The organism is Citrobacter koseri ATCC BAA-895, assembly GCF_000018045.1.
GTDB classification, from domain to species: domain Bacteria; phylum Pseudomonadota; class Gammaproteobacteria; order Enterobacterales; family Enterobacteriaceae; genus Citrobacter_B; species Citrobacter_B koseri.
Genome location: NC_009792.1, coordinates 3,108,420 through 3,166,090, shown reverse-complemented (window position 1 = coordinate 3,166,090; position 57,671 = coordinate 3,108,420). Strand labels below are relative to the sequence as shown.

The window sequence follows — 57,671 nt, the reverse complement described above, 5'->3', positions numbered from 1 at the left end:
CGCGCCGTTCGGACCGATGATGCCGACAATCGCGCCTTTCGGTACTGAGAAGCTGAGATCGTCGATCAGCAGGCGATCGCCGTAGGATTTACGCAGGTTGCTGACTTCAACGACCTTGTCGCCCAGACGTGGTCCAGGTGGAATAAACAGTTCGTTGGTTTCGTTACGTTTCTGGTATTCGGTGCTGTTCAGCTCTTCAAAGCGCGCCAGACGGGCTTTGCCTTTAGACTGACGGCCTTTAGTACCCTGACGCACCCACTCCAGCTCTTTCTCAATGGATTTACGGCGGGCCGCTTCCTGAGAGGCTTCCTGCGCCAGACGCTGATCTTTCTGTTCCAGCCAGGAGGAGTAGTTGCCTTCCCACGGGATCCCTTCGCCACGGTCAAGTTCGAGGATCCAGCCCGCCACGTTGTCGAGGAAGTAACGGTCGTGGGTAATCGCCACAACGGTGCCTTCGAAGTCGTGCAGGAAGCGTTCCAGCCACGCGACGGACTCCGCATCCAGGTGGTTGGTCGGTTCGTCGAGCAGCAGCATGTCCGGTTTTTCCAGCAGCAGACGGCACAGCGCGACGCGGCGGCGCTCACCACCGGAAAGATTCGCGATTTTGGCATCCCAGTCCGGCAGACGCAGGGCGTCAGCGGCGCGCTCCAGCTGTACGTTCAGGTTGTGGCCGTCATGCGCCTGGATGATCTCTTCCAGCTTGCCCTGTTCGGCGGCCAGCTTGTCAAAGTCCGCATCTGGATCGGCGTACAGCGCGTACACTTCATCCAGACGTTTCAGGGCGCCGACCACTTCAGCCACCGCCTCTTCGATCGATTCGCGAACGGTATGTTCAGGGGTGAGCTGAGGTTCCTGCGGCAGGTAGCCAATTTTGATGCCTGGCTGTGGGCGAGCTTCGCCCTCAATATCTGTATCGATGCCAGCCATAATGCGCAGCAGGGTAGACTTACCGGCGCCGTTCAGACCCAGTACGCCGATTTTCGCCCCAGGGAAGAAGCTCAGCGAGATGTTTTTCAAAATATGACGTTTCGGCGGAACCACTTTGCCGACACGATGCATGGTATAAACGAATTGAGCCACGTTGGACTTCGCCTCTATAGGTTTATCGTGATGAAGAATAATTTTCAAAGGCGAAGTGTAGCCTTTTTCCCGGGCTAATCCCAGCCAGCAACTCTCACTCGCAATAAAAGTAAAAAAGTGTCCGTAACGTGGCGCATTTAGCAATGTCTGGTTAGCATAAATTCATTACGCGGCATGATGCTGCATTGATGTATCACGACAAGAGGAAGAGCTTGTGGACAAAGCCAAACCATTTACCTGGCGTCTTATCGCCGCCAGCGTATGTCTGCTGACGGTAAGTCAGGCGGCGCGAGCGGATTCTCTGGATGAGCAGCGCAATCGCTATGCGCAAATCAAACAGGCCTGGGATAACCGACAGATGGATGTCGTTGAGCAGATGATGCCTGGCCTGAAGAATTACCCGCTGTATCCCTATCTTGAGTATCGCCAGATCACCGACGATCTGATGAACCAGCCTGCGGTCACCGTCACCCAGTTTGTGCGCGCCAACCCTACGCTTCCTCCTGCGCGTACGCTGCAATCGCGTTTCGTTAATGAGCTGGCGCGTCGCGAAGACTGGCGTGGACTGCTAGCGTTCAGCCCCGAGAAGCCGGGCACCACCGAAGCGCAATGTAATTACTACTACGCGAAATGGAATACCGGGCAGACGGAAGAGGCCTGGCAGGGGGCGAAAGCGCTTTGGCTGACCGGGAAAAGCCAGCCGAACGCCTGTGACAAACTGTTCAGCGTCTGGCGCGCTTCCGGCACCCAGGACCCGCTGGCCTGGCTGGAGCGCATCCGCCTGGCGATGAAAGCAGGCAACACGGGGCTGGTAACGGTGCTGGCCGGGCAGATGCCTGCGCAGTACCAGACCATTGCTTCGGCGATCATCGCGCTGGCGAACGATCCCAATAGCGTGATGACTTTTGCGCGTACGACCGGCGCGACCGATTTTACCCGCCAGATGGCGGCAGTGGCCTTTGCCAGCGTGGCGCGTCAGGACGCAGAGAATGCGCGTTTGATGATCCCGTCACTGGTGCAGGCCCAGCAGCTTAATGAGGAGCAAACTCAGGAACTGCGCGATATCGTCGCCTGGCGGCTGATGGGGAACGATGTGACCGATGCGCAGGCGAAGTGGCGCGATGATGCGATTATGCGCTCGCAATCCACCACGCTGGTGGAACGCCGCGTGCGGATGGCGCTGGGCACCGGCGATCGGCGTGGGCTGAATACCTGGCTTGCCCGACTGCCGATGGAAGCAAAGGAGAAGGATGAATGGCGCTACTGGCAGGCGGATTTGTTGCTTGAACGCGGGCGTGAGGCAGAGGCAAAAGAGATCCTCCATGCGCTGATGCAACAGCGTGGTTTCTACCCGATGGTCGCCGCGCAAAAGCTGGGTGAAGCGTATGTGCTGAAGATCGACAAAGCGCCGACGACAGTGGACGCTTCGCTTACGCAGGGCGCGGAAATGGCGCGAGTACGCGAACTGATGTACTGGAATCTGGATAATACGGCGCGCAGCGAGTGGGCGAATCTGGTCTCCAGCAGGACGAAGTCGGAGCAGGCGCAGCTGGCGCGTTATGCCTTCAATAACCACTGGTGGGATCTGAGCGTACAGGCGACGATCGCAGGGAAACTGTGGGATCATCTGGAAGAACGCTTCCCGCTGGCGTACAAGGATCTTTTCGCCCGTTACACCGGCGGCAAAGCGATCTCGCAAAGTTACGCTATGGCGATTGCGCGTCAGGAGAGCGCCTGGAATCCGAAAGTGAAATCCCCGGTAGGAGCCAGCGGTCTGATGCAAGTTATGCCGGGCACGGCGACGCATACGGTGAAAATGTTCTCAATACCGGGCTACAGCAGCCCCAGCCAGCTGCTTGACCCGGAGACGAACATCAACATTGGCACCAGTTACCTGCAATACGTTTATCAACAGTTTGGTAATAACCGTATTTTCTCTTCAGCGGCTTACAATGCCGGGCCGGGGCGCGTTCGTACCTGGCTTGGCAACAGCGCAGGGCGCATCGACGCCGTCGCGTTTGTTGAAAGTATTCCGTTCTCAGAAACGCGGGGCTACGTGAAGAACGTGCTGGCCTATGATGCCTACTATCGCTACTTCATGGGCGATAAACCAACGTTGATGAATGACGCAGAATGGCAGCGCCGTTACTGATCGCATCGGTTATGTTATGCTATCGTACTCGTTAAAGAGTACAATCGGGGGAGACAGATACGTTTCCCCCTGCAACGATGGCGACATTCTATGACTCAGCAATCACCCTATTCAGCAGCGATGGCAGAACAGCGTCACCAGGAGTGGTTACGCTTTGTTGAGCTGCTCAAGCACGCTTGTGCGGAAGACCTGCATCTTCCCTTACTCAATTTGATGTTGACGCCGGATGAGCGTGAGGCGCTGGGAACGCGCGTGCGTATCATTGAAGAGTTGTTACGCGGTGAAATGAGCCAGCGCGAGCTTAAAAATGAGCTGGGGGCGGGCATCGCCACCATTACGCGCGGTTCCAACAGCCTGAAGTCCGCACCGGTAGAGTTACGCCAGTGGCTGGAGCAGGTGTTGCTCAAGAGCGAAAGGTAATTTCGCCTGATGGCGCTACGCTTATCAGGCCTACGGGAATGACGGACGCTCACGCCTGATGGCGCTACGCTTATCAGGCCTACAGGAATGATGAACGTTCACGCCTGATGGCGCTACGCTTATCAGGCCTACAGGAATGGTGAACGTAGGCCGGATAAGGCGAAGCCGCCATCCGGCGTGGATCGCGAGCCCTACCGATACACCGCATTATGAAACGGGCTGAGCGCCAGAATCACCGCCTGGTGATAAACGCTGGAGCGGGTCAGTTTTCCGGCGGTAAACACCCCGATAGCCCCCTCTTTACGGCCAATCTCATCAATACCGGTATACTGCGACATCACCGGGCCGAGCGCTTCGCCCTGACGAACTTTTTCAAGGATAACCGCAGGAAGCGGCAGCGTTGCTGAGCGCGCCTCGCCTCGCTGGGCGGCATTCTCTATCACCACCCAACTGAACGTACTGTCATCATCAATCCCCGCTTCGATAGCCACCCAAAAATCGGCCTGAGGACGCAGACAGCGCGCATTTTCTACCCGATTCCGTGCGCCAGCGCGCGTTTCCTGACTTCCAAAAGGTTGTTCCGGCACGCCGCTCTCGACGGAGACGGACTCAATATGGCAGGATCCTTCACCGAAAATCTCGTTAAATGCTTGCAGAATTGCCTGAATTTTAGCGGGATTGGTGGTTGCTGAGACAACATGGTGCATAATCAGAATTACTCAGAAATGAATGTCATCGCAGTATAACGGATAAAAAGCATGTTACAGGTATACCTTGTTCGCCACGGTGAAACGCAGTGGAACGCCGAGCGACGTATTCAAGGCCAGTCTGACAGTCCGCTGACCGCTAAAGGTGAGCAACAAGCTATGCAAGTGGGAGAACGCGCCAGAACGCTCGGCATCACCCATATCGTCAGTAGCGATCTCGGTCGCACCCGCCGCACGGCTGAAATCATCGCCCAGGCATGCGGTTGCGATATCACCTTCGACGCCCGCCTGCGTGAGCTGGACATGGGCGTGCTGGAAAAACGACACATCGACACCCTCACCGAAGAAGAAGAGAACTGGCGTCGCCAGTTAGTGAATGGCACGGTTGACGGGCGCATTCCTGATGGCGAATCCATGCAGGAACTGAGCGATCGCGTCAATGCCGCTCTCGCGTCCTGTCTGGAACTGCCGCAGGGCAGCCGCCCGCTGCTGGTCAGTCACGGTATCGCGCTGGGTTGCCTGGTCAGCACCATTCTGGGATTACCAGCCTGGGCGGAGCGTAGGTTACGTCTGCGTAACTGCTCTATTTCCCGCGTCGATTATCAGGAAAGTTTGTGGCTGGCGCCTGGTTGGGTCGTTGAAACGGCAGGGGACGTCTCGCATCTCGATGCCCCTGCGTTAGATGAGCTACAGCGTTAACGGCGAACGGGGATCAGGAATTCGCAACGCAGGTTAATAGGGCGACCACCTGTTTTGGCATCTTCTGCCGGGTAGTATCGCTCTATATCCTGCCCTTTACGGCGGGTCAGGTTCAGCATCGGCATACAGGTGCCGTATACCGTCAGGATAAACTCCTGTACCCCGGTTCCTAAACCTTCGTAGGTGAACATCACATATTCGCCGCCTTGTAGGGTAACAGGCTGCGCTGACGGCACATACCCGTTGGCATGTTCTTGCGGTAGCGCGGTGGTGTAGAACACCTCCTGTTCGTCATCTTTCTCCAGGCTGGGGCGCGTTTCGTTAAGGCCGTAGAGCAGCGGAGGAATCGTTGGCGCCTGGCTGAGAAAGTCTTGCCAGAACTGTACGCGCATTTCGTGTCGAAAATCGGAGATTTGCTCCAGCGAACAGGAATAGCTCTGGGTGGTGCCGAGCAGTTGCGTATCTTCCAGGGTGACAAACTGATGCTCAGGCATGGCGAACTCACCCAGACGCATCGGCGGACGAATGCCAAAGGCGCTCCATTCTGGAGAGCGGCGATATAACGCCGGCGTCTGAGAGAACTGCTTTTTAAACGCGCGGGTAAAGGTTTGCTGAGAATCGAAGCGGTACTGCAACGCGATATCCAGAATCGGACGCGCCGTCAGGCGCAGGGCCACGGCGGATTTAGATAAGCGGCGAGCGCGGATGTAAGCGCCAATAGCATGGCCCGTCACGTCCTTAAACATTCTTTGCAGGTGCCACTTGGAATAACCTGCTTTTGCCGCCACATTGTCAAGCGACAGAGGCTGATCCAGATGGCCTTCCAGCCAGGTTAAGAGGTCGCGAATAATGCCAGCCTGATCCATAAAATATCCTCATCCTTTCCACAACGAGCACCTGACATCAGGTAAGTGGATAATAGCATTTTTTGCTGTTTTAGCATTCGGTGTTTTTTTTGCTCATCTGTGCTTTTTTGGGGCACACTAAAGCATGATTATTCTAATCCTGTGATCTGTAAACAGTTTATCCAGACGTGTCGAATAATTGCGCAGTGTAACTTTTATGAATGGTAACAATATGAAATACAAGAGCTTAATACTTTCCTCAATTCTGTTGATGCTGGGGCAGTTTGCGCATGCAGAACAGGTGGGTTCCGTCGATACCGTATTTAAAATGTTTGGGCCTGACCATAAAATCGTCGTCGAAGCGTTTGACGATCCCGACGTCAAAAATGTGACGTGCTATGTAAGTCGGGCGAAAACGGGGGGGATTAAAGGCGGTCTGGGACTGGCCGAAGATACCTCCGACGCGGCGATCTCCTGTCAGCAGGTAGGGCCGATTGAGCTGAGCGATAAAATTAAGAACGGGAAAGCGCAAGGGGATGTCGTTTTCCAGAAGCGCACGTCGCTGGTGTTTAAAAAATTACAGGTCGTGCGTTTTTATGATGCCAAACGCAATACGCTGGCGTATCTGGCCTATTCTGACAAGGTCGTTGAAGGGTCGCCAAAAAATGCCATAAGCGCGGTGCCCGTTATGCCGTGGCGGTAACGTTCCTGACGCGTCTCTGGAAGTGATTCCCGTTCAGGCCGGATAAGCCATTGACAGACAATAAAAAACGGCGCGTTTTGCGCCGTTTTTGCTGCCGGTGGTAACCGATTAGTCCTGTAGATCACCGCAGAAACGGTAACCTTCACCGTGAATGGTCGCGATGATTTCCGGGGTATCCGGCGTGGATTCGAAATGCTTACGAATACGACGGATAGTCACGTCAACAGTACGGTCATGCGGCTTCAGCTCGCGACCGGTCATTTTCTTCAGCAGTTCTGCACGAGACTGGATCTTGCCCGGGTTCTCGCAGAAGTGAAGCATGGCGCGGAATTCGCTGCGTGGCAGTTTGTACTGCTCACCATCTGGGCCGATCAAAGAACGGCTGTTGATGTCGAGTTCCCAACCGTTGAACTTGTAGCTTTCGACGCTACGGCGCTCTTCACTGACCGTACCCAGATTCATGGTACGGGACAGCAGGTTGCGCGCACGGATAGTCAGTTCGCGTGGGTTAAACGGCTTGGTGATGTAATCGTCTGCGCCGATTTCGAGGCCGAGGATTTTATCGACTTCGTTATCGCGGCCAGTCAGGAACATCAACGCAACGTTAGCCTGTTCGCGCAGTTCACGCGCTAACAGAAGACCGTTTTTCCCTGGCAGGTTGATATCCATGATCACCAGGTTGATGTCATATTCAGAGAGGATCTGATGCATTTCCGCGCCATCTGTCGCTTCGAATACATCATAGCCTTCCGCTTCGAAAATACTTTTCAACGTGTTGCGTGTTACCAACTCGTCTTCAACGATAAGAATGTGCGGGGTCTGCATGTTTGCTACCTAAATTGCCAACTAAATCGAAACAGGAAGTACAAAAGTCCCTGACCTGCCTGATGCATGTCGCAAATTAACATGATCGGCGTAACATGACTAAAGTACGTAATTGCGTTCTTGATGCACTTTCCATCAACGTCAACAACATCATTAGCTTGGTCGTGGGTACTTTCCCTTTGGACCCGACAGTGTCAAAAACGGCTGTCATCCTAACCATTTTAACAGCAACATAACAGGCTAAGACGTACCGGACACCCAATAAAACTACGCTTCGTTGACATATATCAAGTTCAATTGTAGCACGTTAACAGTTTGATGAAATCATCGTATCCAAATGCTAGCGTTCATCACAAATTTGCAATAATCCAACTAGTTGCGCATGCCAACTAATAAATGTAATGAATCCAATAGGTGTGATTCATTCTAAATTAAATTATCCTAAATAAACAGAAGGATATGTAGTATTTCTTAACATAAAACGCAATAGTAAAGATAAGAAATAGTTTAGTGCCTTTTACTGAATGTGAAATGGTTTTTCAATGATTTTCGTTAAAAAATTGTAAATTCGTGCTGCGTAATATGTTGACATTGGTCACATTATTGCCAGCGGCTGGTCAAAAAGAGAATCGAAATGCGTGTAACAATTATTCTGGTCGCGCCTGCCAGAGCGGAAAATATTGGCGCGGCGGCACGGGCAATGAAGACGATGGGTTTTGGCGATATGCGTATTGTCGACAGCCAGGCGCACCTGGAGCCGGCGACCCGTTGGGTCGCACATGGTTCCGCTGATATTATTGATAATATTAGTGTTTATCCAACGCTGGCGGAAGCGCTGCACGATGTTGATTTCACTGTCGCCACCACGGCCCGCAGTCGCGCGAAGTTCCACTACTACGCAACGCCCGCAGAACTGCTGCCGCTGTTACAGGAAAAATCGCAGTGGATGAACCATGCGGCGCTGGTTTTTGGCCGGGAAGATTCGGGCCTGACGAATGAAGAACTGGCGCTGGCAGACGTTTTAACCGGCGTGCCAATGGTTGCTGATTATCCTTCACTCAATTTAGGGCAGGCGGTAATGGTGTATTGCTATCAATTAGCAGGCTTAATGCAACAACTGGCGAAACAAACAGAGGTGACTGACGCACCTCAATTGCAGGCGTTACGCACACGCGTTTCGCAGTTACTGGCGACGCTGGATGTTGCTGATGACATCAAACTGGCGGACTGGCTGCAACAACGACTGGGGCTGTCAGGGCAACGCGACACGGCCATGCTGCACCGTTTATTGCATGATATTGAGAAAAATATAACAAAATAAAATCTTGTTAAATTACTTAATGTAAGATTTTAAATCTGGTTTCAAGAGGTTGCTTCATTCCGTATTGGTTGAAAATAAATGCGCAAGCAGCAGCTCGTGAACATGTTGCGGAATGTGATCAAATTAAAAATTTATTGACTTAGGTCACGAGATACTTTAACCCTTTAAAGATACAAGACAGACAGATAATAATTACAGAGTACACAACATCCATGAATCGCATCAGCACCACCATTACCACAACCATCACCATTACCACAGGTAACGGTGCGGGCTGACGCGTACAGGAAACACAGAAAAAAGCCCGCACCTGAACAGTGCGGGCTTTTTTTTCGACCAAAGGTAACGAGGTAACAACCATGCGAGTGTTGAAGTTCGGCGGTACATCAGTGGCAAATGCAGAGCGCTTTCTGCGTGTTGCCGATATTCTGGAAAGCAATGCCAGGCAGGGGCAGGTAGCGACTGTTCTCTCTGCCCCCGCCAAAATTACTAACCATCTGGTGGCGATGATTGAAAAGACCATCAGCGGTCAGGATGCTTTACCGAATATCAGCGATGCCGAACGTATTTTTTCCGAACTTCTTACGGGTCTTGCAGCCGCTCAGCCGGGGTTCCCGCTGGCGCAGTTGAAAGTTTTCGTTGAACAAGAATTTGCGCAAATCAAACATATCCTGCACGGAATCAGCCTGCTGGGCCAGTGCCCGGATAGCATCAATGCTGCGCTGATCTGTCGTGGCGAGAAGATGTCGATCGCGATCATGGCTGGCCTGCTGGAAGCGCGCGGTCATGGCGTGACGGTTATCGATCCGGTCGAAAAATTATTGGCGGTCGGGCATTACCTCGAATCGACCGTTGATATCGCCGAATCTACGCGCCGTATCGCGGCGGGCCGCATTCCGGCTGACCACATGGTGCTGATGGCAGGTTTCACCGCCGGTAACGAAAAAGGCGAGCTGGTCGTGCTGGGCCGCAACGGTTCTGATTACTCCGCTGCGGTGTTGGCTGCCTGCTTACGCGCCGACTGTTGTGAGATCTGGACTGACGTTGACGGCGTGTATACCTGTGACCCGCGCCAGGTGCCGGACGCCAGGTTGCTGAAGTCGATGTCCTATCAGGAGGCGATGGAGCTTTCTTACTTCGGCGCCAAAGTCCTTCATCCTCGCACCATCACCCCCATTGCCCAGTTCCAAATCCCATGCCTGATTAAAAACACCGGAAACCCGCAGGCCCCTGGTACGCTGATCGGCGCCAGCGTGGATGAAGACGAACTGCCGGTGAAAGGGATCTCGAACCTGAACAATATGGCGATGTTCAGCGTTTCCGGCCCAGGAATGAAAGGGATGATCGGGATGGCGGCGCGCGTCTTCGCGGCAATGTCCCGCGCGGGGATCTCCGTGGTGCTGATCACGCAATCCTCTTCTGAATACAGCATCAGTTTCTGCGTACCGCAGGGCGACTGCGCGCGGGCCCAGCGTGCAATGCAGGATGAGTTCTACCTGGAACTGAAAGAAGGGTTGCTGGAACCGCTGGCGGTGACTGAACGTCTGGCGATCATCTCGGTGGTTGGCGACGGTATGCGCACGCTGCGCGGCATCTCGGCGAAGTTCTTTGCGGCGCTGGCGCGCGCGAATATCAATATTGTCGCGATTGCGCAGGGCTCGTCCGAACGATCGATTTCGGTGGTCGTGAATAACGATGACGTCACAACGGGCGTACGTGTTACCCACCAGATGCTGTTCAATACCGATCAGGTGATTGAAGTGTTCGTTATCGGCGTTGGCGGCGTTGGCGGCGCGTTACTTGAGCAGCTTAAACGTCAGCAGTCCTGGTTGAAAAACAAGCATATCGACCTGCGCGTCTGCGGCGTGGCGAATTCGAAAGCGCTGTTGACCAATGTGCATGGCCTGAACCTGGATAACTGGCAGGCGGAACTGGCGGAAGCGAAAGAACCGTTTAATTTAGGGCGCTTAATTCGCCTGGTGAAAGAGTACCACCTGCTTAACCCGGTCATTGTTGACTGTACCTCCAGCCAGGCGGTGGCGGATCAATACGCCGACTTCCTGCGTGAAGGCTTCCATGTGGTAACGCCGAACAAAAAAGCCAACACGTCGTCGATGGATTACTACCATCAACTGCGTTTTGCCGCGGCGAAATCCCGACGTAAGTTCCTGTACGACACCAACGTAGGCGCGGGCTTGCCGGTTATCGAGAACCTGCAAAACCTGCTGAACGCGGGTGACGAACTGCAACACTTCTCCGGCATCCTGTCTGGATCGCTCTCTTTTATTTTCGGCAAGCTGGATGAAGGCATGAGCCTTTCGGCCGCGACCACGATGGCGCGCGAGTTGGGCTATACCGAACCCGATCCGCGTGACGATCTTTCCGGGATGGATGTGGCGCGCAAATTGCTGATCCTCGCTCGTGAAACGGGACGTGAGCTGGAACTGTCCGATATCGTGATTGAGCCGGTGCTGCCGGAAGGTTTCGACGATTCCGGCGATGTCGCCACGTTTATGACCAATCTGTCGCAGCTTGACGACGAGTTTGCCGCCCGCGTGGCGAAAGCCCGTGATGAAGGCAAAGTATTGCGCTATGTTGGCAACATTGAAGACGACGGCGTGTGTCGCGTGAAGATCGCCGAGGTTGACGGCAACGATCCGCTGTTTAAAGTGAAAAACGGGGAGAACGCGCTGGCGTTTTACAGTCATTATTATCAACCGCTGCCGCTGGTTCTGCGCGGTTACGGTGCGGGGAACGATGTGACGGCGGCGGGTGTTTTTGCCGATCTGCTGCGTACCCTTTCATGGAAGTTAGGAGTCTAAAATGGTGAAAGTCTATGCTCCGGCTTCCAGTGCCAATATGAGCGTCGGATTTGATGTGCTTGGGGCGGCCGTCACGCCGGTTGATGGCTCACTGCTGGGCGATGTGGTCTCGGTGGATGCGGCAGAAAGCTTCACGCTGAATAATTTAGGGCGTTTTGCCGACAAGCTGCCGTCAGCGCCGCGTGAAAATATCGTTTATCAGTGCTGGGAGCGTTTTTGCCAGGAGTTGGGTAAACAGATACCGGTGGCGATGACGCTGGAAAAGAACATGCCGATTGGTTCCGGGTTAGGGTCCAGCGCCTGTTCCGTGGTCGCCGCGCTGGTGGCGATGAATGAGTTCTGTGGCAAACCGCTGAACGACACGCGTCTGCTGGCGATCATGGGGGAACTGGAAGGGCGTATCTCTGGCAGCATTCATTACGATAACGTCGCGCCGTGCTTTCTCGGCGGCATGCAGTTGATGATCGAAGAAAACGGCATTATCAGCCAGCAGGTGCCAGGATTTGATGAGTGGCTGTGGGTACTGGCCTATCCGGGGATTAACGTTTCGACGGCTGAAGCGCGGGCGATTTTACCCGCGCAGTATCGCCGTCAGGACTGTATCGCCCACGGGCGGCATCTGGCCGGGTTTATCCATGCCTGCTATTCCCGTCAGCCGCAGCTTGCTGCGAAGCTGATGAAGGATGTGATTGCCGAACCGTACCGCGCTCGTCTGCTGCCGGGCTTCAGCCAGGCACGTCAGGCGGTCGCGGAAATTGGCGCGCTGGCCAGCGGTATTTCCGGGTCCGGGCCGACGCTCTTCGCGCTCTGTGATAAGCCGGATACGGCGCAGCGTGTAGCAGACTGGCTGGGTAAAAATTACCTGCAAAATCAGGAAGGCTTTGTTCATATTTGTCAGCTGGATACGGCGGGCGCACGAGTACTGGGATAAACAATGAAACTCTACAATCTGAAAGATCATAATGAGCAGGTCAGCTTTGCGCAGGCCGTTACGCAGGGGCTTGGCAAGAATCAGGGGCTCTTTTTCCCGCACGACCTGCCGGAATTTAGCCTGACTGAAGTTGATGAGATGCTGAATCAGGACTTTGTGAGTCGTAGCGCAAAGATCCTTTCCGCGTTTATCGGGGATGAGATCCCGCAGGAAATCTTAGAAGAGCGCGTCCGCGAGGCATTCGCTTTTCCGGCGCCGGTGCGTCAGGTGGAAGGCGATGTCGGGTGCCTGGAGTTGTTCCACGGCCCGACGCTGGCCTTTAAGGATTTTGGCGGTCGCTTTATGGCGCAAATGCTGACGCACATCAGCGGCGACAAACCGGTGACTATCCTGACGGCGACCTCTGGCGATACCGGCGCGGCAGTTGCTCACGCATTCTACGGTCTGAAAAATGTACGCGTCGTGATCCTCTACCCACGCGGCAAGATCAGCCCGTTGCAGGAAAAACTGTTCTGTACGCTGGGCGGCAACATCGAAACGGTTGCGATTGACGGTGATTTCGATGCCTGCCAGGCGCTGGTAAAACAGGCGTTTGATGATGAAGAACTGAAGGCGGCGCTGGGGCTGAATTCGGCGAACTCCATCAACATCAGCCGTCTGCTGGCGCAGATTTGCTATTACTTTGAAGCGGTCGCTCAACTGCAGCAGGACGCGCGTAATCAGTTAGTGATCTCCGTGCCCAGCGGTAACTTTGGCGACCTGACGGCGGGGCTGCTGGCGAAGTCGCTCGGCCTGCCGGTGAAACGCTTTATCGCCGCCACTAACGTCAACGATACGGTGCCGCGCTTCCTGAAAGAGGGGCAGTGGTCGCCGAAAGCGACGCAGGCTACCTTGTCGAACGCGATGGATGTCAGCCAGCCCAATAACTGGCCGCGCGTGGAAGAGCTGTTCCGCCGTAAAATCTGGCGTCTGACGGAGCTGGGCTACGCTGCGGTTGACGATGAGACGACGCAGGAGACCATGCGCGAACTGAAAGCGGCAGGTTATACCTCTGAACCGCACGCTGCCGTGGCGTACCGCGCGCTGCGTGATCAACTGCACCCGGGGGAGTATGGCTTGTTCCTCGGGACTGCGCATCCGGCGAAATTCAAAGAGAGTGTGGAGGCGATTCTTGGTGAAACATTGGATCTGCCAAAAGAGCTGGCGGATCGTGCCGATCTGCCGCTGCTCTCGCATAATCTGCCTGCCGATTTTGCCGAATTGCGTAAGCTGATGATGACACGCGGCTAACGGTTGTGCCCGGTGGCGCTTCGGGGCTATTGTAGCTATTGTAGGCCGGATAAGGCGTTAGCCGCCATCCGGCTTTTTTATGGAGAAAATAAGGAGAAATTTAGCAGGTAAAAAGGAGTAATTCTCAATAAATGCGGTAACTTAGAGATTAGGATTGCAGAGAATAACAACCCGCGTTCTCATCAAGTAATCTCCTTTCATCGACCCAAATCGGGCAATGGTAAAAAGGAGTACCTCATGAACAAGTTGAAACCCGTGCTTCTTGCACTTTCCATGATGCTGGTGGCTCCCCTCGCAGCACAGGCTGCCGAAATTACTCTCGTACCGGCAGTTAAACTTCAGATTGGCGATCGCGATAACCACGGTAATTACTGGGATGGCGGTCACTGGCGCGACCACGGCTGGTGGCAGAAGCATTATGAGTGGCGAGAAAACCGCTGGCAGCCGCATGGACCACGTCCGCAACCGCATCATAATAAGCATGACGAGCATCGTCATGATGATCGCCGCGACGACCACCGCCATTAAGTACGCAAGCCTGATAAGCATAGCGCTATCAGGCAGTTATGCGATTTTAGCGCCGGATAGCGACAAAAGGCGTCTTATCCGGCCTGCGCTTCAGGGCATCAGTTTTGCTCGTGGCGTTTAAACACCAGCTCGCCTTTTCCTGACGCTTGCTCATCATAGAAATAGCCTTCGCTGTTAAATGCGGTGAGCTGTTCCGGCTTCGTCAGCCGGTTTTCAATGATGTAACGGCTCATCAGGCCGCGCGCTTTTTTGGCGTAGAAGCTGATAACTTTGAATTTGCCGTTTTTCTCATCAAGGAACACAGGCTTGATAATCTCCGCATTCAGCTGCTTCGGCTTCACGGATTTATAATATTCATCCGAGGCCAGGTTGATGACGATTTTATCGCCTTGCGCAGCCAGCGCTTCGTTCAGCTTATCGGTAATCACATCGCCCCAGAACTGATAAAGGTCTTTCCCTTTGGCGTTCTCAAGGCGAATGCCCATCTCCAGACGGTAAGGCTGCATCAGATCCAGCGGACGCAGGACGCCGTACAACCCGGAAAGCATACGCAAATGCTGCTGCGCGAAATCAAAATCGGCTTCGCTGAACGTTTCCGCCTGTAGTCCGGTATAGACGTCGCCTTTAAACGCCAGAATCGCCTGGCGGGCGTTTTCAGGGGAGAAGTCAGGCTGCCAGTCATGAAAACGGGTGGCATTCAGATCGGCCAGTTTGTCGCTAATGCCCATCAGCTTGCCAATCTGCGGCGCCGAGAGCTTGCGCGCCTCGTGGATCAACTGCTGTGAGTAATCCAGCAGTTCAGGCCGCGTATAGCGCGTCGTGACCAGCGGGCTTTGGTAATCGAGCGTTTTTGCAGGTGAAATCAGAATCAGCATATCCAGTCCTTGCAGGAGATTTACTGCGACTTTAGCAAAAAAACCGACCGATTTGATCGATGGTTGTGATTGCCGCGCTAGTGACGCGGCAATTCATCCCATGTATCCGGCGCCAGTTGCTGCTCAATTTCAGGGTAGCGGAACGGGTCGAACACGGGTTGTACGCCGAGCTTACGCTGTCGCAGATAGTCGCTGGCGATCGTATGCACCACCGGCGAGAGCAGCAGAATCGCCGTCAGGTTGGTGATGGCCATACAGGCCATAATAATGTCGGCCAACTGCCAGACGAGCGGAAAGCTGAGTAACGTGCCCGCCACGACCATCCCGACGGTGACAATACGCAGCGCCCAGCGCATTCGCAGACTGTCCAGACGCAGAAAAATCAGGTTATTTTCGGCGTAAACGTAGTTGGCGACAATTGAGCTGAAGGCGAACAACACCACAATAAACGCGACAAGGCTTGCGCCCCATTCGCCGGTCAGTGAAATCATTGCCTGTTGCACCAGCTGGATGCCTTCCGTTGGCATATGCGAGGCGCCATTGCCTGCCAGCAGAATAATCATCGCGCTGGCGGTGCAGATAATAATGGTATCGGTAAAGACGCCGATCATCTGCACAATTCCCTGCGCGGCAGGGTGCGGCGGCCAGGATGAGGCGGCGGCCGCAATGTTAGGCGCAGAACCCATTCCCGCTTCGTTGGAGAACATGCCGCGCTGGAAACCGCTGGTAATCGCCTGGCTGAGCGTATATCCGGCCGCCCCGGCAGTGGCTTCCTGCCAGCCGAATGCGCTTTTCACAATCGACGCGATAATGTCGGGCAGCTGTTCGATGTGCCAGAGGCAAATCACTAAACCGGTGAGCGTCCACAGAAGGGCCATCGCAGGGACGAACCATTGCATGAGTTTTGCGACATCTTTAATGCCGCGAACGATGACAAAAAAGGCCGCCAGCGCCAGCACGATACCGGAGATAATGGGCGGTATGTCAAAGGCAAAAGCGAGCGCCCGCGAGACGGAGTTCGCCTGTACGCTATTAAAAATCAGACCATACGCAATGAGTAAGAAAATCGCGAAGAGAACGCCCATCCAGCGCATACCCAGACCACGCGCCATATACCATGCCGGGCCGCCGCGATACTGTCCTGTGCTGTCGCGCTCTTTGTAGAGCTGGGCCAGAGAGCATTCGGCAAACGAGGTCGCCATGCCGATAAGCGCAGATACCCACATCCAGAATACGGCGCCTGGCCCGCCTGCGGCGATAGCCAACGCAACGCCTGCCAGGTTACCGCTGCCAATACGCGCGGCAAGGCTGGTACACAGCGCCTGAAATGACGTTAGCCCGCCCGGCTGGGGATGTATGCTGTTTTTAAGACTTTTGCCAAACTGGCGGATATAGCGAAACTGAACGAATCCGGTACGGTAAGTAAACCAAAAACCTGCACCAAGCAGGAGGTAGATCATTACCGATCCCCAGAGTATTTCATTAATAAAGGCGAAGAAATCAGGCATTAACATCCCTCTTGTTGATGCCGGTACGCTTTTGGGTTCCAGTGTAAGCGTTACCAATTCACGAACAGTATAGACCCTGTCAGGCTATTGAATGGGGGGAGTCTACCATACTATATGGCAATATCCTTTAATTGCGCGCCGCCCTGGCGAGGGGCCGAAAAGGGGCAAACAAAGAGGGGAGTGGGATAACCGCATTGTCTGCGGTTGCGCTGTGAGTGCGTCGTGTTATCATCAAGGCAGACCGGTTACATCCCCCTAACAAGCTGTTTAAAGAGAAACACTATCATGACGGACAAATTGACCTCCCTTCGTCAGTTCACCACCGTGGTGGCCGACACCGGAGACATCGCGGCAATGAAGCTGTACCAGCCGCAGGATGCCACAACCAACCCTTCTCTCATTCTTAACGCAGCACAGATCCCGGAATACCGTAAGCTGATTGACGATGCCGTTGCCTGGGCGAAACAGCAGAGCAGCGATCGCGCGCAGCAGATTGTTGACGCGGCCGACAAGCTGGCGGTGAACATTGGTCTGGAGATCCTGAAACTGGTTCCGGGCCGTATCTCCACCGAAGTTGACGCTCGTCTGTCCTACGACACCGACGCGTCTATCGCCAAAGCAAAACGCATCATCAAGCTCTACAACGACGCGGGCATCAGCAACGATCGCATCCTGATCAAACTGGCGTCTACCTGGCAGGGGATTCGTGCTGCTGAACAGCTGGAAAAGGAAGGTATCAACTGTAACCTGACTCTGCTGTTCTCCTTCGCGCAGGCGCGTGCTTGTGCGGAAGCGGGCGTATACCTGATCTCTCCGTTCGTGGGTCGTATTCTTGACTGGTACAAAGCCAATACCGACAAGAAAGAGTACGCTCCGGCAGAAGATCCGGGCGTGGTTTCCGTTACGGAAATCTACGAATACTACAAACAGCACGGTTATGAGACAGTGGTGATGGGTGCGAGCTTCCGCAACGTCGGTGAGATTCTGGAGCTGGCGGGTTGCGATCGTCTGACCATCGCTCCGGCGCTGCTGAAAGAGCTGGCGGAAAGCGAAGGCGCTATCGAACGTAAACTGTCCTTCTCTGGCGAAGTGAAAGCGCGTCCAGAACGCATCACCGAGTCTGAGTTCCTGTGGCAGCACAACCAGGACCCGATGGCGGTAGACAAACTGGCGGACGGTATCCGTAAGTTTGCTATTGACCAGGAAAAACTGGAAAAAATGATCGGCGATCTGCTGTAATCATTCGGCGTGACCAGACAGGTTTCTGGTCACGCTACCTCTTCTGAAACCTGTCTGTCCTTCCCTTTGCAGTGTATCATTCTGTTTAACGAGACTGTTTAGACGGAATAATCATGAACACCTTACGTATTGGTTTAGTTTCCATTTCTGACCGCGCGTCCAGCGGCGTATACCAGGATAAAGGCATTCCTGCTCTTGAAGAGTGGCTGGCCTCCGCGCTGACTACCCCTTTTGACGTGCAAACCCGACTGATCCCGGATGAGCAGGCGATCATTGAGCAAACGCTGTGTGAGCTGGTGGATGAAATGAGCTGTCACCTGGTACTGACGACGGGCGGTACGGGGCCAGCGCGTCGTGATGTCACGCCTGACGCGACTCTGGCCGTCGCCGACAGAGAAATGCCCGGCTTTGGCGAGCAGATGCGCCAGATCAGCCTGCACTTTGTTCCTACGGCGATCCTTTCCCGCCAGGTTGGCGTGATCCGCAAGCAGGCGCTGATCCTGAACTTACCGGGGCAGCCAAAATCCATCAAAGAGACCCTGGAAGGGGTGAAAGATGCCGAGGGTAAGGTTGTTGTGCCGGGAATTTTCGCAAGCGTACCGTATTGTGTACAGTTGCTTGAAGGGCCTTATGTGGAAACCGCAGCGGAAGTGGTAGCATCTTTCCGCCCGAAAAATGCCAGACGCGACATAAACGCCTGAAGTTGGCCTTTCTGTGACATAAATTACGCAGGTGGTGGAGTATTGAATTGTTTACGATATAGTAATTTTTGATTTACACATATCGATAAGCGCCCTCAATAACTCCACTGACTCATGGTTTGCTATGTCACGACACACACGACCTCTGAATCGCCAGGATTATAAGACTCTTTCACTTGCCGCTCTCGGCGGCGCGCTCGAGTTTTACGACTTCATCATCTTTGTTTTCTTCGCAGCGGTTGTGGGCGAACTATTTTTCCCCGCCGATATTCCTGAGTGGCTTCGTCAGGTTCAGACGTTTGGGATCTTCGCCGCCGGTTATCTGGCGCGCCCGCTGGGCGGCATTATCATGGCGCACTTTGGCGATCTGGTAGGGCGCAAGAAGATGTTCACCCTGAGTATTCTATTGATGGCTGTTCCAACGCTGGCGATTGGCTTGCTGCCGACTTACGCCTCAATGGGCATCCTTGCGCCGTTGTTATTGCTGCTGATGCGTATTTTGCAAGGCGCAGCGATTGGCGGCGAAGTGCCGGGAGCGTGGGTGTTTGTGGCTGAACATGTGCCGGAGCGCCGTATCGGCATCGCCTGCGGCACGCTGACTGCGGGACTGACGGTCGGTATCCTGCTTGGCTCTGTCGTGGCGACGCTGGTGAATACCAGTATGACCCAGCAGGCGGTGCATGATTATGGCTGGCGTATTCCCTTCCTGCTCGGCGGCGTATTTGGTCTGATTGCGATGTATTTACGTCGTTGGTTGCAGGAAACGCCCATCTTCCTTGAAATGCAGCAGCGCAAAACGCTCGCGCAGGAATTGCCCGTCAAAGCGGTAGTGGTGAAACATAAAAAAGCGGTGGCGATTTCGATGCTGCTGACCTGGTTGTTATCGGCCGGCATTGTCGTCGTGATTTTGATGTCGCCGGTCTGGTTGCAAAAGCAGTACGGGTTTGCGCCCGCGTTAACTTTACAGGCAAATAGCGTGGCGACCATTATGCTGTGCGTGGGATGCCTGCTGGCAGGGTTCATTGTCGATCGGGTTGGCGCCAGCAAAACCTTTATTGTAGGTAGTTTTCTGCTGGCCTGCTCAAGCTGGATCTTCTATCACTTGTCTGGCGCGCATCCCGAGCAGTTGTTTTTATTATACGGGCTGGTGGGGCTGTGTGTTGGTGTTGTTGGCGCGGTGCCGTACGTAATGGTGCGAGCCTTCCCGGCGGAAGTGCGTTTCACCGGCATCTCTTTTTCTTACAACGTCTCGTATGCCATTTTTGGCGGCCTGACGCCAATTGCGGTCACCATGTTGATGGGCGTGTCGCCAATGGCGCCGGCCTGGTATGTGCTGGCGTTGTCACTGGTGGGGCTGGGGTTGGGCGTCTGGTTGCGACAGGATATTTATTATCGCGATGCGGATGTGCAGGCAGAATTACAACAGCTGTAAAAATTATCCCCCCGGTCGGGGGGATAACGGAAGATTAGTGCGCTTCACCGATTGGCAGGATGGTGCGGCCAAACTGTTCGTTCAGCACTTCGCCCATCGCCAGGTAAATGGCGCTGGCGCCACACACTAAGCCAATCCAACCCGCAACGTGGATCACCGCTTCATTACCCGCGATGTTGCCGAAGGCCAGCAGGGCGAACAGTACGGTCAGGCTCAGGAAGACAAACTGTAGCGCGCGAGCGGCTTTCAGCGTGCCAAAGAACATGAACAGTGTGAACACGCCCCACAGCCCCAGGTAGGCGCCCAGGAACTGCGCGTTCGGCGCTTCTGTCAGACCCATTTTCGGCATTAACAGGATCGCGACCAGCGTCAGCCAGAAAGAACCGTAAGAGGTAAATGCGGTTAAGCCGAAGGTGTTGCCTTTTTTATATTCCAGCAGGCCAGCAAAAATTTGCGCGATACCGCCGTAGAAAATGCCCATCGCCAGAATAATGCCGTCTAAAGCGAAGAAACCCGCGTTGTGCAGGTTAAGCAGAATGGTGGTCATGCCGAAGCCCATCAGGCCCAGCGGAGCCGGGTTAGCCAACTTAGTGTTGCCCATAATTCCTCAAAATCATCATTAATCGAATGGTGAAATAGTTTCCCCGAACAACCGATACCGTATTCGGGGCGCGGCATGATAATCAGGGGAATAGAGGCTGTCTATGATCTAATAGGGGGAAAATGAAATATTTCCCCTTGTGATGACGATCACGGAAGAAAAAGGCTTAACCGTTGCGCCGGCAGAGGTGTTTTCCATATGCCCGGTGAAGAAAATTATCGTTTTTCGCAAAAAAAATTTTTCATGCCCCCCTTGATGACGTGGGTTACGACCCCATCTTGTAGTCAACCGCAGTGAGTGAGTCTGAAAAAAAACGATTCAGGGTAGTTGAAACCGCACGTTTCGCCCTTATTACAGATTCACAACCACATGATGACCGAATTTTTAGTGGAGACGTTTAGATGGGTAAAATTATTGGTATCGACCTGGGTACTACCAACTCTTGTGTAGCGATTATGGATGGCACAACTGCACGTGTGCTGGAGAACGCCGAGGGCGATCGCACCACGCCTTCTATCATTGCTTATACCCAGGATGGTGAAACTCTGGTTGGTCAGCCGGCTAAACGTCAGGCAGTGACAAACCCGCAAAACACCCTGTTTGCGATTAAACGCCTGATTGGCCGCCGCTTCCAGGACGAAGAAGTTCAGCGTGACGTTTCCATCATGCCGTACAAAATCATCGGCGCCGATAACGGCGACGCATGGCTTGATGTGAAAGGTCAGAAAATGGCACCGCCGCAGATCTCTGCTGAAGTGCTGAAAAAAATGAAGAAAACCGCAGAAGATTACCTGGGCGAACCGGTAACTGAAGCTGTTATCACCGTGCCTGCTTACTTCAACGATGCTCAGCGTCAGGCAACGAAAGATGCCGGTCGTATCGCAGGTCTGGAAGTAAAACGTATCATCAACGAACCGACCGCCGCCGCGCTGGCTTATGGTCTGGATAAAGAAGTCGGCAACCGTACTATCGCGGTTTACGACCTCGGTGGTGGTACTTTCGATATCTCTATTATCGAAATTGACGAAGTTGACGGCGAAAAAACCTTCGAAGTTCTGGCAACCAACGGTGATACCCACTTGGGTGGTGAAGACTTCGACAGCCGTATGATCAACTACCTGGTTGAAGAATTTAAGAAAGATCAGGGCATTGACCTGCGTAACGACCCGCTGGCGATGCAGCGTCTGAAAGAAGCGGCAGAAAAAGCGAAAATCGAGCTTTCTTCCGCACAGCAGACCGACGTGAACCTGCCGTACATCACCGCAGATGCCACCGGTCCGAAGCACATGAACATCAAAGTGACTCGCGCGAAACTGGAAAGCCTGGTCGAAGACCTGGTGAACCGTTCCATCGAGCCGCTGAAAGTCGCGTTGCAGGATGCTGGCCTGTCCGTATCTGATATCAACGACGTTATCCTCGTTGGTGGTCAGACGCGTATGCCGATGGTGCAGAAAAAAGTGGCGGAGTTCTTTGGTAAAGAACCGCGTAAAGACGTTAACCCGGACGAAGCTGTTGCTATTGGCGCAGCGGTGCAGGGCGGCGTACTGACCGGTGATGTGAAAGACGTTCTGCTGCTGGACGTTACCCCGCTGTCTCTGGGTATCGAAACCATGGGCGGCGTAATGACGGCGCTGATCAGCAAAAACACCACTATCCCGACCAAGCACAGCCAGGTGTTCTCTACCGCGGAAGACAACCAGTCTGCGGTAACCATCCATGTGTTGCAGGGTGAGCGTAAACGCGCGTCTGATAACAAATCTCTGGGTCAGTTCAACCTGGATGGCATCAACCCGGCGCCGCGCGGTATGCCGCAGATCGAAGTCACCTTTGATATCGATGCTGACGGTATCCTGCACGTTTCCGCGAAAGACAAAAACAGCGGTAAAGAGCAGAAGATCACCATCAAGGCTTCTTCTGGTCTGAACGAGGACGAAATTCAGAAAATGGTTCGCGATGCTGAAGCGAACGCAGAATCTGACCGTAAGTTCGAAGAGCTGGTTCAGACGCGTAACCAGGGCGACCATCTGCTGCACAGCACGCGTAAGCAGGTTGAAGAAGCGGGCGATCAGCTGCCAGCAGACGACAAAACGGCTATCGAGTCTGCACTGAGCGCGCTGGAAACGGCGCTGAAAGGTGAAGACAAAGCGGCTATCGAAGCGAAAATGCAGGAACTGGCGCAGGCTTCCCAGAAACTGATGGAAATCGCTCAGCAGCAGCATGCACAGCAGCAGGCTGGCGGCGCTGACGCTTCTGCAAACAACGCGAAAGATGACGATGTTGTCGACGCTGAGTTTGAAGAAGTGAAAGACAAAAAATAATCGCCCTTTGAACGGGTAAAATACTGGCACGGGCGAAGAGGGTTCCTCTCCGCCCGTGCACGCATGTTAGGGGCAGATAAAAACAAGATGGCTAAGCAAGACTATTACGAGATTTTAGGCGTTTCCAAAACAGCGGAAGAGCGTGAAATCAAAAAGGCGTACAAGCGCCTGGCCATGAAATATCACCCGGACCGTAACCAGGGTGATAAAGAGGCCGAGGCCAAGTTCAAAGAGATCAAGGAAGCCTACGAAGTTCTGACCGATGCGCAAAAACGTGCGGCATACGATCAGTACGGGCACGCTGCGTTTGAACAAGGCGGTGGTGGATTTGGCGGCGGCTTCGGCGGCGGTGCTGACTTCAGCGATATCTTTGGTGACGTTTTCGGCGATATCTTTGGCGGCGGACGTGGTCGTCAGCGCGCAGCGCGTGGTGCTGATTTACGTTACAACATGGATCTCACCCTGGAAGAAGCCGTACGTGGCGTGACCAAAGAGATCCGTATTCCGACGCTGGAAGAGTGCGACGTTTGCCACGGCAGCGGTGCGAAAGCAGGCACTCAGCCGCAGACCTGTCCAACCTGTCATGGCTCCGGTCAGGTGCAGATGCGTCAGGGCTTCTTCGCCGTGCAGCAAACCTGCCCGCACTGTCAGGGGCGCGGTACGCTGATTAAAGATCCGTGCAACAAATGCCACGGTCATGGCCGCGTGGAGAAAACCAAAACCCTGTCGGTTAAAATCCCGGCGGGTGTGGACACAGGCGATCGTATTCGTCTTTCCGGTGAAGGTGAAGCGGGCGAGCATGGCGCGCCAGCGGGCGATCTGTACGTTCAGGTGCAGGTGAAGCAGCACCCGATCTTCGAGCGTGAAGGCAACAACCTGTATTGCGAAGTGCCGATTAACTGTGCAATGGCAGCGCTGGGTGGTGAGATTGAAGTCCCGACGCTGGATGGCCGTGTGAAGTTGAAAGTGCCGCACGAAACGCAAACCGGCAAGCTGTTCCGTATGCGCGGAAGAGGCGTGAAATCCGTACGCGGCGGCGCACAGGGCGATCTGCTGTGCCGTGTTGTGGTCGAAACGCCGGTAGGTCTGAACGAGAAGCAGAAGCAGTTGCTGAAAGATCTGCAAGAAAGCTTCGGTGGCCCGACAGGCGAGAAAAACAGCCCGCGTTCGAAGAGTTTCTTCGACGGCGTGAAGAAGTTTTTCGATGATTTGACGCGTTAATTACCGCTGTTACATTGCATAAAAAGCCCGGGATTGCACAATCCCGGGCTTTTTTGTTTGTCGGCGGTGATGATTTTATTTCGTAAAAACCGAATGTTTCACCATAAATAATCTAATTTTAACGATAGATCATGCGAGGTAAGATAGACGCCACGAGGTTTGATTATATTGAGAGAATAAAAAGTGAAACACCTGCATCGTTTTTTTAGCAGTGATGCCTCCGGGGGCATCATTCTCATTATCGCCGCCGTGCTGGCTATGCTGATGGCGAACAGCGGATTCACCAGCGGGTGGTATCACGCCTTTCTGGAGACGCCCGTTCAGCTACGGGTTGGGGCGCTTGAGATCAACAAAAATATGCTGCTGTGGATCAACGACGCGCTAATGGCGGTATTTTTCCTGCTGATTGGTCTGGAGGTCAAGCGTGAGCTTATGCAGGGCTCGCTTGCCAGTTTACGTCAGGCGGCGTTTCCGGTGATTGCCGCCATTGGCGGTATGATTGTTCCGGCGCTGCTCTATCTGGCTTTTAACTATTCCGACCCGATTACGCGCGAAGGTTGGGCGATCCCGGCGGCAACGGATATTGCTTTTGCGCTGGGCGTATTGGCCTTGCTGGGCAGCAGGGTGCCGCTGGCGTTGAAGATATTCCTGATGGCGCTGGCTATTATTGACGACCTGGGCGCGATTGTGATCATTGCGCTGTTCTACACCAGCGATCTTTCGATGGTCTCGCTGGGAGTTGCGGCATTTGCGATTGTGCTTCTGGCCGTGCTGAACCTGTGTGATGTCAGACGAACAGGGGTTTATATCCTGGTCGGCGTGGTGCTGTGGACTGCCGTATTGAAATCTGGCGTCCATGCCACTCTTGCCGGGGTGATCGTCGGTTTCTTCATCCCATTGAAGGAGAAGCATGGTCGTTCTCCGGCGAAGCGTCTGGAACATGTGCTGCACCCGTGGGTGGCGTATCTGATTCTGCCGCTGTTCGCCTTCGCCAATGCGGGCGTCTCGCTACAGGGGGTAACGCTTGACGGGCTGACCTCAATACTCCCGCTGGGAATCATTGCCGGGTTGCTGATCGGTAAACCGCTGGGGATTAGCCTGTTTTGCTGGCTGGCGCTGCGTCTCAAACTGGCGAAGCTGCCGGAAGGAACACGTTTTCAGCAAATAATGGCGGTCGGTATTCTGTGCGGGATCGGTTTTACGATGTCGATTTTCATCGCCAGTCTGGCGTTTGGTAGTGTAGATCCGGCACTGATTAACTGGGCGAAGCTGGGGATTTTGATTGGTTCTCTGCTTTCGGCAGTGATCGGCTATAGCTGGCTGCGTACACGTTTAAGCCCGGTGGTCTGAGCGGGGAGAGGGGGGGGCTGATGTGGCCCCCCTTGCGACACAGATCAGGGAGAGGAGTGAGCATGTCTCATATTAACTACAACCATCTTTATTATTTTTGGCATGTGTATAAAGAAGGTTCCGTTGTCGGGGCGGCAGAAGCGCTTTACCTGACGCCGCAAACTATCACCGGTCAGATCAAAGCCCTTGAGGAGCGCTTGCAGGGAAAATTATTCAAGCGTAAAGGGCGTGGGCTGGAGCCCAGTGAATTAGGGGAACTGGTGTTTCGCTATGCGGACAAAATGTTTACCTTAAGCCAGGAAATGCTGGATATCGTTAACTACCGCAAAGAGTCTAACCTGCTGTTTGATGTCGGCGTGGCGGATGCGTTGTCAAAACGTCTGGTCAGCAATGTGCTGGACGCGGCCGTGGTTGACGACGAACAAATTCATTTGCGCTGTTTTGAATCCACCCATGAGATGCTGCTTGAGCAGCTTAGCCAGCATAAGCTGGATATGATTATCTCGGATTGCCCAATCGACTCTACTCAGCAGGAGGGGCTGTTTTCGGTGAAGATAGGTGAATGCAGCGTGAGCTTCTGGTGTACGAAACCGCTGCCTGCAAAACCCTTCCCGGCGTGTCTGGAAGAGCGTCGGCTGCTGATCCCTGGCCGTCGCTCTATGCTCGGTCGCAAATTATTAAACTGGTTTAATTCGCAGGGCTTAAACGTCGAAATCCTTGGCGAGTTTGATGATGCGGCGCTGATGAAAGCGTTTGGCGCTACCCACAATGCGATTTTCGTCGCGCCGACGCTCTATGCGCATGACTTTTACGCCGATGAGTCGATTGTTGAGATTGGCCGTGTGGAAAACGTCATGGAAGAGTACCACGCCATTTTTGCCGAGAGGATGATTCAGCACCCGGCCGTACAGCGTATTTGTCACGCGGATTACTCGGCGCTATTTAGCCACAAAGGGTAAGCGCTACAGGCCGGATAAGGCGTTTGCCCGCCATCCGGCAGACATAAAAAAACCCGCTTGCGCGGGCTTTTTTACAAAGCTGATAACAAGCGGGCGATTAAGCCAGTTTGTTGATCTGTGCAGTCAGGTTTGCTTTATGACGTGCAGCTTTGTTTTTGTGGATCAGACCTTTAGCAGCCTGACGGTCCACGATCGGTTGCATTTCGTTAAATGCTTTCAGTGCAGCAGCTTTGTCGCCAGCTTCGATAGCTGCGTATACTTTCTTGATGAAAGTACGCATCATAGAGCGACGGCTTGCGTTGTGCTTACGAGCCTTTTCAGACTGAACGGCGCGCTTCTTAGCTGATTTGATATTAGCCAAGGTCCAACTCCCAAATGTGTTCTATATGGACAATTCAAAGGCCGAGGAATATGCCCTTTTAGCCTTCTTTTGTCAATGGATTTGTGCAAATAAGCGCCGTTAATATGGCGGCACTCGTTACGTAGTGATGGCGCAGGATTCTACCAGCTTGCGGGTCGTGAATACAGCTTTTCCATGATAAAAATTACATTGAATGGGCAGTTTCTTGTTCTGATTTGCCCCATAACAATGAAAACAATCTTCTTTATGTTTCACAGGGGCAATCGTCGGTTAACCTTGACCGCTGTACAAGGTATACTCTGACGATTTTCACTGTTTTGAGCCAGACATGAAGCTGATACGCGGCATACATAATCTCAGTCAGGCCCCGCATGGGTGTGTGCTGACTATTGGTAATTTCGACGGTGTGCATCGTGGCCATCGTGCATTGCTGCAGGGCTTGCGGGAAGAAGGGCGCAAGCGGGGTTTACCAGTGATGGTAATGATTTTCGAACCGCAGCCGCTGGAACTCTTCGCTACGGAAAAGGCCCCTGCGCGCCTGACCCGCCTGCGGGAAAAACTGCGTTACCTGGCGGAATGCGGCGTGGACTACGTGCTGTGCGTACGCTTCGATCGCCGCTTTGCCGCCCTGACCGCACAAAACTTTATCAGCGATCTGCTGGTGAAGCGTCTCGGCGTGCGGTTCCTCGCTGTCGGTGATGATTTCCGTTTTGGCGCTGGTCGCGAAGGCGATTTCTTGTTATTACAGAAAGCCGGAGCGGAGTACGGTTTTGACATCACCAACACGCAGACCTTTTGCGAAGGTGGCGTACGAATCAGCAGTACGGCCGTGCGTCAGGCGCTGGCGGAGGACAACCTGCCGCTGGCTGAAAGTTTGCTGGGGCATCCATTTACCATCTCCGGGCGTGTCGTCCACGGCGATGAGTTAGGGCGCACCATTGGTTTCCCGACGGCGAATTTACCGCTGCGTCGTCAGGTCTCCCCGGTAAAAGGGGTTTATGCGGTGGAAGTGATGGGGCTGGGTGATAAACCCATGCCTGGCGTTGCCAATATCGGCACGCGTCCGACAGTGGCAGGTGTACGCCAACAGTTAGAAGTGCATCTGCTGGACGTTGTAATGGACCTCTATGGTCGCCATATAGATGTAATACTGCGTAAAAAAATACGCAACGAACAGCGATTCGCATCGCTGGATGAACTAAAAGCGCAGATTGCGCGTGATGAGTTAACTGCCCGCGATTTTTTTGGGCTATCAAAACCGGCTTAATGCCTATACGAGTTTTAAATACGGAACCGAGAATCTGATGAGTGACTATAAATCAACCCTGAATTTGCCGGAAACAGGGTTCCCGATGCGCGGCGATCTCGCCAAGCGTGAACCGGGAATGCTGGCGCGTTGGACCGATGATGATCTGTACGGCATCATTCGTGCGGCCAAAAAAGGCAAAAAAACCTTCATTCTGCATGATGGCCCTCCTTATGCGAATGGCAGCATTCATATTGGTCACTCGGTTAATAAGATTCTGAAAGACATTATCGTGAAGTCCAAAGGACTCGCGGGATTTGACTCGCCTTACGTTCCGGGCTGGGACTGCCACGGTCTGCCGATCGAGCTGAAAGTCGAGCAGGAATACGGTAAGCCGGGCGAAAAATTCACGGCTGCGGAATTCCGTGCGAAGTGTCGCGAATACGCCGCCACCCAGGTTGACGGCCAGCGTAAAGACTTCATCCGTCTGGGCGTGCTGGGCGACTGGTCGCATCCGTATTTGACGATGGACTTCAAAACTGAAGCCAACATCATTCGCGCGCTGGGTAAAATCATCGGCAACGGCCATCTGCATAAAGGCGCGAAGCCGGTGCACTGGTGCGTGGACTGCCGTTCCGCGCTGGCGGAAGCGGAAGTTGAATATTATGACAAAACGTCTCCGTCTATCGACGTGGCGTTCCACGCCGCTGACCAGGATGCGGTGAAAGCGAAGTTTGGCGTTTCCAGCGTCAACGGCCCGATCTCGCTGGTTATCTGGACCACCACCCCGTGGACGTTACCTGCGAACCGCGCGATCTCTCTGGCGCCGGATTTTGATTACGCCCTGGTACAAATTGACGGCCAGGCGCTGATTCTGGCGAAAGACCTGGTGGAAAGCGTGATGCAGCGCCTTGGCGCGGCTGACTATACCATCCTCGGCACCGTAAAAGGCGCGGAGCTGGAGCTGTTGCGCTTTACCCATCCGTTTATGGACTTCGACGTTCCGGCGATCCTCGGCGATCACGTCACGCTGGATGCCGGTACGGGGGCGGTGCATACCGCGCCTGGTCATGGCCCGGACGACTATGTCATCGGTCAAAAATACGGTCTGGAAACCGCTAACCCGGTCGGACCGGACGGCGCTTACCTGCCAGGCACGTATCCGACGCTCGATGGCGTGAACGTTTTCAAAGCGAACGACATCGTCGTTGCGCTGCTGCGTGAAAAAGGCGCGCTGCTACACGTTGAGAAGCTGCAACACAGCTATCCGTGCTGCTGGCGTCACAAAACGCCGATCATCTTCCGTGCGACGCCGCAGTGGTTCGTCAGCATGGATCAGAAAGGCCTGCGCGAGCAGTCGCTGAAAGAGATCAAAGGCGTACAGTGGATCCCGGACTGGGGTCAGGCACGTATTGAATCAATGGTTGCGAACCGTCCTGACTGGTGTATTTCTCGTCAGCGTACCTGGGGCGTGCCGATGTCTCTGTTCGTACATAAAGACACTGAAGAGCTGCACCCGCGCGCCATCGAACTGATGGAAGAAGTGGCGAAGCGCGTTGAAGTGGACGGCATTCAGGCATGGTGGGATCTCGATCCGAAAGAGATCCTCGGCGACGACGCTGACCAGTACGTGAAAGTGCCGGATACGCTGGACGTCTGGTTTGACTCCGGTTCGACGCACGCTTCTGTGGTCGATGTGCGTCCTGAGTTTGCCGGTCATGCGGCGGATATGTATCTGGAAGGTTCCGACCAGCATCGCGGCTGGTTCATGTCCTCCCTGATGATCTCCACTGCGATGAAGGGCAAAGCGCCGTACCGTCAGGTACTGACCCACGGCTTCACCGTGGATGGTCAGGGCCGCAAAATGTCCAAATCCATCGGTAACACCGTTTCTCCGCAGGATGTGATGAACAAACTGGGCGCGGATATTCTGCGTCTGTGGGTGGCGTCTACCGACTACACCGGCGAAATGGCCGTTTCCGACGAGATCCTGAAACGCGCTGCCGACAGCTATCGTCGTATCCGCAACACCGCGCGCTTCCTGCTGGCGAACCTGAACGGGTTTGATCCGGTAAAAGATATGGTGAAACCGGAAGAGATGGTGGTGCTGGATCGCTGGGCGGTGGGCTGCGCGAAAGCGGCGCAGGACGATATCCTGAAAGCCTACGAAGCCTATGATTTCCACGAAGTGGTACAGCGTCTGATGCGCTTCTGCTCCGTTGAGATGGGCTCGTTCTATCTCGACATCATCAAAGACCGTCAGTACACCGCGAAAGCCGACAGCGTGGCGCGTCGTAGTTGCCAGAGCGCGCTGTACCATATCGCAGAAGCGCTGGTGCGCTGGATGGCGCCGATCATGTCCTTCACCGCAGATGAAATCTGGGGTTATCTGCCAGGCGATCGTGAGAAGTACGTCTTTACCGGTGAGTGGTATGAAGGTCTGTTTGGCTTAGGCGAAACCGAAGCGATGAATGACGCTTACTGGGATGAGCTGCTGAAAGTGCGTGGCGAAGTGAACAAGGTTATCGAGCAGGCGCGTGCAGATAAGAAAGTCGGTGGTTCTCTCGAAGCGGCTGTCACCCTGTACGCTGAACCGGAACTGGCGGCGAAGCTGACTGCACTGGGCGATGAATTACGATTTGTCCTGTTGACCTCTGGCGCGAAAGTCGCTGACTATGCGGAGGCTTCTGCTGATGCGCAGCAGAGCGAACTGCTCAAAGGGCTGAAAGTCGCGTTGAGTAAAGCCGAAGGTGAGAAGTGCCCACGCTGCTGGCACTACACCACGGATGTCGGCAAGGTAGCGGAACACGCAGAGATCTGCGGCCGCTGTGTCAGCAACATCGCCGGTGATGGCGAAAAACGTAAGTTTGCCTGATGAGTAAGCCTCTCTGTTCAACAGGACTGCGCTGGCTGTGGCTGGTGGTGGTCGTGCTGATTATCGATTTAGGCAGCAAGTACCTGATCCTCCAGAACTTTGCTCTGGGGGATACGGTGTCGCTGTTCTCGTCGCTTAATCTGCACTACGCGCGTAACTATGGTGCGGCGTTTAGCTTCCTCGCCGACAGCGGCGGCTGGCAGCGCTGGTTCTTTGCCGGTATCGCCATCGGTATTTGCGTTATCCTGATGGTGATGATGTATCGCTCGAAGGCGACGCAAAAGCTGAACAACATCGCTTATGCGTTAATCATTGGCGGTGCGCTGGGCAACCTGTTCGACCGTCTGTGGCATGGCTTTGTTGTCGATATGATCGACTTCTATGTCGGCGACTGGCATTTCGCCACCTTTAACCTGGCCGATAGCGCGATTTGTATCGGTGCGGCGTTGATTGTGCTGGAGGGTTTCCTGCCGAAAAAGCAGGCGTAATAAAATGCCGGATGGCGGCGTAAGCGCCTTATCCGGCCTACAAAATAGCGCGATTCTTGTAGGCCCGGTAAGCGTAGCGCCACCGGGCAAACAGGTAGCCCAAAACAAGCCTCTCGTAGGCCCGGTAAGCGTAAGCGCCACCGGGCAAACAGGTGACCCAAAACAAGTGAGCAAACCTGCATGTCTAAATCAGTACAGAGTAACAGTGCGGTGCTGGTGCACTTCACCTTAAAGCTTGACGATGGCTCTACCGCTGAGTCAACGCGTAACAATGGTAAGCCAGCGCTATTCCGCCTGGGTGACGGCTCCCTGTCTGAAGGGCTGGAGCAGCATCTTCTGGGACTGAAAGACGGCGACAAAACCACGTTTTCTCTGGAGCCGGATGCCGCGTTTGGCGTACCGAGCCCGGACCTGGTTCAATACTTCTCTCGCCGCGAGTTTATGGACGCGGGCGAGCCTGAAGTGGGGGCAATTATGCTCTTTACCGCAATGGACGGCAGTGAGATGCCTGGCGTGATCCGCGAAATTAACGGTGACTCGATTACCGTCGATTTCAACCATCCGCTGGCCGGGCATACCGTTCATTTTGATATTGAAGTGCTGGAAATCGATCCGGCACTGGAGGCGTAAAATGCAGATCCTGTTGGCCAACCCGCGCGGCTTTTGCGCAGGTGTAGACCGCGCTATCAGCATTGTAGAAAACGCGCTGGCTATTTACGGCGCGCCAATTTATGTCCGTCACGAAGTGGTGCACAACCGCTACGTGGTGGATAGCCTGCGTGAGCGCGGGGCGATTTTCATCGAGCAGATCAGTGAAGTGCCGGACGGCGCGATCCTGATTTTCTCCGCACACGGGGTTTCCCAGGCGGTACGTAACGAGGCGAAAAGCCGCGATCTCACCGTTTTTGACGCCACCTGTCCGCTGGTAACAAAAGTGCATATGGAAGTGGCGCGCGCCAGCCGTCGCGGCGAAGAGTCAATCCTGATCGGCCACGCCGGGCACCCGGAAGTGGAAGGGACGATGGGGCAGTACAGCAACCCGGAAGGGGGCATGTATCTGGTCGAGTCGCCGGACGACGTTCTGTCGCTTGATGTCAAAAACGAAGGCAAACTCTCCTTTATGACCCAGACGACGCTCTCCGTCGACGACACGTCTGATGTGATTGACGCGCTGCGTCAACGCTTCCCGAAAATTGTCGGGCCGCGTAAAGATGACATTTGCTACGCCACGACGAACCGCCAGGAAGCGGTGCGCGCGCTGGCGGAACAGGCCGATGTCGTGCTGGTGGTCGGTTCGAAAAACTCCTCCAACTCCAACCGTCTGGCTGAACTGGCGCAGCGTATGGGGAAAGCGGCGTTTCTGATCGACGATGCCACCGACATCCAGGAAGCCTGGGTGAAAGAGGCGAAGTGCGTTGGCGTGACCGCTGGCGCTTCCGCACCGGATATTCTGGTGCAGAATGTGATCGCTCGCCTGCAAGAGCTTGGCGGCGGCGAAGCCATTCCGCTGGAAGGCCGCGAAGAGAACATTGTTTTCGAAGTGCCGAAAGAACTGCGTGTGGATGTTCGTGAAGTAGAGTAATTACGCTTTGACGCCGGTCTGCTATCCGACCGGCATCTTTTATGCCATTACGTTTCGCTCAGGCGATACATCCTGCGCGGATGCCCTGGCTTGCCATACAGCATTTCGACGCGAAGAAAACCCGTCTCGACACCGTGTTCAACATAGCGGCGTGCCGTGGTTTTACTTAACCCCGTTCCGGCAACCACATCGTCAACGGAGAAGCTGCGCGTGCTGTTTTCTGTAAAAAGCTTCTGCACCAGCGCCAGCGTGATTTCTTCAATCCCCTTACTGCTATTCTCCTGACGGTAATTCTTCGCCTGTAACAGGTAGAGTGAATCGACGTTTTGCTGATCGACAATTTTCCATACCCGCTGCTGTTCGGCAAACTGGACAAAACGTTCCAGCGACTGGCTGAGCCGTTTCCACGAGATTGGCTTCAGGATATAGTCAAACGCGCCGTTGCGAATCGCCAGGCTACAGGTATCCATATCACTGGCGGCAGTAATAAAGATCACTGAGCAATTCGTGTTCATGACTAACGGATCGCTGATGAGCGTAATACCCTTACCATCCGGTAGATAGTTGTCCAGCAGCAGTAGCTGAGGCCGCAGCTGGTTGAGTTTTTGCCGGGCATCGGCAAGCGTGGAGGCAATGCCTGCCAGTCGGAGTCTCGGATGTTTGTCGATCAGTTCAGCGTGCAGCTGCGCCAGTTCGTTCTCGTCCTCAACGATCAGGACATCGATAAGTTCAGGTTGCATAATCGGTACCTTCCAGTTCCTGTACGGGACTGCGGGAAATTCCCGTAGCGGGAATAAACAACGTAAATATGGCGCCGCGCGGCGAATTATCAGCGACTTCTATCACCCCTCCCGCCTGAGTGACATAACTTTCAATCAGATACAATCCAATGCCATGATCGCCCCGGGTTTTCGTGGTGACGCCACGTTCGAAAATATGCTCGCGAATCTCCGGTTTAATACCGACTCCCTGATCGGCCACTTCGATAATCAGCTCATGCTCGTTGAGTCTGATCAGCACGTCCACTGGCGCATGCGGTAATGGCGATCGCTGCGTTGCTTCGATCGCGTTATCGAGTAAATTGCCCAGGATCGAAATCAGTTCTGATTCCGCAAGTGGCGGAAAAGGCCTATCCATCCGGCAACTGGGATCGAAATTCAGTTCCACCCCTTTTTCACCCGCTCTTGCCGCTTTACCTAACAACAGGCCGCACAACGTCGGTGAACTGAAGCGCGATGAGATAAAGTCCAGCAGCTCCTGGGCATGTTCCGACTGGGCCTGAATATAATCAATGGCTTCATTGTAACGACCCATATGCAGTAAACCAGAAAGGGTCGTCATGCAATTGAGCTGCTCGTGGCGCATGATGCGCAAATTATCTACGTAACGTTTTACCTGGCTTAGCTGAGCGCTCAAACTGTCTATTTCATTGCGATCGCGGAAGGTTATCACCCATCCCTGAAGCGAGTTCTCCAGCATGATGCGCACCCGGCTGGCGATAACCGTCAATTCATTGAAACGGCAGATTTCATCATGAGTGTCATTCTTCAGCATTACCTCTTTAAGGAAGAAGGGGGATGGCGTAATCACTTCGGTAATGTGTTGACCGCGTATCGCCTGCGCAGGCTGGCCTAAACCCAGCAGCTCGCGGGCAGCCTGATTGATCACCTCAATGTGCAAATTATTATCAATGGCGATTACCCCTTCATAAATCGATTCCATCATCGCTTTTTGCTGACGAACCAGCAGGCCTATCTCTCGCGGCTCCAGTGAAAAAATCTGTTTTTTAATACTGCGGGTGAAGAACCAGGAAAAGACAAAAAGGGATATCAGCAGCAGGATGGCGGCAACCAGGATACTGACGGCTTTATTCACCGTAATAGTGTTGAGGTAACTGGTGAGGTATCCAACGGAGACGATACCAATAACCTCGCCCTGATCGTCAACAATGGGCGCTTTACTGCGCAGGGAGATGCCCAGGCCGCCACGGCGAATTGTCGTGGTGCTCTTTCCGTGAAGCACTTCAGTGTTATCGTCGCCAACCAGCTTTTTTCCTACTCTGTCGGCATAAACCGAATGAAACAGATGGATGCCTTCTTTATCTCCGATAACAATAAAACTGGCGTCGCTATGCGCGGCTATTTTTTGCATAAATTGATGAATCGCCGTGGTATCTCTTTCCACGACTTCTTTTCGCAAATTCGGAATAAGCGCAATTTCTTCCGCCTGTATTTTCGCCCTGGCTCCCATCTCCTGATAAAGCTGTTTTTCTACGTGCATATAATAGTATCCACCCAGTAAGGCAAATAATATGGAGAAAAAAGCAATCAGCGATATAAACAGTTTGATCTGAAATGAAACTTTCATAATGTTCAGGCATCGTCATCAGGGATACGTCACTGTATCATCTTTTGGCCTGAATGAAGCGATTTTGCCAGAAACCTGTGATCTTTTGCACAGCAGAATATATTGCAGTAGGCAGCGCGCAGGCGCAACGGTGTTGCCAAACGTTGCTTTAAATACGCGCTGAAAAGAAACCATAAAAACCACGGCGTTAAATAAGAGATAAATCACATAAAATAATAGAAACCATTAAAACTATAGAGACCATTAAAACTTCTTTTTGAATTCGTCAGTACTCACACAAAGTAAATATTGAAGCCCATAAACTAACCCTGAAAAATAACCGAGGGCTTAATAATGAGCACGACTGATGATTCTTTCTCTGTTACTCATGAACCGTTAAACATTCAGCGCTTGTCACTTAAAGAGCGCTGGTGGCACATTATGGATACATGGAAAATCGGTATTATTCCATTACCGATGTTTTTGTTGGCCGGCGCATTAATCGCGATTGATTGCCTGGGCGGGAAGCTGCCGAGCGATATTGTCGTGATGGTCGCCACGCTGGCTTTTTTTGGCTTTGCCTGCGGAGAGTTTGGGAAGCGTTTGCCCATCGTCGGCAAACTGGGGGCCGCCGCAATTTGCGCGACCTTTATTCCTTCCGCGTTAGTTTACTATGGCCTGCTGCCGGATGTGGTGGTGGAGTCGACGACCAAATTCTATAAATCTACCAACATCCTGTATCTCTATATCTGCTGCATTATCGTCGGCAGTATTATGAGTATGAATCGCACCGTGCTGATTCAGGGTTTCCTGCGTATTTTCTTCCCAATGTTATGCGGTGAAATCGTCGGCATGGTTGTTGGTATGGGCGTCGGCCTGGCGCTTGGCCTCGAACCCTTTCAGATTTTCTTCTTTATTATTTTACCCATCATGGCCGGCGGCGTTGGCGAAGGCGCCATTCCGCTTTCAATTGGCTATGCGACCCTGTTACACATGGATCAAGGGGTGGCGCTTGGTCGTATCTTACCGATGGTGATGCTGGGCAGTCTGACCGCCATTATCATCTCCGGCTGCCTGAACCAACTGGGCAAGCGCTTCCCGCATCTGACCGGCGAAGGTCAATTGATGCCAAACCGTGCGAATGCCGATGAACAATCGCCGTCACTGGCGGAAGGCGTCTCTGGCAAAACGGATGTGACCACGATTGCCGCAGGCGCGCTGCTGGCGATACTGCTCTATATGCTGGGGATGTTAGGGCACAAGCTGATTGGCTTGCCCGCACCGGTTGGCATGTTGTTTGTGGCTGTGCTGGTCAAGTTAGTTAACGGCGTATCGCCCCGCGTTCTTGAAGGCTCGCAAGTGGTGTACAAATTCTTCCAGACTTCAGTGACTTATCCCATTCTGTTCGCGGTTGGCGTAGCCATTACGCCGTGGGAGGAGCTGGTGAACGCCTTCACCCTGACCAATCTTCTGGTCATTATCAGTACCGTTGCTGCGCTGGTCGCGACAGGATTCTTTGTCGGTAAAAAAATCGGTATGCATCCTATTGATGTCGCCATTGTCTCCTGCTGTCAGAGTGGGCAAGGCGGTACGGGCGACGTAGCGATTTTAACCGCAGGCAACCGCATGAGCCTGATGCCATTCGCACAAATTGCGACGCGTATCGGTGGGGCGATAAATGTTTCCATTTCGCTGCTGGTGCTGGGTAACTTTCTTATTTAATTGAAGTATGCAGGATTGATAATTATGAAACTCGCAAGCTTTCTTTATCAGGGCACTCGCAGCTATGGCATCGTTACTGCCGGAGGCGTTATTGATTTGGGGAACCGCATCGGCGACCAGTATCGGGACCTGAAGGCGCTATTGCAGGGGGATGGTCTGGAGCAGGCGCGGCGCTTCGCGCAGGCGCCGGTCGATCTAAAAATGGATGCAATCACCTTTTTACCGGTAATAGAGCGACCGGAAAAAATACTCTGTGTCGGCATGAACTACGCCGAAAAGCGCCAGGAGTTCGATCAGCATGACCCCGCGCCGACGCTGTTTGTTCGTTTTGCGGATTCGCAAACCGGGCACAACATGCCGGTACTCAAGCCACGTCATTCGCATGAGTTTGATTACGAGGGGGAGCTGGCGGTGATCATAGGTAACGGTGGCGAGAATATCTCCCGCGACCATGCGCTTGACCATGTCGCCGGATACAGCTGCTATATGGATGGCTCCGCACGCGACTGGCAGCACAGCTGGTTTACTGCGGGGAAAAACTGGCGGCAGACCGGCGCTTTTGGCCCGTGGATGGTCACTGCCGATGAAATTCCCGACCCGCATCAGCTGGCGATCCGCACCTGGCTCAACGGCCGCATGGTACAGGAAGATAACACCAGCAGTATGATCCATAAAGTTGCTGAATTAATTGAGTATATAAGCACTTTCACCCGTCTTAATTCCGGTGACGTCATCATTACGGGCTCGCCGGGCGGCGTAGGGAAAAAGAGGAATCCGCCGTTATTCATGCAGGAAGGCGATCGTATTGAGGTGGAGATTGAGCACATTGGCCATCTGAGTAATGTCATTATGGAAGCCCCGCTACAGGCCTTTGCGGCGGCGCATTAATACGATGAGCCAACACGTTTTGGCGTATGGGATTAATGACAAATTTTGTTTCGTCTCCTTTTGTCGGTCGGTCGCTTGCCAACCGGCAAAAGGTTTGCCAATAATCGGATGCCAACCCTGGAGCTTGTCATCTTTTTATGGAGGAAACATGCGCCTGCCCATTATTCTGGATACCGATCCGGGTATCGACGATGCCGCCGCCATTGCCGCCGCCCTGTTTGCCCCGCAGCTTGACCTGCAACTGATGACCACCGTCGCGGGGAATGTCTCCGTAGAGAAAACCACCCGCAACGCGCTGCAACTGCTGCATTTCTGGAACGTGGATATCCCGCTGGCGCAGGGGGCCGCCACGCCGCTGCTGCGCCCGTTGCGCGATGCTGCTTACGTCCACGGCGAGTCGGGCATGGAAGGCTATGACTTTGTTGCCCATGATTGCCAGCCACTGGCAAAACCGGCCTTTATCGCCATTCGGGATGCCCTGATGAGCGCCCCGGAACCCGTCACGCTGGTCGCGATCGGCCCGTTAACCAATATTGCGCTGCTGCTGACTCACTACCCGGAATGCGCTTTTAACATTCGTCGTCTGGTGATCATGGGCGGTTCTGCGGGGCGGGGGAACTTTACGCCGAACGCCGAATTCAATATTGCCGTCGACCCGGAAGCCGCTTCCCGCGTTTTTCAGAGTGGGATAGAGATTGTGATGTGCGGGCTGGACGTGACCAACCAGGCCCTGCTGGCGCCGGATTATCTGGCAAAACTGCCCGAACTTAACCGGACGGGAAAAATGCTGCATGCGTTGTTTAGCCACTACCGCAGCGGTAGCATGAACACCGGGCTGCGCATGCACGATCTCTGCGCCATTGCCTGGCTGGTTCGCCCGGATCTGTTCACCGTTAAACCCTGTTTTGTCGCGGTAGAGACGCAGGGGGAATACACCGCAGGCACAACGGTTGTTGATATTGAAGGCCGGCTGGGTAAAAGCCCTAACGTGCAGGTGGCGCTGGAGATAGATGTGGCTGGCTTCCAGCAGTGGGTCGCCGACGTGCTGGCGCTGGCGCCCTAGGATTTTAGTTGTTGGCTAAGGTAATCAATCATGGCCCGTATTTTGAGAGGCATATGCTTGTTTCCAGCCCACAAAAGCCATAGCTCGCCGGAGTAGTTGCTGATAAACGTCCACTCCGGCAACACCTGCATGATTTCGCCGTCTTGTAACGCTTCTCTGGCTGTGAATGCGGGGAGACTGCCAATTCCCAGATGGCGCTTTACTGCGTCCAGTCTTACACCCGTATGATTAGCCGCATAGCGCCCCGTTGTTTGAACGACTTCTGTCTTACCTTGTTTACGAAATTTCCAGCGTGAGTCCGTTGGCGTCTCTCCGAGGCTAATGCAACTGTGCTGACGTAAATCTTCCGGGTGCGTCGGTGTCCCCTGTTTTTGCAGATACTCTGGCGTGGCGCAGAGGATGTGGGTGATTGGCATTAACGGCTTGCCATGCAACCCGGGCGAGGGGGTATTGGTGATTTGCAGCGCCAGATCGACACCATCATCAATGAGATCCATATAGCGGTCTTCGAGCCTCAGGCAAACATCAACCAGGGGAAAACGTTCAAGAAATTGCGGGATCAGTGGATGAATAACGAAGCGTCCGACGGCTTTGGGTACGCTGAGCGTAATCTTTCCCTGAGGAACGTGTTGTACGCTTCCCCCGGAATCAATGGCCTGTCGCGCTGCTTCCAGCATCATTTTTGCGTGTTCATACACCATCTTTCCTGTTTCACTTAATGCCAGCTTACGTGTTGAACGATGCAACAACTGGCTGCCCGTTTCGCGTTCAAGGCGTGAAACGCTGCGGCTCATGGCTGATGGGGTCACACCTGCTGCGCGCGCTGCGGCAGAAAAGCTACCGTGATCAACAATCAACACAAAAGTGGCCAGATCGGGAAGGAGTGTCAAATTCATTTGTGTTTCTCAGGCAAAGATTCATTGCCGGGCAGGCGGATTATCTGCTCCGGGATAAATAATATACTGCCCTTCACGACAGGAGGACATATGACAGAACGTCTTTATTACAACACCGATGATACAGAAGGCATGGCATGTGTGACGGGGTGCTCTCCACAAATGGATGGCCTGTATGCCGTTACGCTCGATAAAACATTATTCCACCCTCAGGGAGGTGGACAACCCGCAGACAAAGGCTGGATTGCGGATATTCCGGTTTGCGGAATCATGTTACGTGATAATCAAATTATACATATTCTGCCGCAACCCGTTGCAGCGGGAGTGGTGCAGCTAAAAGTCGATGCACAGACACGTTTGCTCAACTCTCGTCTGCATTCAGCAGGCCATCTTATCGGGTGTGCGGGAGAAACATGGGGTTGGTCGCCAGTGAAAGCGCACCACTGGCCGGGTGAGGGGCGCATTACCTTTTCAGCAGGTGAACATGCTCGTCTTCCTGATGCTGAAAATCTGCTGGCGTGTATTGAACAGTGGCAGGCGAAGGATTATGCCCGCCGAATTGAGTTTGACGGTGAGCGACGTAAAGTGGGGTTTGGCGAACTTCCGATGTACTTCTGTGGAGGAACACATGTCACTTCGCTCGGCCAACTTGGTCGTATAATGATCGGTGGGATTAAAATGAAGAAAGGGCAGCTCATCATTAACTATTCCATTGAATAGCGCCCATTTGCTCTTGATCGCAGGCAGAGTTGCCTGCGGTGTCCCGCTTTTCCCGCATATAGCTTTTACTGATATCTCTCCCTGTTTATCATTAAATTCTAATTATCGACGTTTTTGGCTAGCGGCGCGGCGTGGCGCTGGTTAATCTGAAAACGATTTACGCAAAATTAACAAAAGAGAATAGCTATGCATGATGCACAAATCCGCGTTGCCATCGCGGGAGCCGGGGGACGCATGGGACGTCAGCTGATTCAGGCCGCCCTGGGGATGGACGGCGTTCAACTCGGCGCGGCGCTGGAGCGGGAAGGTTCTTCATTACTGGGCAGCGATGCCGGTGAATTAGCAGGCGCAGGGAAAACGGGCGTCACCGTGCAAAGTAGCCTGGAAGCGGTAAAAGATGATTTTGACATCTTTATCGATTTCACTCGCCCGGAAGGGACGCTGGCGCACCTGGCGTTTTGCCGTCAGCACGGTAAAGGCATCGTCATTGGCACGACGGGATTTGATGACGCAGGCAAGCAGGCCATTCGCGATGCCGCGCAGGATATCGGCATTGTGTTCGCCGCCAACTTTAGCGTCGGTGTTAACGTCATGCTGAAGCTACTTGAGAAAGCGGCGAAAGTGATGGGCGACTATACCGATATTGAAATTATCGAAGCGCACCATCGCCATAAAGTGGATGCGCCGTCAGGCACCGCGCTGGCGATGGGGGAAGCGATCGCCCACGCGCTGGACAAAGATCTGAAAGCGTGCGCGGTATACAGTCGTGAAGGTTATACCGGCGAACGCGTGCCGGGCACCATCGGTTTTGCGACGGTTCGTGCTGGCGACATTGTGGGTGAACATACCGCGATGTTTGCTGATATCGGTGAACGTATTGAAATCACGCATAAGGCCTCCAGCCGTATGACGTTTGCGAATGGCGCGGTCAGATCGGCTATCTGGCTAAAATCAAAGCCAAATGGTCTTTTTGATATGAGTGATGTACTGAATTTAAACAATTTATAGCTGGTTTTTACCCTTCGTGATGTGGTTATGGTAATCATAATTTGTTGATTACATAGGGCAATAATTTATTGCCCTATTATTTTTAGCATTATCTTTCTGTTTTTTATTTAAACTCGTGAATTTATCTGTTTTCTTCTGTTTATTTGTTGCTTTTATGTAAATTTTGACCAAATGGTCCACTTTTTCCTTCTCTCTGGTTTCATAATGCATTCTTTCAGCCACGCAAGCGTTTTCCAGGACAAGTTAGCTGATCTTTTTGCCTGTTAAATCAGAACATCCTTCCCTGAGTCGTAAAACAATACAAAAAATACCGCCTTTAAGTTGACTTTTACCCGCCTTATCTTCAGAATGCCGCCGTTTGCCAGAAATCCACGGGTAAGCAGATTTGCATTGATTCAGGTTATACAAATGAATTAATATGCAAATAAAGTGAGTGAATATTCTCTGGAGGGTGTTTTGATTAAGTCAGCGCTATTGGTTCTGGAAGACGGAACCCAGTTTCACGGTCGGGCCATAGGGGCAACAGGTTCGGCGGTTGGGGAAGTCGTTTTCAATACTTCAATGACCGGTTATCAAGAAATCCTCACTGATCCTTCCTATTCCCGCCAAATTGTCACTCTTACTTATCCTCATATCGGTAATGTCGGCACCAATGAAGCCGATGAAGAATCCTCTCAGGTTCATGCGCAAGGTCTGGTCATTCGCGATCTGCCGCTGATTGCCAGCAACTTCCGCAATACTGAAGACCTCTCTTCTTACCTGAAACGCCATAACATCGTGGCGATTGCCGATATTGATACCCGTAAGCTGACGCGCCTGCTGCGTGAGAAGGGCGCACAGAACGGCTGCATTATCGCGGGTGATAACCCGGATGCGGCACTGGCGCTGGAGAAAGCGAAAGCCTTCCCGGGCCTCAATGGAATGGATCTGGCGAAAGAAGTGACCACCGCTGAATCCTATAGCTGGACGCAGGGAAGCTGGACGCTTGCAGACGACCTGCCGGAAGCCAAATCAGAAACTGACCTGCCGTTCCACGTTGTGGCTTACGACTACGGCGCGAAACGCAACATCCTGCGTATGCTGGTAGACAGAGGCTGCCGCCTGACGGTGGTTCCGGCGAAGACCTCCGCCGAAGAGGTGCTGAAGATGAACCCGGACGGTATCTTCCTCTCTAACGGCCCTGGCGATCCGGCGCCGTGCGACTACGCTATCGAGGCGATTCAGGCATTCCTCGAAACCGATATTCCGGTTTTCGGCATCTGCCTCGGCCATCAGCTGCTGGCGCTGGCGAGCGGCGCGAAAACCATCAAGATGAAGTTCGGCCACCACGGCGGTAACCATCCGGTAAAAGATATCGATAACAATACCGTGATGATTACGGCGCAGAACCACGGTTTTGCGGTGGATGAGGCTTCTATGCCTGCAAATCTGCGAGTGACGCACAAATCGCTGTTCGACGGCACTCTGCAAGGGATTCATCGCACCGATAAACCGGCGTTCAGCTTCCAGGGACACCCTGAGGCGAGCCCTGGCCCGCATGATGCCGCGCCATTGTTCGACCACTTTATCGAGTTAATTGAGCAGTACCGTCAGTCCGCGAAATAATCAGGAGTAAACAGAGCCATGCCAAAACGTACAGACATAAAAAGTATCCTGATTCTGGGTGCGGGCCCGATTGTTATCGGCCAGGCGTGTGAGTTTGACTACTCTGGCGCCCAGGCGTGTAAAGCGCTGCGCGAAGAAGGTTATCGCGTCATCCTGGTGAACTCTAACCCCGCGACCATCATGACCGACCCGGAAATGGCCGATGCGACCTACATCGAGCCGATTCACTGGGAAGTGGTGCGTAAAATTATTGAGAAAGAGCGCCCGGATGCGGTGCTGCCGACGATGGGCGGCCAGACGGCGCTGAACTGCGCGCTGGAGCTGGAGCGTCAGGGCGTGCTGGCTGAGTTCGGCGTGACCATGATTGGCGCCACTGCCGATGCGATTGATAAAGCCGAAGATCGCCGCCGTTTCGATGTGGCGATGAAGAAAATCGGCCTCGACACTGCCCGCTCCGGTATTGCGCATACGATGGAAGAGGCGCTGGCGGTTGCCGCTGACGTCGGTTATCCGTGCATTATCCGTCCATCCTTTACGATGGGCGGCACCGGCGGCGGTATTGCCTACAACCGCGAAGAGTTCGAAGAAATTTGCGCGCGCGGTCTGGATCTCTCCCCAACCAACGAACTGCTGATAGATGAGTCGCTGATTGGCTGGAAAGAGTACGAAATGGAAGTGGTGCGTGATAAGAACGACAACTGCATTATCGTCTGTTCCATTGAGAACTTTGACGCGATGGGCATCCACACCGGTGATTCCATCACAGTGGCTCCGGCGCAAACGCTGACGGACAAAGAGTACCAAATCATGCGTAACGCCTCGATGGCGGTACTGCGTGAAATCGGCGTGGAAACCGGCGGTTCCAACGTTCAGTTTGCGGTGAACCCGAAAAACGGTCGTCTGATTGTTATCGAAATGAACCCGCGCGTCTCCCGCTCCTCGGCGCTGGCGTCAAAAGCCACCGGCTTCCCGATTGCCAAAGTGGCGGCGAAACTGGCGGTGGGTTACACCCTCGATGAACTGATGAACGACATCACCGGCGGCCGTACTCCGGCATCGTTCGAACCGTCCATCGACTACGTTGTCACCAAAATTCCTCGCTTCAACTTTGAAAAATTCGCGGGCAGCAACGACCGTCTCACCACCCAGATGAAATCCGTCGGCGAAGTGATGGCGATTGGCCGCACTCAGCAGGAATCCTTACAGAAAGCGCTGCGCGGCCTGGAAGTGGGCGCCGCCGGTTTTGACCCGAAAGTGAGCCTGGATGACCCGGAAGCGCTGACCAAAATTCGTCGCGAGCTGAAAGATGCGGGCGCCGAGCGTATCTGGTACATCGCTGATGCGTTCCGCGCGGGGCTGTCTGTCGATGGCGTCTTTAACCTGACCAACATCGACCGCTGGTTCCTGGTGCAGATTGAAGAACTGGTTCGTCTGGAAGAAAAAGTGGCGGAGCTTGGCATCACCGGCCTCGACGCTGACTTCCTGCGGATGCTGAAGCGCAAAGGCTTCGCCGATGCGCGCCTGGCTAAACTGGCGGGCGTGCGCGAAGCGGAAGTGCGCAAACTGCGCGACCAGTTCAACCTGCACCCGGTTTACAAGCGCGTGGATACCTGTGCGGCGGAATTTGCTACCGACACCGCCTACATGTACTCCACTTATGAAGATGAGTGCGAAGCGAATCCGAACCAGGATCGCGACAAAATCATGGTGCTCGGCGGCGGCCCGAACCGTATCGGCCAGGGGATTGAATTTGACTATTGCTGCGTACACGCCTCGCTGGCGCTGCGCGAAGACGGTTACGAGACCATTATGGTCAACTGTAACCCGGAAACGGTCTCCACCGACTACGACACCTCCGACCGCCTGTACTTCGAGCCGGTCACGCTGGAAGATGTGCTGGAAATCGTGCGCGTCGAGAAACCGAAAGGCGTCATCGTACAGTACGGCGGCCAGACTCCGCTGAAACTGGCGCGCGCGCTGGAAGCGGCAGGCGTGCCGGTTATCGGCACCAGCCCGGATGCGATTGACCGCGCGGAAGACCGTGAGCGCTTCCAGCAGGCGGTTGACCGTCTGAAACTGAAACAGCCTGCTAACGCCACCGTGACGGCGATTGAACAGGCCGTTGAGAAGGCAAAAGAGATTGGCTATCCGCTGGTGGTTCGCCCGTCCTACGTGCTGGGCGGCCGCGCGATGGAAATCGTTTACGACGAAGCTGACCTGCGTCGTTACTTCCAGACCGCAGTCAGCGTCTCTAACGATGCGCCGGTACTGCTGGACCGCTTCCTTGATGACGCGGTGGAAGTGGATGTGGATGCTATCTGCGACGGCGAAATGGTGCTGATTGGCGGCATCATGGAACACATCGAACAGGCGGGCGTGCACTCCGGTGACTCCGCATGTTCTCTGCCGGCCTACACGTTAAGCAAAGAGATTCAGGACGTGATGCGCCAGCAGGTGCAGAAGCTGGCCTTTGAGTTGCAGGTGCGTGGTCTGATGAACGTGCAGTTCGCGGTGAAAGACAACGAAGTCTACCTGATTGAAGTGAACCCGCGTGCGGCGCGTACCGTACCGTTCGTCTCCAAAGCGACCGGCTTACCGCTGGCGAAAGTGGCGGCGCGCGTGATGGCGGGCAAATCGCTGACCGAGCAGGGCGTGACGAAAGAAATCATCCCGCCGTACTACTCGGTGAAAGAAGTGGTGCTGCCGTTCAACAAATTCCCGGGCGTTGACCCGCTGTTAGGGCCAGAAATGCGCTCTACCGGGGAAGTGATGGGCGTCGGCCGCACCTTCGCTGAAGCGTTCGCCAAAGCACAGCTTGGCAGCAGCTCGACGATGAAGAAATCGGGCCGTGCACTGCTCTCCGTTCGTGAAGGCGACAAAGAACGCGTGGTGGACCTGGCGGCGAAGCTGCTGAAACAGGGCTTCGAACTGGATGCGACTCACGGTACGGCGATTGTGCTGGGTGAGGCGGGCATCAACCCGCGTCTGGTCAACAAGGTGCATGAAGGTCGTCCGCACATTCAGGACCGTATCAAGAATGGCGAATACACCTACATCATCAACACCACCGCAGGTCGTCAGGCGATTGAGGACTCTAAACTGATTCGCCGCAGCGCGTTGCAGTATAAAGTGCATTACGACACGACCCTGAACGGCGGCTTCGCCACGACGATGGCGCTGAACGCCGATGCGACTGAAAAGGTGATCTCCGTACAGGAAATGCACGCGCAAATTACGAAGTAAGCGGCAGACGCATTTATCTGGTGATATAAAAAGGTTCCTGCAAAGGAACCTTTTTTTACGCCATAAGGTCATTCCTGGTCACATACGCTTCCTGGATGTGGTTTTCAATGTAACAAGCACGATTTCGCTCACACTAATCAACAATTAAGTCGCATACTATCCCCCTATATCCACAATTTATTTATGGTTAATGGCGTTATTTATATTCAGGCCATAACGAACCGTAGCAAGATTTTTAATTTGTAAAATGGTGTGCTTATGAGTGAAAAATATGTTGAGAAACCACTTTATTTGTTAATTGCTGATTGGGTAATGGCAGAAAACCGGTGGGTGAGCGCCAAAGAGATCGCGAAGCAATTTAATATGGATTATTGCAAAGCGATTAATACGGTTTCGTATATTCTTTCTGAAGTGGGGGAAATAGAGTGCGAGACCAGGACGATCCCTAATCAGCTGGAAGGGCGAGGATGCCAGTGCCAACGCCTGGTGCGTATTAAGCGTATTGACGCGCAGCTCTATGCGCGTTTGGGTCATAGCGCGCAGGAGAAGATGGTAAAAGCGGAGAGAACCCCGCGAATGCCGGTTCCGCCCGCAGAGCTAAACCGTGAGCAGAAATGGCAGATGATGCTATCAAAAAGTATGCGTCGGTAATGTCGGTGTGCCGGATGATGGCGTAAATGCCTTATCCGGCCTGCAACGGCGTGTTGACCTGTAAGCCGGATAAGCGTCAGCGCCATCCGGCACAAAGCGCTACGCCGATTTTGGCTTCACCTCCGTCGTGCCTTTCAGGCGCGGCCGGTTCTTTTCGACCTGGGTTAAGGGTTGCGTTTCACATAGCGATGCCCGACAGCGTACCGCGAGATCCTGATATTCCTGCGTGTTGAGCCGTTTCCAGTGCAGTTCTTCATCCGTGACATCACGTTTGACGCGCGCAGGCGCGCCAACCAGCAGTTGCCTGGGCGCGCCGACAAAACCCGCTTTTACAAAACTCATGGCGGCGACGATACTTTCTTCGCCGATGATTGCGCCATCCATGATTACGCTGTTCATGCCTACCAACGCATCACGACCAATCACGCAGCCGTGAAGGATTGCGCCGTGCCCGATATGCCCGTTTTCATGCACGATGGTGTCGGTATCGCAATAACCGTGCATGATGCAGCCATCCTGAAGGTTAGCGCCCGCCTCAAGAATCAGACGCCCATAGTCGCCGCGCAGCGATGCAAGCGGGCCGATGTAGACGCCGGCGCCGACGATGACATCGCCAATCAACACGGCGCTGGGATGCACGTACGCCTCTGGATGTACTACCGGAATCAGGCCTTCAAAGGCGTAATAGCTCATGGTTATTCCTCCGTGATTGTTGTCGGATGGCGGATAAGCGTTAGCGCCATCCGGCAGCGCGGCGCTAGCGGCCTTTCCAGACCGGATCGCGTTTTTCGGCAAACGCCTGCGGGCCTTCGATCGCATCTTCAGAGTGCAGTACCGACGGGTAGTGCTTCAATGCGCCGCTGCGAATGTAGCGATAACCTTCTTCCACCGGCATTTCACTGGTTGCGCGGTAGATCTCTTTGAGGGCGGCGATCGCCAACGGCGCGCTGTTCACCAGCTGTTGCGCCAGTTCACGGGCGCTGTCCATTAACGCTTGTTGGCTGACAACCCGGTTCACAATTCCCCAGCGCAAGGCTTCTTCTGCGTCCATTCGTCTGCCGGTCATCAGCATTTCGTTGACGATAGCAGGCGGCAACAGCTTAGGCAGGCGCAGCACGCCGCCGCTGTCAGGCACAATGCCGAGCTTTGCTTCAGGCAGCGCGAAACTGGCGTTATCGGCGCAGACGATAAAATCCGCCGCCAGCGCCAGTTCGAACCCGCCGCCGAAGGCATAGCCGTTAACGGCGGCAATCACCGGTTTATCCAGGTCAAAGATCTCGGTTAAACCGGCAAACCCGCCGGGGCCAAAATCGGCGTCCGGGGCTTCGCCTTCGGCCGCCGCTTTTAAATCCCAGCCTGCGGAGAAGAATTTTTCGCCGCCACCGGTGATGATCGCCACACGCAATTCGGGATCGTCACGGAAATTGAGAAAAACTTCGCCCATCTCAAAACTGGTTTTTGCGTCTATTGCATTCGCTTTCGGGCGATCCAGCGTAATTTCCAGAATCGGGCCGTGACGGGTAAAATGTAATGATTCACTCATATCTTCACTCCATTATTTAAAATCGGACGGGTAAGAATGCTTATTTCAGGTTCTTTTTAATTATTTTTCCTGAACAGTTTCGGGGCAGATCATTTCTTATCTCAAGAAAAGAGGGGACTTTGAATTTCGCCATATTCTGTTCACAGAAAGCGAAAAACTCCTCTTCCGTTAATGTTTCACCTTCATTAAGCACCACAAAGGCTTTAATGGCTTCATCGCGGATCGAATCGTGAATACCAATAACGACGATGTCCTGAATTTTGGGATGAGCCGAAATAATGTTTTCCAGTTCGATGCAGGAGACATTTTCGCCGCCGCGTTTAATCATGTTGCAACGCCTGTCGACGAAATAGAAAAATCCTTCCTCATCCCGATAGCCGGAATCACCGGTATGCAGCCAGCCGTTGGCTTCCAGCGCTTTGGCGGTGGCTTCCGGCCTGGCGTAATACTCTTTAAAGATGGTTTTTCCCGGCACGCCTTTAATACAGATTTCACCGATTTCTCCGGCGGGCAGCGAGCGGTTCTGCTCATCGCGGATGTCCGCCTCATAGCAAAATCCAGGGCGACCAATAGATGGCCAGCGCCGTTTATCGCCGGGACGATCGCCAATAATGCCGACAATGGTTTCCGTCATCCCGTAAGAGGTCAGCAGCCGGACGCCGAAACGTGCAATAAAAGCGTCTTTTTCCTGCACGGAAAGGTTGAGATAGAACATCACTTCGCGCAGACAATGCTGCCTCTCTTCCGGGGAGGCGGGCTGCACCATCAGCGTCCTGATCATCATCGGAATACATTCCGTGACGGTGGCGCGATACTTTCGTACCTGTCCCCAGAACGCGCGGGCGCTGTATTTTTCGATCAGCACAAAGGTGCTGCCTGCGGAGAATGCCGCCATTGCCGCAGTACACTGACAGTCAATATGAAAGGCGGGCATCACCGTCAGATAGACGTCATCTTCACGCAGCGCACACTGCCAGGAGGAGTAGTAACCCGCAAAACGCAGGTTGTAATGGGTAATGACCACGCCTTTGGGCCGCGAGGTGGTGCCAGAAGTAAACAGAATCTCCGCCGTGTCGTCAGTGGATAACGGCGGCGCATAGCACAATGTGGCAGGCTGCTGGTCTTTCAGTTGAGAAAAATGGCTAACGTTATCTTCAACGGGCGCATTTTCGCCAATCAGACAGATATGATTGAGCAGGGTATCGTCCTCAAGCAGTATCTGGCGATACATCGGATAAAATTCAGCGCTGGTGACGATGAGCTGCGCGCGGCTGTTTTGTAAAATCCAGGCGCTCTCTTCGCGCAGGAGCCTGGCATTGATCGGCACCATGATGGCGCCAATTTTGGCCAGACCAAACCAGCAGAAAAAGAACTCCGGGCAGTTATCCAGATGCAGCGCGACGTTATCGCCTTTCTGAATGCCTGAGGCGAGGAAAAGGTTCGCCGTGCGGTTGATCTCTTCATTCAGCGACGCGTAGCTGAATTGCCGGACAACGCCTTCGCTGGATTCAAAAATAAGCGCCGTTTTATTTCCGTATACCTCGGCCAGGTCGTCCCACATCTGACGTAAGTTTTGTCCGCCAACGATATCCATTGCACTGTTATCCGTTCGAAAATAGGCATGCGCGCTAACCGGATAAACCGGTTAGCGCTTTGCGTTTAATCCTCAACTTTGGCCAGACCCTTGCTGACCAGTTCCTGTATATCTGCTTCGTTGTAACCGATGTTTTTTAGAATGGCGGCGGTGTCCATGCCATGCGACGGCATGCCACGCCAGATTTTCCCTGGGTTGTTTTTGAATTTCGGCATGATGTTTGGCCCTTTACAGGTGCGGCCATCCATCGTGTGCCACTCGGTAATGGATTCGCGGGCGACGTACTGCGGGTTGCTTTCCAGTTCTGGAATGGTCAGCACTTTCGCGCAGGCGATATTCAGCTCGGCGAAACGCGCCTGCACGTCGGCGATGGAACGGGTCGCCAGCCACGCATCCAGTTTTTCCTCGACTAACGGCCCGTAAGGGCACTCAACGCGATGGATAAGCTGGGTGCCTTCCGGCACCTCTGGCGTACCCAGAATGTGCGCCAGGCCGATATCCTTAAAGCACTCGTTGATCTGCGTAATGCCGACCAGCTCCATCACGATGTAACCGTCTGCGCATTTATACAGCCCGCATCCGGCGTAGTAGGGGTCTTTGCCTTTGGTCATGCGCGGGCAAATTTCGCCGCCGTTGAAGTAATCCATCATGAAGTACTGGCCCATGCGCAGCATCACTTCATACATCGCCACATCAATGCTTTCGCCTTTGCCGGTTTCACGCACTCTGTGCAAAGCCGCCAGCGCGGCGGTGGTGGCGGTCATCCCGGAAAAATAGTCCGCCGTATACGGGAACGCGGGCATGGGTTGATCGACATCGCCGTTCTGAATCAGGTAGCCGCTAAAGGCCTGGGCGATGGTGTTGTAAGCCGGGAGGTTGGTGTACTCCTCCGTGCCGTACTGGCCGAAACCGGAAAGGTGGGCGATCACCAGTTTAGGGTTGTGCTCCCACAGCACGTCATCGGTAATTCCGCGACGGGCAAACGCCGGGCCTTTGCTGGCTTCGATGAAGATGTCAGTGGTTTCCATGAGTTTCAGAAACGCTTCCCGACCTTCATCTTTGAAGATGTTTAGGGAGAGGGCATGCAAGTTTCGGCGTGAAAGCTGCGGATAGTTCGGCTGGACGCGAATGGTATCGGCCCAGGCGACGTTTTCAATCCAGATCACTTCCGCGCCCCACTCTGCGAACATTTGTCCGGCGAACGGCCCGGCGATTTCAATCCCGGAGAACACGACCCGCAATCCGGCGAGCGGCCCGAAAGTGGGCATCGGTAAACGGTTCATAAATAAATTCCTGCATTTTTTGTAGGCCCGGTAAGCGCAGCGCCACCGGGCAATGTTTAACGGTATTGCTTCAGCACGGCGCGGCCGAGCGTCAGGATCTGCATTTCGTCAGAGCCGCCGGAGACGCGGTCAACGCGCAGGTCACGCCAGAAACGCGTAATGCGGTGGTTGCCCGCAATCCCGACGCCGCCCAATACCTGCATGGCGCTGTCTACCACGTCAAACGCGGCGTTGGCGCAGAAGTATTTACACATCGCGGCATCGCCCGAGGTGATGGTGCCGTTATCCGCTTTCCACGCGGCTTCCAGCAGCATGTTTTTCATGGAGTTTAATTTGATCGCCATATGCGCGAACTTCTCCTGAATCAGCTGGAAGCGACCGATCGTCTCGCCAAACTGCACACGCTGATTGGCGTAACGCGCGGCGTCTTCGAACGCGCACATCGCCGTACCGTAGTTGGTTAAAGCCACCAGGAAACGTTCGTGGTCGAACTCTTCTTTTACGCGGTTAAAGCCATTACCTTCCCGGCCGAACATGTCTTTTTCGTCCAGCTCAACATCGTCAAAATTGATTTCACAGCAGCTGTCCATGCGCAGGCCGAGCTTCTCAAGTTTGTTAACCTTGATGCCGGGTTTGCTCATATCGACAAACCATTCGGTATAAATCGGTTTGTCCGGGGAGGCGCCGTCCCGTGCCATCACCACGATGTAGGGGGTGTAGGCGCTACTGGTGATGAAACACTTGCTGCCGTTAAGATAAACCTTACCATTTTTACGGGTATAGGTAGTTTTTAAACTGCCAACATCCGATCCCGCTCCCGGTTCGGTGATCGCCGAGTTCCACATCTGCTTGCCGGTCCCCTGGAACGCCATGATTTTATCAATTTGTTCCTGGGTCCCTTCACGCAGGAAAGTGTTAAAACCTCCCGGCAATTGGTACAACACGTAAGTTGGCGCGCCCAGACGCCCCAGTTCCATCCATACGGCGGCAACGGTGACGAAACCGGCTTCCAGCCCGCCGTGTTCTTCCGGGATCAACAGGCTGTCGATGCCCATATCCGCCAGCGCTTTCACAAAACGTTCCGGGTAGACGCTGTCGCGATCGCACTCGGCAAAGTAGGCTTCCCAGTTCTCACTGGCCATCAGTTCACGAATACCGGCGACAAACAGTTCCTGCTCGTCATTCAAATTAAAATCCATCTTCCAGCCTCATTTGTAAGGAGTTTATTGCGTTTATTTATCTTTCCAGTGCACTTTGGCGTCTTTGATAAAGGAGAGCGTTACCATGATGTTGACGAAGAACAGCGGGCATCCTCCGGCGATAATCGCGGTTTGAATGGGTTTTAACCCGCCGAGCGCTAACAGGACGATGCCGATAACGCCAACCAGCACCGACCAGCCGATACGTACCAGCAGCGGCGGCTCTTCACCGTCGCGCACTTCGCGGCAGGTGGACATGGCCAGCGTGTAGGAGCAGGCGTTAATCAGCGTGACGGTAGCGATAAAGCAGAGGATGAAGAATCCCCACATCGTAGCCGTGCTGAATGGCAGTGCGGCCCAGGTTTCGATGATGGCGCGCGCCACGCCGTGCTGTTCGATCAGTTGTGGAATATTGAGGATATTTTTATCCATCAGCAGCAGGGTGTTGCTGCCAAGAACGGTCCACAGAATCCAGGTGGAGGCGGTCAGGCCGAGCACCATCCCAAAGCACAGTTCGCGCACGGTACGGCCGCGGGAAATACGCGCGAGGAAGATACTCATCTGGATGGCATAAATGACCCACCATGCCCAGTAGAAAACGGTCCAACCCTGCGGGAAGCCGCCTTTGCCGATCGCATCGGTGTAGAACAACATGCGTGGCAGATACATCAACAGCATACCGACGGAATCGGTGAAGTAGTTCATGATGAAGCTGGCGCCGCTGACGATAAACACCCAGCCGAGCATCAGGAAGCTGAGATAGCTACGCACGTCACTGGCGATTTTCACCCCTTTTTGCAGGCCGCAGGCCACGCAAATGGCGTTCAGAACGATCCAGCAGGTAATGATGATGGCGTCCAGTTCCAGCGTATGAGGGATGCCGAACAGATACTGCATACACTCTGTCACCAGCGGCGTCGCCAGACCGAGGCTGGTGCCCATCGCGAAGATCAGCGCCACCAGATAGAAGTTATCGACAATAGTACCGAATAACCCTTTCGCGTGTTTCTCGCCCACTAAAGGCACCAGCGTGGAGCTGGGACGAATCACGTCCATTTTGCGAACAAAAAAGAAGTAGGCGAACGCGACGGAGAGGAAGCTGTAAGTCGCCCACGGTAACGGCCCCCAGTGAAACAGGCTGTAGGCGAGGCCGATCTCTTTGGCGCCGTTGGAGCCAGGTGCCAGAGCAAAGGGCGGCGTCGAGATGTAATAATAAATTTCGATTGAGCCCCAGAACAGCACGGCGGCGGAAGTGCAGGAGGCGAACATCATGAAAATCCAGCTGGCGGTGCTGAATTCCGGCGGTTCATCACCTAATCTTTTTTTAGCGTAAGGGCCGAAGACCAGCCAGAACCAGCCAAAAAGCATCACCACCATGTACCATTCAAATGCCCAACCCCAGATATTTGTGACATAACTGAAGACGGCATTAATAACAATATTCGCAGCGTCGAGATCTCTGACGGTTAGCCAACAAAGTATCCCTACAATTATTAACGGCGGGAAAAAAACCTTAGGTTCAATCCCGGACTTTCTCTTTTCATTTTTCATGAGTCAATTCCAGTGTCAAAACGAAATTTATGTTACGTTCCCGTTTGTTATATTTTGTTTATTTTTCTTAGTAATAATCTGATGACAGTTAGACCTCAGAGTCGCTTTGGCGAGTAACTCATAATGGGTATTCATTTTGCGGTAATCCGTTATGTTGATCACACTTTTTTGTCTGGTATTTTTGACCCTTATTTTCAAATAAAATCAATGTAAAACAATTGGATGTGTTGCATTTTGGTCGAATTGTGCGCATCTCTCATTCAATATTGGTGATCCATCAAACAATATTGAAATTTTTTATGTTCTACGGGGGCTGTTCAATATTAGTGAGATGCTTAACAATATTGAAAGTTGTAAATATCAGCGTGTGACATTTTCAATATTGGTGATTAAAGTTTTATTTCCGAATTAAAGAGCGTGATATCTGTATTTAACACCGCCGATATGGATGACGTTTCCTTCATGATTTCTGGAGATGCAATGAAGATAATTACTTGTTACAAGTGCGTGCCTGATGAACAGGATATTGCGATCAATAATGCCGATGGTTCATTAGATATCAGCAAAGCGGATGCCAAAATCAGTCAGTACGATCTGAATGCGATTGAAGCTGCCTGCCAGTTAAAGCAGCAGACAAGCGATGCCCAGGTGATTGCCATGAGCGTAGGCGGCAAGGCGCTGACCAACGCCAAAGGGCGTAAAGATGTGCTTTCCCGTGGGCCAGATGAACTGGTCGTGGTGATAGACGAGCAGTTTGAACAGGCTTTGCCGCAACGCACCGCCGCAGCGCTTGCCGCCGCCGCGCAAAAATCGGGCTTTGATCTGATCGTTTGCGGCGACGGTTCCTCCGACCTTTATGCCCAGCAGGTCAGCCTGCTGGTGGGTGAAACGCTGAACATTCCGGCCATCAACGGCGTGAGCAAAATCCTCTCCCTGACGGAAAGTGCGCTTACCGTTGAGCGTGAACTGGAAGATGAAATTGAAACCCTGAGTATTCCCCTGCCTGCGGTGGTGGCGGTCTCCACAGACATTAACGCTCCGCAGATCCCGTCGATGAAAGCGATTCTGGGCGCGGCAAAAAAACCGGTGCAGGTCTGGTCTGCGGCGGATATTGGTTTCAGTGCGCCAGACGCGTACTCCGTCCAGAAGGTCGCCGCACCGAAACAACGCGAGCGTCAGCGCATCGTTATTGAAGGCGATGGTGAAGAGCAGATCGCCGCGTTCGCCGAACATCTGCGCAAAATCATTTAATTACCGGGGGATATTATGAACACGTTTTCTCATGTCTGGGTATTCAGCGATACCCCTTCTCGTCTGCCGGAACTGATGAGCGGCGCACTGGCTTCAGGCGAGCAGATTCATGCGTTTGTGCAGCACGACGCCGAGGGCGAGACGGCACGCCAGCTGGGGGCGAATCACATCTGGCATTTACGCGGTAAACCGGACGACTGCATGGTGGAAGATTACGCCGGGGTGATGGCGCAGACGATTCACCAGCAGGGGGATTCGGGTCTGGTGCTGCTGCCTAATACCCGCCGTGGCAAACTGCTGGCGGCAAAGCTGGGATTTCGTCTCGCGGCGGCCGTCTCTAACGACGCCAGTGCGGTAACGCAGCAGGAGGGCCATGCGACCGTCCGGCATATGGTCTACGGCGGGCTGGCGATTGGCGAAGAGACCATCACATCACCGTATGCGGTGATCACCGTCGGCAGCGGCACGTTCGAGGCGCAACAGGCGGACGCGTCCCGCCACGGCGAGTCGCATGACGTGCAGTGGCAGTCGCCAGATGTCGTCGTAACGCGCACCGCAACGCAGGCGCGCCAGAGCAACACGGTCGATCTTGATAAAGCGCGACTGGTGGTTAGCGTTGGGCGCGGCATCGGCAGCAAAGAGAATATCTCGCTGGCCCAGGCGCTGTGTCAGGCCATTGGCGCGGAACTGGCGTGTTCTCGTCCGGTGGCGGAAAACGAAAAATGGATGGAGCACGAGCGTTATGTCGGCATCTCCAACCTGATGCTTAAACCAGAGCTTTACCTCGCGGTGGGCATTTCCGGGCAGATCCAGCACATGGTGGGCGCGAACGGTTCACAAACCATCTGCGCCATCAACAAAGATAAAAATGCGCCGATATTTCAATACGCTGATTACGGCATTGTCGGCGATGTGATGAAGATTCTGCCTGCGCTTACGAGCGCTTTAGCACGCTGATCCACTCGGGCAGGGCTTGTGGGTATCGGCCCTGCCGCTGACAGGTAAATCTGGAGTTCTTATGTCCGAAGATATCTTTGATGCCATCATCGTGGGGGCCGGGCTGGCGGGTTCCGTCGCGGCGCTGGTGCTCGCCCGCGAAGGGGCACAGGTGCTGGTTATTGAGCGCGGCAATTCCGCTGGCGCGAAGAATGTCACCGGCGGGCGCATCTACGCGCACAGTCTGGAGCGCATTATCCCCGGTTTTGCTGAACATGCCCCGGTTGAACGCGTGATCACCCATGAAAAACTCGCTTTTATGACCGAAAAAGGGGCGATGGCGGTGGATTACGTCAATGGCGAGGATGCCGCGCCTTCGCAGGTCTCTTATTCCGTATTGCGCAGTAAATTTGACGCCTGGCTGATGGAACAGGCTGAAGAGGCGGGCGCGCAGCTGATAACCGGCATCCGCGTGGATAATCTTGTTCAGCGCGACGGCAAAGTGGTGGGCGTTGAGGCGGATGGCGACGTTATTGAAGCGAAAACGGTCATTCTCGCTGATGGCGTGAACTCGCTGTTGGCGGAAAAACTGGGAATGGCGAAACGTGTAGATGCCGCCCATGTCGCGGTAGGCGTAAAAGAGTTAATTGAGTTGCCTGAATCGGTCATTGTGGATCGCTTCGGATTACAGGGAAATGAAGGCGCAGCCTGTCTGTTTGCCGGTTCTCCGACCGACGGTCTGATGGGCGGCGGCTTCCTCTATACCAATAAAACGACCCTCTCTTTGGGGCTGGTTTGCGGTCTGCATCATCTGAAAGAGGCGAAAAAGTCGGTTCCACAAATGCTGGAAGATTTTAAACAGCATCCGGCGGTGGCGCCGCTGATTGCGGGCGGAAAACTGCTGGAGTACGCCGCGCACGTCGTCCCGGAAGCGGGAATGAATATGCAGCCGGAACTGGTGGGCGACGGCGTGCTGATTGCCGGTGACGCCGCCGGTATGTGTATGAACCTCGGTTTTACGATTCGCGGTATGGACCTGGCCGTCGCGGCAGGGGAAGCGGCGGCGAAGACCGTACTTTCGGCCATGCAGAGC

General features: G+C 53.9%; 52 protein-coding genes and 1 other annotated feature (2 of these 53 cut by a window edge). Of the genes, 35 read left to right on the top strand and 17 right to left on the bottom strand.

The window, feature by feature from the left end; all coding sequences use genetic code 11:
* Positions 1 to 1,080, bottom strand: the 5' portion of a protein-coding gene (gene ettA / locus CKO_RS14545) for an energy-dependent translational throttle protein EttA (protein ID WP_024130727.1). It extends 588 nt beyond the left edge of the window; the window shows 1,080 of its 1,668 coding nt (coding positions 1-1,080); the start codon lies at positions 1,078 to 1,080; its stop codon lies beyond the left edge, outside the window.
* A 214-nt stretch (positions 1,081 to 1,294) separates the two neighbouring features.
* Between ettA and sltY the strand changes: the two genes are divergently transcribed.
* Both sltY and trpR read left to right on the top strand, forming a co-directional pair.
* Positions 1,295 to 3,232, top strand: coding sequence for a murein transglycosylase (gene sltY / locus CKO_RS14540; protein ID WP_012134178.1), 1,938 nt, complete (start codon positions 1,295 to 1,297; stop codon positions 3,230 to 3,232).
* Positions 3,233 to 3,322: 90 nt separating this feature from the next.
* On the top strand, positions 3,323 to 3,652 hold the full coding sequence (gene trpR, locus CKO_RS14535; RefSeq protein WP_024130726.1) for a trp operon repressor: 330 nt from the start codon (positions 3,323 to 3,325) through the stop codon (positions 3,650 to 3,652).
* Between the two features lie 191 nt (positions 3,653 to 3,843).
* Here trpR and yjjX read toward each other — a convergent pair whose 3' ends face one another.
* Positions 3,844 to 4,359 carry an inosine/xanthosine triphosphatase gene (gene yjjX / locus CKO_RS14530; protein WP_012134176.1) on the bottom strand — a complete coding sequence of 172 codons (516 nt, stop codon included), beginning with the start codon at positions 4,357 to 4,359 and terminating at the stop codon, positions 3,844 to 3,846.
* Positions 4,360 to 4,410: 51 nt separating this feature from the next.
* Between yjjX and gpmB the strand changes: the two genes are divergently transcribed.
* Entirely contained in the window at positions 4,411 to 5,058 is a 648-nt protein-coding gene (gpmB, locus tag CKO_RS14525) for a 2,3-diphosphoglycerate-dependent phosphoglycerate mutase GpmB (RefSeq protein WP_012134175.1), read from the top strand.
* On the opposite strand, the gene robA is transcribed toward gpmB, so the two are convergent.
* Positions 5,055 to 5,924 carry an MDR efflux pump AcrAB transcriptional activator RobA gene (gene robA, locus CKO_RS14520; protein ID WP_012134174.1) on the bottom strand — a complete coding sequence of 290 codons (870 nt, stop codon included), beginning with the start codon at positions 5,922 to 5,924 and terminating at the stop codon, positions 5,055 to 5,057. The genes gpmB and robA overlap by 4 nt on opposite strands.
* A 211-nt stretch (positions 5,925 to 6,135) precedes the next feature.
* Here robA and creA point away from each other — a divergent pair, with 211 nt between their 5' ends.
* Entirely contained in the window at positions 6,136 to 6,606 is a 471-nt protein-coding gene (gene creA / locus CKO_RS14515; protein ID WP_024130725.1) for a protein CreA, read from the top strand.
* Between the two features lie 108 nt (positions 6,607 to 6,714).
* On the opposite strand, the gene arcA is transcribed toward creA, so the two are convergent.
* On the bottom strand, positions 6,715 to 7,431 hold the full coding sequence (arcA, locus tag CKO_RS14510; protein ID WP_001194359.1) for a two-component system response regulator ArcA: 717 nt from the start codon (positions 7,429 to 7,431) through the stop codon (positions 6,715 to 6,717).
* A 95-nt stretch (positions 7,432 to 7,526) separates the two neighbouring features.
* On the opposite strand from arcA, the gene yjjY reads away from it, so the two are divergent.
* From yjjY to CKO_RS14475, 7 genes are all read left to right on the top strand, one after another.
* The gene (yjjY, locus tag CKO_RS23060; RefSeq protein WP_001541509.1) at positions 7,527 to 7,667 is read left to right on the top strand and encodes a YjjY family protein; all 141 of its coding nucleotides are present in this window, start codon (positions 7,527 to 7,529) and stop codon (positions 7,665 to 7,667) included.
* A gap of 398 nt (positions 7,668 to 8,065) precedes the next feature.
* Positions 8,066 to 8,752, top strand: a complete 687-nt coding sequence (locus CKO_RS14500) for a tRNA/rRNA methyltransferase (RefSeq protein WP_012134171.1) — start codon at positions 8,066 to 8,068, stop codon at positions 8,750 to 8,752.
* Positions 8,753 to 8,964: 212 nt separating this feature from the next.
* Entirely contained in the window at positions 8,965 to 9,030 is a 66-nt protein-coding gene (gene thrL, locus CKO_RS22595; protein WP_060815970.1) for a thr operon leader peptide, read from the top strand.
* Positions 8,966 to 9,086: a sequence feature (Thr leader region), on the top strand. It overlaps the preceding gene by 65 nt.
* A 25-nt stretch (positions 9,087 to 9,111) precedes the next feature.
* Positions 9,112 to 11,574 (top strand): bifunctional aspartate kinase/homoserine dehydrogenase I, encoded by a 2,463-nt coding sequence (gene thrA, locus CKO_RS14490; protein WP_012134170.1) that lies wholly within the window; start codon positions 9,112 to 9,114, stop codon positions 11,572 to 11,574.
* A 1-nt stretch (position 11,575) separates the two neighbouring features.
* Positions 11,576 to 12,505 carry a homoserine kinase gene (gene thrB, locus CKO_RS14485; protein WP_012134169.1) on the top strand — a complete coding sequence of 310 codons (930 nt, stop codon included), beginning with the start codon at positions 11,576 to 11,578 and terminating at the stop codon, positions 12,503 to 12,505.
* A gap of 3 nt (positions 12,506 to 12,508) precedes the next feature.
* Positions 12,509 to 13,795: a threonine synthase gene (gene thrC / locus CKO_RS14480; RefSeq protein WP_012134168.1), complete on the top strand. Its 1,287-nt coding sequence runs from the start codon at positions 12,509 to 12,511 to the stop codon at positions 13,793 to 13,795.
* Between the two features lie 237 nt (positions 13,796 to 14,032).
* The gene (locus CKO_RS14475; protein WP_012134167.1) at positions 14,033 to 14,323 is read left to right on the top strand and encodes a DUF2502 domain-containing protein; all 291 of its coding nucleotides are present in this window, start codon (positions 14,033 to 14,035) and stop codon (positions 14,321 to 14,323) included.
* Between the two features lie 98 nt (positions 14,324 to 14,421).
* On the opposite strand, the gene yaaA is transcribed toward CKO_RS14475, so the two are convergent.
* Complete coding sequence (gene yaaA / locus CKO_RS14470) at positions 14,422 to 15,198, bottom strand: peroxide stress protein YaaA (protein ID WP_012134165.1); 777 nt, start codon at positions 15,196 to 15,198, stop codon at positions 14,422 to 14,424.
* 77 nt (positions 15,199 to 15,275) lie between these two features.
* Positions 15,276 to 16,706 (bottom strand): alanine/glycine:cation symporter family protein, encoded by a 1,431-nt coding sequence (locus CKO_RS14465; protein WP_024130724.1) that lies wholly within the window; start codon positions 16,704 to 16,706, stop codon positions 15,276 to 15,278.
* Positions 16,707 to 16,991: 285 nt separating this feature from the next.
* Between CKO_RS14465 and tal the strand changes: the two genes are divergently transcribed.
* From tal to CKO_RS14450, 3 genes are all read left to right on the top strand, one after another.
* Positions 16,992 to 17,945 (top strand): transaldolase, encoded by a 954-nt coding sequence (gene tal / locus CKO_RS14460; protein WP_012134163.1) that lies wholly within the window; start codon positions 16,992 to 16,994, stop codon positions 17,943 to 17,945.
* 113 nt (positions 17,946 to 18,058) lie between these two features.
* Positions 18,059 to 18,646, top strand: coding sequence for a molybdopterin adenylyltransferase (mog, locus tag CKO_RS14455; protein ID WP_012134162.1), 588 nt, complete (start codon positions 18,059 to 18,061; stop codon positions 18,644 to 18,646).
* A 124-nt stretch (positions 18,647 to 18,770) separates the two neighbouring features.
* Positions 18,771 to 20,078, top strand: a complete 1,308-nt coding sequence (locus tag CKO_RS14450; protein ID WP_012134161.1) for an MFS transporter — start codon at positions 18,771 to 18,773, stop codon at positions 20,076 to 20,078.
* Between the two features lie 34 nt (positions 20,079 to 20,112).
* On the opposite strand, the gene satP is transcribed toward CKO_RS14450, so the two are convergent.
* Positions 20,113 to 20,679, bottom strand: coding sequence for an acetate uptake transporter (gene satP / locus CKO_RS14445; protein WP_012134160.1), 567 nt, complete (start codon positions 20,677 to 20,679; stop codon positions 20,113 to 20,115).
* A 401-nt stretch (positions 20,680 to 21,080) separates the two neighbouring features.
* Here satP and dnaK point away from each other — a divergent pair, with 401 nt between their 5' ends.
* The 4 genes from dnaK to nhaR all read left to right on the top strand — a co-directional run bounded on the left by dnaK (position 21,081) and on the right by nhaR (position 26,527).
* Entirely contained in the window at positions 21,081 to 22,997 is a 1,917-nt protein-coding gene (gene dnaK, locus CKO_RS14440) for a molecular chaperone DnaK (protein ID WP_012134158.1), read from the top strand.
* A gap of 87 nt (positions 22,998 to 23,084) precedes the next feature.
* Positions 23,085 to 24,218 (top strand): molecular chaperone DnaJ, encoded by a 1,134-nt coding sequence (gene dnaJ / locus CKO_RS14435; RefSeq protein ID WP_024130723.1) that lies wholly within the window; start codon positions 23,085 to 23,087, stop codon positions 24,216 to 24,218.
* 183 nt (positions 24,219 to 24,401) lie between these two features.
* Positions 24,402 to 25,568 (top strand): Na+/H+ antiporter NhaA, encoded by a 1,167-nt coding sequence (gene nhaA, locus CKO_RS14430; RefSeq protein WP_012134155.1) that lies wholly within the window; start codon positions 24,402 to 24,404, stop codon positions 25,566 to 25,568.
* Between the two features lie 62 nt (positions 25,569 to 25,630).
* Positions 25,631 to 26,527, top strand: a complete 897-nt coding sequence (gene nhaR, locus CKO_RS14425; RefSeq protein WP_012134154.1) for a transcriptional activator NhaR — start codon at positions 25,631 to 25,633, stop codon at positions 26,525 to 26,527.
* 97 nt (positions 26,528 to 26,624) lie between these two features.
* On the opposite strand, the gene rpsT is transcribed toward nhaR, so the two are convergent.
* Positions 26,625 to 26,888, bottom strand: a complete 264-nt coding sequence (rpsT, locus tag CKO_RS14420; protein WP_001518655.1) for a 30S ribosomal protein S20 — start codon at positions 26,886 to 26,888, stop codon at positions 26,625 to 26,627.
* A 102-nt stretch (positions 26,889 to 26,990) separates the two neighbouring features.
* Between rpsT and CKO_RS23630 the strand changes: the two genes are divergently transcribed.
* The 6 genes from CKO_RS23630 (at position 26,991) to ispH (ending at position 33,079) form a co-directional block, all read left to right on the top strand.
* Complete coding sequence (locus tag CKO_RS23630; protein ID WP_047459028.1) at positions 26,991 to 27,191, top strand: DUF2575 family protein; 201 nt, start codon at positions 26,991 to 26,993, stop codon at positions 27,189 to 27,191.
* A 25-nt stretch (positions 27,192 to 27,216) separates the two neighbouring features.
* Positions 27,217 to 28,155 (top strand): bifunctional riboflavin kinase/FAD synthetase, encoded by a 939-nt coding sequence (gene ribF / locus CKO_RS14410; protein WP_012134153.1) that lies wholly within the window; start codon positions 27,217 to 27,219, stop codon positions 28,153 to 28,155.
* Positions 28,156 to 28,192: 37 nt separating this feature from the next.
* Positions 28,193 to 31,009: an isoleucine--tRNA ligase gene (ileS, locus tag CKO_RS14405; protein ID WP_012134152.1), complete on the top strand. Its 2,817-nt coding sequence runs from the start codon at positions 28,193 to 28,195 to the stop codon at positions 31,007 to 31,009.
* Positions 31,009 to 31,497, top strand: coding sequence for a signal peptidase II (gene lspA, locus CKO_RS14400; RefSeq protein WP_012134151.1), 489 nt, complete (start codon positions 31,009 to 31,011; stop codon positions 31,495 to 31,497). The genes ileS and lspA overlap by 1 nt, the downstream gene beginning before the upstream one ends.
* Positions 31,498 to 31,677: 180 nt before the next feature.
* Entirely contained in the window at positions 31,678 to 32,127 is a 450-nt protein-coding gene (gene fkpB, locus CKO_RS14395; protein ID WP_012134150.1) for an FKBP-type peptidyl-prolyl cis-trans isomerase, read from the top strand.
* 1 nt (position 32,128) lies between these two features.
* Positions 32,129 to 33,079, top strand: a complete 951-nt coding sequence (ispH, locus tag CKO_RS14390) for a 4-hydroxy-3-methylbut-2-enyl diphosphate reductase (RefSeq protein WP_012134149.1) — start codon at positions 32,129 to 32,131, stop codon at positions 33,077 to 33,079.
* A 47-nt stretch (positions 33,080 to 33,126) separates the two neighbouring features.
* Here ispH and CKO_RS14385 read toward each other — a convergent pair whose 3' ends face one another.
* Both CKO_RS14385 and CKO_RS14380 read right to left on the bottom strand, forming a co-directional pair.
* On the bottom strand, positions 33,127 to 33,819 hold the full coding sequence (locus CKO_RS14385; protein WP_012134148.1) for a response regulator: 693 nt from the start codon (positions 33,817 to 33,819) through the stop codon (positions 33,127 to 33,129).
* Complete coding sequence (locus CKO_RS14380) at positions 33,809 to 35,446, bottom strand: ATP-binding protein (protein WP_012134147.1); 1,638 nt, start codon at positions 35,444 to 35,446, stop codon at positions 33,809 to 33,811. The genes CKO_RS14385 and CKO_RS14380 overlap by 11 nt, the downstream gene beginning before the upstream one ends.
* A 333-nt stretch (positions 35,447 to 35,779) precedes the next feature.
* On the opposite strand from CKO_RS14380, the gene CKO_RS14370 reads away from it, so the two are divergent.
* From CKO_RS14370 to rihC, 3 genes are all read left to right on the top strand, one after another.
* A complete protein-coding gene (locus CKO_RS14370) occupies positions 35,780 to 37,147 on the top strand; it encodes a 2-hydroxycarboxylate transporter family protein (protein ID WP_012134145.1) in 1,368 nt (455 codons plus the stop codon).
* Between the two features lie 24 nt (positions 37,148 to 37,171).
* Positions 37,172 to 38,035 (top strand): fumarylacetoacetate hydrolase family protein, encoded by an 864-nt coding sequence (locus tag CKO_RS14365; RefSeq protein WP_024130722.1) that lies wholly within the window; start codon positions 37,172 to 37,174, stop codon positions 38,033 to 38,035.
* Positions 38,036 to 38,183: 148 nt separating this feature from the next.
* Positions 38,184 to 39,098: a ribonucleoside hydrolase RihC gene (gene rihC / locus CKO_RS14360; protein ID WP_012134143.1), complete on the top strand. Its 915-nt coding sequence runs from the start codon at positions 38,184 to 38,186 to the stop codon at positions 39,096 to 39,098.
* On the opposite strand, the gene CKO_RS14355 is transcribed toward rihC, so the two are convergent.
* On the bottom strand, positions 39,095 to 39,994 hold the full coding sequence (locus CKO_RS14355; RefSeq protein WP_012134142.1) for a LysR family transcriptional regulator: 900 nt from the start codon (positions 39,992 to 39,994) through the stop codon (positions 39,095 to 39,097). The two genes, rihC and CKO_RS14355, sit on opposite strands and share 4 nt — an antisense overlap.
* Before the next feature lie 90 nt (positions 39,995 to 40,084).
* Here CKO_RS14355 and CKO_RS14350 point away from each other — a divergent pair, with 90 nt between their 5' ends.
* The 5 genes from CKO_RS14350 to caiF all read left to right on the top strand — a co-directional run bounded on the left by CKO_RS14350 (position 40,085) and on the right by caiF (position 47,221).
* Positions 40,085 to 40,714, top strand: a complete 630-nt coding sequence (locus CKO_RS14350) for a serine-tRNA(Ala) deacylase AlaX (RefSeq protein WP_024130721.1) — start codon at positions 40,085 to 40,087, stop codon at positions 40,712 to 40,714.
* A gap of 186 nt (positions 40,715 to 40,900) precedes the next feature.
* Positions 40,901 to 41,722, top strand: a complete 822-nt coding sequence (dapB, locus tag CKO_RS14345; RefSeq protein ID WP_012134140.1) for a 4-hydroxy-tetrahydrodipicolinate reductase — start codon at positions 40,901 to 40,903, stop codon at positions 41,720 to 41,722.
* Positions 41,723 to 42,178: 456 nt separating this feature from the next.
* Entirely contained in the window at positions 42,179 to 43,327 is a 1,149-nt protein-coding gene (gene carA, locus CKO_RS14340; RefSeq protein WP_024130719.1) for a glutamine-hydrolyzing carbamoyl-phosphate synthase small subunit, read from the top strand.
* Between the two features lie 18 nt (positions 43,328 to 43,345).
* Entirely contained in the window at positions 43,346 to 46,570 is a 3,225-nt protein-coding gene (gene carB / locus CKO_RS14335) for a carbamoyl-phosphate synthase large subunit (protein WP_012134136.1), read from the top strand.
* 258 nt (positions 46,571 to 46,828) lie between these two features.
* Positions 46,829 to 47,221: a carnitine metabolism transcriptional regulator CaiF gene (gene caiF, locus CKO_RS14330; protein WP_012134135.1), complete on the top strand. Its 393-nt coding sequence runs from the start codon at positions 46,829 to 46,831 to the stop codon at positions 47,219 to 47,221.
* Positions 47,222 to 47,320: 99 nt separating this feature from the next.
* Here caiF and caiE read toward each other — a convergent pair whose 3' ends face one another.
* From caiE to caiT, 6 genes are all read right to left on the bottom strand, one after another.
* Complete coding sequence (caiE, locus tag CKO_RS14325) at positions 47,321 to 47,914, bottom strand: carnitine operon protein CaiE (protein ID WP_012134134.1); 594 nt, start codon at positions 47,912 to 47,914, stop codon at positions 47,321 to 47,323.
* A gap of 64 nt (positions 47,915 to 47,978) precedes the next feature.
* Positions 47,979 to 48,764, bottom strand: a complete 786-nt coding sequence (caiD, locus tag CKO_RS14320; RefSeq protein WP_012134133.1) for a crotonobetainyl-CoA hydratase — start codon at positions 48,762 to 48,764, stop codon at positions 47,979 to 47,981.
* Positions 48,765 to 48,804: 40 nt separating this feature from the next.
* Positions 48,805 to 50,358: a crotonobetaine/carnitine-CoA ligase gene (gene caiC, locus CKO_RS14315; RefSeq protein ID WP_012134132.1), complete on the bottom strand. Its 1,554-nt coding sequence runs from the start codon at positions 50,356 to 50,358 to the stop codon at positions 48,805 to 48,807.
* 65 nt (positions 50,359 to 50,423) lie between these two features.
* Positions 50,424 to 51,641 carry an L-carnitine CoA-transferase gene (caiB, locus tag CKO_RS14310; protein WP_024130718.1) on the bottom strand — a complete coding sequence of 406 codons (1,218 nt, stop codon included), beginning with the start codon at positions 51,639 to 51,641 and terminating at the stop codon, positions 50,424 to 50,426.
* Between the two features lie 56 nt (positions 51,642 to 51,697).
* A complete protein-coding gene (gene caiA / locus CKO_RS14305) occupies positions 51,698 to 52,840 on the bottom strand; it encodes a crotonobetainyl-CoA dehydrogenase (RefSeq protein WP_012134130.1) in 1,143 nt (380 codons plus the stop codon).
* Between the two features lie 33 nt (positions 52,841 to 52,873).
* Entirely contained in the window at positions 52,874 to 54,391 is a 1,518-nt protein-coding gene (gene caiT, locus CKO_RS14300; protein WP_012134129.1) for an L-carnitine/gamma-butyrobetaine antiporter, read from the bottom strand.
* Positions 54,392 to 54,871: 480 nt separating this feature from the next.
* On the opposite strand from caiT, the gene CKO_RS14290 reads away from it, so the two are divergent.
* The 3 genes from CKO_RS14290 to CKO_RS14280 form a co-directional block, all read left to right on the top strand.
* Entirely contained in the window at positions 54,872 to 55,642 is a 771-nt protein-coding gene (locus CKO_RS14290; protein WP_024130717.1) for an electron transfer flavoprotein FixA, read from the top strand.
* A 15-nt stretch (positions 55,643 to 55,657) separates the two neighbouring features.
* Positions 55,658 to 56,599: an electron transfer flavoprotein subunit alpha/FixB family protein gene (locus CKO_RS14285; RefSeq protein WP_024130716.1), complete on the top strand. Its 942-nt coding sequence runs from the start codon at positions 55,658 to 55,660 to the stop codon at positions 56,597 to 56,599.
* A 61-nt stretch (positions 56,600 to 56,660) separates the two neighbouring features.
* A protein-coding gene (locus CKO_RS14280) for an FAD-dependent oxidoreductase (protein ID WP_012134125.1) crosses the window boundary here: on the top strand, positions 56,661 to 57,671 show its 5' portion. It continues 276 nt past the right edge of the window; 1,011 of the gene's 1,287 nt are visible here — the first part of the coding sequence; it begins with the start codon at positions 56,661 to 56,663; its stop codon lies beyond the right edge, outside the window.

Coding starts and splice junctions, on each gene's coding strand:
- trpR (WP_024130726.1), top strand. CDS start 3,323: ATGACTCAGCAATCACCCTATTCAGCAGCGATGGCAGAACAGCGTCAC.
- yjjX (WP_012134176.1), bottom strand. CDS start 4,359: ATGCACCATGTTGTCTCAGCAACCACCAATCCCGCTAAAATTCAGGCA.
- gpmB (WP_012134175.1), top strand. CDS start 4,411: ATGTTACAGGTATACCTTGTTCGCCACGGTGAAACGCAGTGGAACGCC.
- robA (WP_012134174.1), bottom strand. CDS start 5,924: ATGGATCAGGCTGGCATTATTCGCGACCTCTTAACCTGGCTGGAAGGC.
- creA (WP_024130725.1), top strand. CDS start 6,136: ATGAAATACAAGAGCTTAATACTTTCCTCAATTCTGTTGATGCTGGGG.
- arcA (WP_001194359.1), bottom strand. CDS start 7,431: ATGCAGACCCCGCACATTCTTATCGTTGAAGACGAGTTGGTAACACGC.
- yjjY (WP_001541509.1), top strand. CDS start 7,527: ATGACTAAAGTACGTAATTGCGTTCTTGATGCACTTTCCATCAACGTC.
- CKO_RS14500 (WP_012134171.1), top strand. CDS start 8,066: ATGCGTGTAACAATTATTCTGGTCGCGCCTGCCAGAGCGGAAAATATT.
- thrA (WP_012134170.1), top strand. CDS start 9,112: ATGCGAGTGTTGAAGTTCGGCGGTACATCAGTGGCAAATGCAGAGCGC.
- thrB (WP_012134169.1), top strand. CDS start 11,576: ATGGTGAAAGTCTATGCTCCGGCTTCCAGTGCCAATATGAGCGTCGGA.
- thrC (WP_012134168.1), top strand. CDS start 12,509: ATGAAACTCTACAATCTGAAAGATCATAATGAGCAGGTCAGCTTTGCG.
- CKO_RS14475 (WP_012134167.1), top strand. CDS start 14,033: ATGAACAAGTTGAAACCCGTGCTTCTTGCACTTTCCATGATGCTGGTG.
- yaaA (WP_012134165.1), bottom strand. CDS start 15,198: ATGCTGATTCTGATTTCACCTGCAAAAACGCTCGATTACCAAAGCCCG.
- CKO_RS14465 (WP_024130724.1), bottom strand. CDS start 16,706: ATGCCTGATTTCTTCGCCTTTATTAATGAAATACTCTGGGGATCGGTA.
- tal (WP_012134163.1), top strand. CDS start 16,992: ATGACGGACAAATTGACCTCCCTTCGTCAGTTCACCACCGTGGTGGCC.
- mog (WP_012134162.1), top strand. CDS start 18,059: ATGAACACCTTACGTATTGGTTTAGTTTCCATTTCTGACCGCGCGTCC.
- CKO_RS14450 (WP_012134161.1), top strand. CDS start 18,771: ATGTCACGACACACACGACCTCTGAATCGCCAGGATTATAAGACTCTT.
- satP (WP_012134160.1), bottom strand. CDS start 20,679: ATGGGCAACACTAAGTTGGCTAACCCGGCTCCGCTGGGCCTGATGGGC.
- dnaK (WP_012134158.1), top strand. CDS start 21,081: ATGGGTAAAATTATTGGTATCGACCTGGGTACTACCAACTCTTGTGTA.
- dnaJ (WP_024130723.1), top strand. CDS start 23,085: ATGGCTAAGCAAGACTATTACGAGATTTTAGGCGTTTCCAAAACAGCG.
- nhaR (WP_012134154.1), top strand. CDS start 25,631: ATGTCTCATATTAACTACAACCATCTTTATTATTTTTGGCATGTGTAT.
- ribF (WP_012134153.1), top strand. CDS start 27,217: ATGAAGCTGATACGCGGCATACATAATCTCAGTCAGGCCCCGCATGGG.
- ileS (WP_012134152.1), top strand. CDS start 28,193: ATGAGTGACTATAAATCAACCCTGAATTTGCCGGAAACAGGGTTCCCG.
- lspA (WP_012134151.1), top strand. CDS start 31,009: ATGAGTAAGCCTCTCTGTTCAACAGGACTGCGCTGGCTGTGGCTGGTG.
- fkpB (WP_012134150.1), top strand. CDS start 31,678: ATGTCTAAATCAGTACAGAGTAACAGTGCGGTGCTGGTGCACTTCACC.
- ispH (WP_012134149.1), top strand. CDS start 32,129: ATGCAGATCCTGTTGGCCAACCCGCGCGGCTTTTGCGCAGGTGTAGAC.
- CKO_RS14385 (WP_012134148.1), bottom strand. CDS start 33,819: ATGCAACCTGAACTTATCGATGTCCTGATCGTTGAGGACGAGAACGAA.
- CKO_RS14380 (WP_012134147.1), bottom strand. CDS start 35,446: ATGAAAGTTTCATTTCAGATCAAACTGTTTATATCGCTGATTGCTTTT.
- CKO_RS14370 (WP_012134145.1), top strand. CDS start 35,780: ATGAGCACGACTGATGATTCTTTCTCTGTTACTCATGAACCGTTAAAC.
- CKO_RS14365 (WP_024130722.1), top strand. CDS start 37,172: ATGAAACTCGCAAGCTTTCTTTATCAGGGCACTCGCAGCTATGGCATC.
- rihC (WP_012134143.1), top strand. CDS start 38,184: ATGCGCCTGCCCATTATTCTGGATACCGATCCGGGTATCGACGATGCC.
- CKO_RS14355 (WP_012134142.1), bottom strand. CDS start 39,994: ATGAATTTGACACTCCTTCCCGATCTGGCCACTTTTGTGTTGATTGTT.
- CKO_RS14350 (WP_024130721.1), top strand. CDS start 40,085: ATGACAGAACGTCTTTATTACAACACCGATGATACAGAAGGCATGGCA.
- dapB (WP_012134140.1), top strand. CDS start 40,901: ATGCATGATGCACAAATCCGCGTTGCCATCGCGGGAGCCGGGGGACGC.
- carB (WP_012134136.1), top strand. CDS start 43,346: ATGCCAAAACGTACAGACATAAAAAGTATCCTGATTCTGGGTGCGGGC.
- caiF (WP_012134135.1), top strand. CDS start 46,829: ATGAGTGAAAAATATGTTGAGAAACCACTTTATTTGTTAATTGCTGAT.
- caiE (WP_012134134.1), bottom strand. CDS start 47,914: ATGAGCTATTACGCCTTTGAAGGCCTGATTCCGGTAGTACATCCAGAG.
- caiD (WP_012134133.1), bottom strand. CDS start 48,764: ATGAGTGAATCATTACATTTTACCCGTCACGGCCCGATTCTGGAAATT.
- caiC (WP_012134132.1), bottom strand. CDS start 50,358: ATGGATATCGTTGGCGGACAAAACTTACGTCAGATGTGGGACGACCTG.
- caiB (WP_024130718.1), bottom strand. CDS start 51,641: ATGAACCGTTTACCGATGCCCACTTTCGGGCCGCTCGCCGGATTGCGG.
- caiA (WP_012134130.1), bottom strand. CDS start 52,840: ATGGATTTTAATTTGAATGACGAGCAGGAACTGTTTGTCGCCGGTATT.
- caiT (WP_012134129.1), bottom strand. CDS start 54,391: ATGAAAAATGAAAAGAGAAAGTCCGGGATTGAACCTAAGGTTTTTTTC.
- CKO_RS14290 (WP_024130717.1), top strand. CDS start 54,872: ATGAAGATAATTACTTGTTACAAGTGCGTGCCTGATGAACAGGATATT.
- CKO_RS14285 (WP_024130716.1), top strand. CDS start 55,658: ATGAACACGTTTTCTCATGTCTGGGTATTCAGCGATACCCCTTCTCGT.